Below are 57671 nucleotides of genomic sequence, written 5' to 3'. Positions count from 1 at the left end.
AGCGTGGATTCCTTTTGCAACGATGGCGGGAGGCTCCATATATTTGATGCTGGATTTTGATCCGACTGAGAAAGGAACCTACGGGCAGGTGATTATGTATGTGCATGATCCGGACTTTGTCTATTATGTATCTGAGACGTTTACAGACTTGCTGGAAGTTTCCAACCGTAATCTGAAGATTATGGATGAGATTGAGTATTGAGCGGTTAGAATCTGTTCTACGGAAGGGCATCATTGGATGTTTTAAAAGAAAATTGAACAAATATAGGAGCTGCCGGTAGCAGCTCCTGTATTGCTATTTTACCATTGGAAGAAACGATGGCCGTGGAAACCTCCCCCAGGACCCCCAGGTCCTCCATGTGGTCCACCCGGATAGCCGCCTCCAGGGAATGGACCGTGCGGACCACCCGGGTAACCGCCATGCCACCCTGGACCACCGATAGCTCCGATAGGAAAGGGCAGCGGAAACGGTACGATGGGTGGATAGGGATATGGATAAGGGTATGGATATGGGTAGGGATAGGGTGGCGGTGGATAGTAAGGGTAAGGATAACCCGCAGTTGGCGGGATAGGAACTGAACCAGGTCCGTATGCCATGATGCATGCCTCCAGTGTTTGATTGATGATATTAGCCTATGCTGCGATGCAATGGAGTGACACAGAGGGGATTAGAACATGGTATGGGGGAAAGGGGGATATGATTTACTGTAAAATGGAAGATGAGAACATATATGGTATGCGGGTGAAAAAAAGAGCAATAACGAACAAACTCTGATCAGGCTTTCTGCATCAGGGTTCTTTTGGTTAAACGAGCCTTCGGCATAAATGGGCTCACGCATAGAAGCCCAGAGCATAAGCTGGCGTATAGGTTATCACCTAAACCGAGAGCGAAGGGCAGGCGTTTTATTTTGGCAACTTCCTATATGGACTATACCTTACCAACCACCCAATTTACATTTGACCTTAATCAGAATCCTTTCTTCAAAAAGGATGATCAAAACTATATTAACTTTCTATCCTTTAAGCAATTAAATACGTTGGGGAATAATTCCCTGCTGGATATTTTTCTGAGTACCGGCAATGTAGTTGAACCTCATATCCACCAGAATGCATCCGAACTGGTATATTGCATCAGCGGTTCAGCCGTTGTTTCCCTCATTAACCCGTTTACCAATGAGTTGTTAAACTTTACGATTACGCCGGGCCAGGTAGCCAATGTTCCACAAGGCTGGTGGCACTATGAAATGGCAACGGTAGATCAGACCCATCTGCTGGCTATCTTTGATGCCCCAGTTCCTGAAGCCATATTCGGCTCGGATATTTTACGCCTAACCCCTGCGAGTGTGCTTGCCCATACGTATTGTCTGGATGAGAACAAGGTCAAGGACACACTTGCTCCGATTCAAAAAACGGTTATCGTTGGACCGCCTGTGGACTGCGCAACTCAAGTATCTCCGGCTACAAACAACATGCCGCATCCGAATAGCCTGTCTAACGCCCAGCCGTATGTGAACCGTCATCCATATTGGGGAACATGGATAGACCCGCGTATTATTCACGAACCAGGCTGTCCGTATTACAGAACCACCAGTGAATATGAGTAATCAAGGATAAGGCACACAGATAGTCTTATTAAAAGTGGGGTTAATCCCAGTACATCGTCACGAAGAGAGTGTAGCAACTGTACCAAAAGAAGCGTTCATACGAACGCTTCTTTTTTATCCGTTTGTTTTCAATTTAGGATGTGTAATTTCGTCCCAAGCCCAGCTCCGTCAATAACTGACGGTATGCAATCGAGGTACGGTCTGCGGGAATGTGCGCTTCGGCATGCAGATCCAGCGGTAAATCCTCTGGCTTTTGTGACTCCACCATTTCCCGATCTTCCTCAAATACTTGCAAGTTAAACTTGATTGTATCTTCAATCGGGGCACTTTTGTCAAAATTACGGGTAATCGGACAGAACAACCGCGTAAAGCGTGCAGAGATGGGAGAGGCACAGTTTAAAATGTTCAGCTTGTCATTTTCCGGGAAGTGAACCGTAAGAGATGCGGCGAATGGGGGAAATACCCGAAATTCACGCAGCCACTGAAAACCTTCGGGTGCCACATTATCCTGACCTTTACTATAGTTGCTGACAGAACTCCAGTATTCGGCAAGCAGTTCATTGCCTTCTCGTTTTACTTTATATTGGGGAACTTCGGTGTTGTTCCGGTCCCCAAACGTCTCGGTATGCACGTAGGCAAAGTGAGATACATCCAGAAATCCTTCCATTTGACGTCCGGCCGAACCAGCGATATCAAAGTTCGGGGGAAGAATGTTGATATAGTCCGGATCATCCCATCCCGGGAATGCAGGAATCTGCTCATCGGTACCCGCGAGTGAAGTCCAGATCAGGCCATAACGTTCAACCGCAGGATATACGATAAGTTTCAGTTTGGGAGAGATTTTGGAGCTGGGGTGTGCAGGCACGGCGGTACATTTACCCTCACAGTTGTAACGGAAACCATGATATGGACAGACAATTTCCCCATTTTCTACCCAACCTTTACTGAGCGGGGCACCACGGTGAAAACAAAGATCCTTGGCAACTACGACTTTGTCGTTGCTGCGATACAGGACCAGGCGGACATCGAGCAATTGTGCGGCCAGTGGTTTATCTGTCACGTCGTTTGCCTGAGCAATCGGATACCAATATTGAGATAATATATGCCAGTCTTCAGCGGAGAACGTGCAGCCGCGAGGCAGTTCGGATGTAAATTGAGGATTGGAATTGGAAGTTATCATGGAAGTCACTCCTTGCTAGGATAATGAAATATTCATTTTTGAATGGCAGGAAAGTTTACTTTGTAGCCGTATGTTACTACTCTTTTGTTTTGTGTATCAATATGTATCACCATTATTTGTTCAAAATTACAAACAAAACATCAAACAGCTAACATAAATACGGAAATTTCTGTTTATATATTACATCTTACGTGAACTATATTCATACCTGGAATAACTGCATTCAGGTTACTCATCTTAACTTTATTGAGCTATAACCTGTTCCCGAATATGCCCAAGGAATTTTTTTATAGAAAAGTGTCACAGATATGAGTCCTGATTTGTCTTAAGGTTGTAGACCAAAATACGGAGGCGAATGAAATGAGTTTAAGAGTGAATTATAGAGCGGCTAATCCAGGTGCTTTCAAAGCAATGATGGCATTGGAGCAGCACGTTTCGGGTCAGTTTGAAGACAAACCGTTATATGAGCTGCTGAAAATCCGTGTATCACAAATCAATGGCTGTGCGTTTTGTCTCGATATGCATGCCAAAGATCTGATGAAGCTTGGCGATTATGCCGACCACATTGTGCTGCTGAGCGTGTGGCGCGAGGTTCCTTTGTTTACGGAAAAAGAACGTGTTATGCTTGAGCTGGCTGAAGCCGTAACGCTTATTTCGGAAGAAGGCGTACCGCTTGAATTGTATGAAAAAGTTAAAGAACATTTCAGTGATGCCGAAGTGGTGGATTTGATCATGGCGATCAACACCATTAATAGCTGGAACCGGATTGCCATTACAACAGGGATGTACCCTGGCTGCTTTAATAAGTAAACATTCAACCATTTGCCAGAGGAGGCCATTCTCATAAAAATGAATTCCCTAACTAATGAGCCAGAAGTGTCTTCTCTGGAGGTTGGTGAGTTGTATATCCATTACAAGGCTTATGCCTTTTCCATTGCTTACCGAATGTTAGGAAGTGTCGTAGAGGCTGAAGATATAGTGCAAGATTGTTTTGCAGAACTTCAAAGCAAGTCTCTTGATGATATCCGTAATGCCAAGTCCTACATTGCTAAATTAGTCGTAAACCGAAGTCTGAATCTGCTGAACTCTGCCCGCAATCAAAGGGAAAGTTATGTTGGGGAATGGCTTCCCGAACCGATGAGTGACGGTGAAATGGGTAACAACCCGGAAGCAACCGTGCAGCAGAAGGAGATGATTTCCTACGCTTATCTGGTTATGCTGGAACAGCTTTCTCCGATTGAGCGTGCCGTTTTTGTACTTCGTGAGGCTTTTCAGTATGAATATCCAGAAATAGCAGAGTGGCTGGGCAAATCAGAGAGCAACTGTCGTCAAATCTTTAGCCGGGCCAGACGAAAGCTTCCCGATAGACTTCCTCCGATGGAACTGAGCAGTGCAGATTATGCTGCAAAAGAGCAATTGCTGGCTCGGTTTACAACCGCTTTTCTAAATTATGACGTCTCCGAGATGCTGGAGCTGCTTGCCGAACAACCAGTATTTACTGCAGATGGTGGTGGACGTGTGCATACGGTCATGAGAACGATGAGAGTTCATAAAGGCGTACTCGCCTTGTTGACCTCTCGCCGGGTGCTTACCCGATTGCGAGAACGAGAGTGGGTGCCCACAATTATCAATGGAGAACCACACTTTGCGTTATTGGAGAACGGGCAGTTGACCGAAGTGCTGTGTCTGGAGCTGGACTCGCTAGGAGAGCGGATTGAGGGATTATATCTTGTTGTGAACCCGGATAAACTTACATCGGTATCGAGATAGTACATTTTTGGAATGGAATAAGAAGGCGCTTGTTTCATGCTAAAGCGGCACATCCCGTAAAAAAGGAGTGCCGCTTTTTTTGACTTTACTAACAAAGTCCACTTTAAATTGTGCGTTGTTTAATCGTTGGAAAATATATTTTCAACATATTCAATGATTTCTTTAATTTCCGGGGTAAGTTCGTCGTTACTCTGATCGAGAAGATGCAATATCTTCTCCACTGTATCCAGAAGGATACTCTTCGAGTTAGGCTCCCTGTTTGCCACTACCTTCTCATATGCTTTTTTCACTTCTGGATCGACCGTACGGATTTCTTCTTCTGTGTACCAGTCATAAGTGGGGGAGTTGTCGCTTCCATAAAACAGGTAACTTACGTACAGCGAACTATCGACTGCTGACGTACGATTGGAGTTTGGGAAGTTATTCAGGAAAGCTTCTTTCTCCAAAGTGCGACGGATGAGTTCATCCCAGGTAATCATAAAGGCAGCATCTGAAGTTGTGGGCTGGTTGGATTCCGCAGCCATAATATCAATGTAAGCAACAATGTCAGGTTTCACGTAGGGCTGGAACTTTTTGTACACCTCATAATTAATGATGGGATAGTATAGACCTTCACTGGTTTCCAGTTTGAATCCCAGATCGGCAGCTTCCTGCAAAAGTTTGCGAACTGCAGGGTCTTTGATCACTTTGAGCAGATAGCTATATGTAAGCTTTTGTTCATAACCTATGTTGGAATGGGCTTCCTCAAGAACTTTTTGAAACCGTTCCGTATACATTTTTTGATCCAGGTCAGCCAGTCTGATTTTTTGCAAATTTTCCAGTTGGAGAGTCATCAAGGTGGCCTGCCAAGGGCTGACTTCATCAATATGATTCAATAGATATTTGCGTGCCTGAATCAGGCTGGACGTGGACTTGGCTGCATTTTTCCAATAAATTTGAAATTGATGATATACCGCTTTGGAGGCAGAAACAGGTGCAGCCAACGTGATTTGGGGTGTAGTCAGTGTTGCACAGATAGTCGTAAAGCTTATTGTCATGGCTAGAAAACCGATCTTAACAGATGACTTCTTTCGCATTCAAATACCTCCCATGTTACACGATGAGTAGTTGTGACCACATTTTGATTAAACCAGTTCCTGGTAAGCGAATCAACTACAAAATCCTTAAAGATGTGTTATCCAAGTGATGTGGCAAACACCAGATGATTCAGAAAACAAAGAAGAACAGCATCTTACAACCCTGGTCGGTCGAAGATACTGTTCTTTGTTGATCTAACTTATTTTAAATTAATGGAGAGGCGGTTTATTGTTAGTTGGCATCTGAGGTGTTCCGTTTGCTGGAACGTATGCCTGAAGCATCTGGGTGGTATCATTTGCGTTGAGTTGAGGCACTTGATAATAGGCGTGTTGATTTTGATACATAAAAATTTCATAGGCCATCTCGATAAATTGTTGTACCTGTGAAGCGATGACTCGACGCACGGCTCCATTGGTAATTTCAGGCGCAGACATGGCCAGCAGAGAGGCATGAGACTTGATTAATCCCAGCATATGACCGCTGATGCCTGCATCCTTGACATCTGAAAGGGATTGGTTGGGCTTTTTCGGAGCAGACGGTTTCAGACCATATACAGGTGGTACGATGTTTGGAATCATGTAGGTTGCAGTTTCCTGACTTGGTTTGTGTCCAGTTGAGAAACATTCTGCAGTCAGGTTGTACTGAGACAACATGAAGTTGTATTGACGATCAAGAATAGAAAGAAGTTCGGTATCTTGTACAAACGTTCTGAAGATCATGTATTGATCCAACACGTTGATGGCTCCTGACAGAATTTCATGCATATCGAACATTTCATGTCCGCCATGGTTCATCTGAGGGGTGAGACCTGGATTGGCATTAGTTGCGGATTGATTTCGGTTTTGAGGCTGCATTGAATTTGGATTCATTGTGAATTTGATTCTCCTTTGGGAAATGGTATGATCCTAGTATGCTCTTTATCAGTAAATTTATGTAATGTGTATTGGCTATAAGTAATGGGTGCGGAACTGAATGTATTTCATTGGATCAAGTGAGGTAAATATCATTGAGAAAACTGAATTATATCAAAATATTTATTTTCCTTAGTGTAGTCACAGTGGTGACCCTTGGTTTGTATTACGCGGCTGCGGATTGGCTGGACCAGCACTATTTTCGCTTCCTGATCTGGAACCTGTTTTTGGGCTGGATACCTTTTGTATTCTCCTATGTGGCTTATGGCTTTAGCCATGTAAAATGGAAAGGGGCAGCATGGTTTGCCGCTGCAAGCGGACTGCTCTGGCTATTGTTCTTCCCGAACTCTTCCTATATTGTAACGGATCTTGTGCATCTGACGGCTCGCAGTTCTCGTTATTATGACAGTGGGAATGGGCTGGCCTACAAGTACTGGTATGACTTAATCGTGGTCTTAATGTTCGTTTGGACGGGGTTACTGCTCGGATTTCTGTCGATGTATCAGCTTCAGGAAGTGATCCATGACAAGATGGGTCGATGGGTTTCATGGGTCTTTGTACTAGGGGGATGTGCACTGGGGAGTTACGGCGTCCTGCTGGGACGTGTATATCGCCTGAACAGCTGGGATGCGTTGACCAATCGAGAGGCGCTGGTTGAACTTATGCATGAGAGTGTTAGTCATCCGTCGCTTGCTTTCTGTATGTTCTTTGGCACATTTATGCTTACGATTTATGCAACGCTGTATTATCTGATTAATACAAGATCTTCCCGTGATGGGAAGACGAAGGCTGGAAGTTCAGAAACGGGTCTGAATGGTTTGTGATAAAGAACTGGGGGATGTATAAATAGCCAGTTGACTGGAATGCGAAATCGGAACGAAAGTCAGGTGAACACGGGAATGACAAGTATAACGGATCTGACACGCAACATAGAAGATGTGATGGAGAACGTAGATTTTTCGGGCGTAGTCTTGATAAAACATAACGGGCATACCCTATTAAACAAAGCACGTGCATATGCCAATCGAAGTGATGAACGTTTCAATCAGCCAGATACACGGTTTGGCATTGCATCTGGATGCAAGATCTTTACGGCCGTAAGTATAGGTCAATTAATCGAGCAAGGTAAATTAACATATGATTCCAGGTTGGCAGATGTCTTGAGTATTAAGTTTCCACAATGGGATCAAGGCGTTACAATTCATCAGCTGTTGACACATACTTCAGGCATCCCCGACTATTTTGATGAAGAATTGATGGAGGACTTCGCTGAATTGTGGAAGGAGCGGCCCGTTTATTCAATGCGGAAGCTGAATGATTTTTTGCCAATGTTTCAGCATCAGCCCATGAAATCAGCTCCAGGTGAACGGTTTCACTATAATAATGCGGCATTTATCGTATTGGGACTCATTGTTGAAGAGCACTCGGGACAGTCGTTTACGGACTATGTGGAACAATATATTTTTAGGAAATGCGGCATGTCGGATTCGGGATATTTTGTAACAGATCAGCTTCCGCGTAATACGGCAATCGGTTATATGGATCATGATGACGGCTCGTGGACCAGTAATATTTTTTCCATTCCTGTTAAGGGTGGGGCTGATGGTGGAGCTTATACCACTGCGTCCGATATGATTCGCTTTTGGAACGCGTTATTATGTCATGAATTATTGAGCGGAGAAGCAACGGAAAGGTTAATTTCGCCATATGTGCATGAGGATGCTGATACTTATTATGGCAGGGGAGTATGGATTGATCAGAGAGGGAATGACATATTTAAATATCATGTGATGGGTTTTGATCCCGGGGTATCTTTCATGTCTTCCGTATACCCTGATTACAACGTGCAAGTTGTTGTCCTCTCCAACAAAGAATCGGGTCCTTATCCGATAACGCTTGCCGTGGAAGAGGCTTTGGTAAGATGATCTTAATTTTAACGAAAAAGTGAAACAAATAACCCTATAATTACTAGTCAAGGACAGGTGAATTATGGGGTTATTTGCTATGTGACCAAAATCAAAGTTACGGTCTATAGGAGTTTTGCCAATTGAGGTGCAATCCGTTTGGGGAATACATCCAGCGGAGGCTTTTCCTTCTTTCGTTTGTCATTGGTGAGCACGGCAACCAGTTCCAGTGCCGGGACGATATATATAAATTGACCACCAAATCCACGCGCGTAGTAATAGTGGAGTATGGGAGTGGGATGTCCCGCATTCCCAGTACCAGCCTCTGAAGTTTCGTTGGGATAGTCATCGACCCACCAATGCCACGCGTAACGACCATGATTGGGTGGTGTAACCGTAATAGCAGGTTTTGTAGAGCGGCATACAAGATCACTCGAAATCAGCGATTGCCCATTCCACACGCCCTGCTGCAAAAACAGATTTCCGAATTTCAGCAAATCCCCTGGCAGCATCTTTAAGCCGAATCCCCCGGTATGTACACCCTGTGGGTCACTTTCCCATTCGTATTGTTGGATCCCTAACGGACCAAATAGATAACGTTCCGCGAACTCAGCGACAGACATACCTGAACTTTGCATGAGGATGGCAGACAATATCTGTGATACCCCTGAATTGTATTCCATATATGTACCTGGCACATGACTTAAGCGTTGCTCCAACGCAAAATTCACCCAGTGATCCGTACGCGTCATACGTGGAAATGAATTCTGGCCTCCGAATTCGTCCCAGTTGAATCCGGCCGTCATGGTTAATAACTGCTCCAATGTAATCTCCGGTTTGCGAGGGTCAGGGTCTGACAACAGCTGCGGGAAAAAGGTGGAGATCGGTGTGTCAGCCTCCGGCAGAACCCCTTGATCCATCGCAATACAGATGAGCGCGGACAGTACACTTTTGGTACAGGAATTGACTTTTGCAATATGGGTTGCTGCTTCTTGATTACGGTAGTGCTCGTATATAATCTCACCACGTACGCTGAGTAAACAACTGCGCAGATCCAGCGGCGGGATGATTTGCTGTAACATGGATGGTATGGATGAAGGATTCATAGTGTCCTTTCTTGTAAGGGATTTATCCCATAAATTGAGGGTTCTTTAGAAAAAGCTTTGAACCATTATCTTACCATATGATTAAATAAGTTCTCAATTCATATAGCTCGGACTCTGCCATTCGTAAGAACTGTCCTACATTATACTGGAATATAATTTTGGGGAGTGGGTTTGTACAAATGAAATGGATAGCAAGTATACTATTAATAAGGAGCATTACAGGACTTGTAATTCGAGAGGGAGGTCACACCTTTGTTCAAAATCGGAAATCAAGGAACGTTTGAAACGCTACCTGATGAAGCAATGGCGATATACAAGGGAGACGTTATCGCTGTAGAAGAATTCATTAAACAGGGAATGGACCTCGAAGAAAAGATTACAATTAGCAAATACATAGCGTTGACATCATTGGATATTGCTCTAATCACCAATCAGCAGGCAGTGGTCAAGCTTTTGTTGGAGCATGGTGTGAACCTGAATGTGAAGAACAATCCAGCGATCCTCAAGGCGGTCAGATACTGCGGGGAAGATACGGTTCGATATTTGCACGAGCATGGAGCTGCATTAAATGGACTTAATCATGTGAAGTCAAGTGCTTACGACGAAGCATATTACGGCAACAAAAAGAACATCGTAGTGCTGAAAGACCTCGGACTGGATATTCGAAAATATGGTGGTAAAACGTTACGTCACGCTGTTTCCAATCACGATCTGAAAATGGTCCAGTATTTGCTCGACGAGGGCGTGGACATTGATTATAACGCGCCGGATATGGTGTATCCATATAAGGCCACACCGCTTACGGTAGCGGCTCGCAACAACAATATGAAGATGGTTCATTATTTGGTAGAGCGTGGAGCGGATGTAACCATTCAAGAGAAGGATGGGGAGCGGGCGTATACGATTGCGGTCAGTCAGAAGAACGCAGAAATGGCAGAGTATTTAAAAGCTCATGAGCCTCAAGACTTTCACAATCTGAGCAACAAAATGCATGAACTCAAATCATACAAGCTGCCTGATGCATTGATTCATTTTTTAACTGAAAATACACGCAGAATGAACTTGCCGGAAAATCCGTCCGGTGTGGGGTATATCGAGTTCTTTCATCTGATTGATACGGTCGAAATGAAGATGGGCAGACAGAAACTGCTGCGCATATCCTCTGATGTGGATCAGTACTCCCATATCCTGATCGTCTGGAATCCAAGCAAAAAAATGATTGGCTACGCTGACATTGAACATCAGGAGCATGGAACAATCTCCACGTTCGAAGCGTTCGTGACCGATCCCGCATTATATATGGAGAATCTTCTGAATTTAGATTGTTAGTAAGCGATTATTAGTACGAGTGATTTAATGAATTTATAGTATTCTACTAAGCTTAATCACTTCAACAAATCTGACAGAATCGTGTCCCCGGTATTATCTCCACCTAATCAGGCATACAGTACAACAATGAGATGTACGCCTACAAGGAGGAAACAGCGGTATGACTAATCCGATTCTGCAAGCCCCGAATGTTCAGCTGGCGGCCGATTCGACAGCGGTGTTGAATTATCAGCGTGACTCGCGAAATTATGTTACCCAGTTGTTTGGGGAGCAGCTACCTACGATCAAGAATGGATTTTTCAATGTATACATGAGCAAAGGCATTATTGTTCAGCCTCATTGGCACACAAATGTGACCGAAATGATTGTTCTGATCAATGGTGAGATCACTACCTCAGTCTTTGATCCGTTCAAGCGCGAGCGGATAAGTTATCACTTGAAGCCTGGTCAGGTGTCGATTTTCCCTCAAGGATGGTTCCATTGGTTTGTAGCGGAGACAGACGATGTGCACCTGTTAACGATATTTGATCAACCGACACCGGATATTGTACTTGGGGCAGATTTTCTGGTTGCAACACCTCCCGAAGTTGCACATCGGGCCTACTGTATTGACGAGGAGGCATACGCCAAAGCAATAGCGTCCATCAAGAATGACGCCATTTTGGGACCGCCGATTGGCTGCGTGGATTCTGTTTCCGATCAGGCAATCAAAGCTTCCAAATCCTCCAAAAACTCAAAAGGATGACAGCATCACGTTCTGCTATTAATTGACCGATTTTAGGCCCATGACCGGAAAATTTTCCGGTCATGGGCCTATATTTTGTTTCAATTAACACGTTACAAATTCTCTGTTAAGATAGGCATAACAGTGGTTTGTTACAGTAGTAGCAATCAAAGAATGTGGGGGTACGATTCATGACCATGACTGAGCAGGAAATGCTGGAAACCGCGATGAGCTATGCACCTGTATTGATGTTTGATCGTAATGAACCCTTTTACCCGGATTTTGTAGGCGTTTCCATACTGGCTGAATCGGGACCTTCACCATCATTTCAGCGAGAAATTCAGGTCCCTGTTGAGGCAGTGCAGTATGTGATTGAATTCTCGATTTGGTGGGATTACGAAATTGGGCATTTGTACGAAATGGAACATGTATGGATATATGTGGGCCATGACGGAGAAGTTGCAGACTGTGAAGCCAGCTTTCATGGCAAAGTGCTTCGGGGATTGCTGAAGGATCGGGTCAATGTGGTGGAGCGACATGTATGTCTTTACTCGCAGCCAGGCAAACACGCTTTTTCACCATTGCCTGTTGTATTCGAACTGCTGCCTAATCTGTACAGTGCAGCAGGCGTCAATGCGGGTTGCGACGGTCTGCTCGTGAACGAGATGTTCAGAGGTTATTTCGAAACCAATGAACAAATTGATGCCAGCGTGAGGAGTTTCCTGCAGACCAAGGCGTTTATTCCCTCTATGGAGTTTGAGGAGTATTTGCTTGAGCCGAGTGTATTCATGCCTTGGGACCAACTGTTCGCTATAATCCCTGAGAGAATTGAGGCTAGATTAAGAGAACTTGGAATAGAACGGTAAGTCGATTGTAAATGCATAATTTCGAGGTGTATCTACTTCAAAAAGAGAATCAATTTCAGTTTCATAATAGTTTCTCATTAGTTATTAAGCAGGCAAGTATGCATAACAAAAAGTGCTTCATCATCCTTCTAGGGTGAAAAAGCACTTTTTTTGTTGAACCACGAATCTTATTCCGTTTTGAAAATGAGATCCATAAACCGGTTGGCCGCCAGAGAAATCGGCATATTTCGCTTGGTCATGATGCCCACATGTGAGGGTGGCAAAGAAACATCCAACTGAATTTCGAAGAGAGAGCCTTCTTCCAGCTCTTTGGAAATAAATTCACGGGTGACATACGATATGCCCAATCCCCGCCGTGCAAATTCAATTAACAAATCTACGCTTCCGACCTCAATCTCCGGTTTAAGTGTGTAGCCATAGCTGTTGAACAATTCAGTAATCGCCATGCGAACCCTGCTGTTCCGCGAAAAAAGAATCAGCTGATGCTCCATCAGCATCTCCAGTGTCATGACTTTTCCCTTGAGCTGCGCATAACGTTCCCCCGCAACGAAGCAGTCTTTGAGCTGGATACTTTCCCTGACCTCAAGCTGCGGATCAACAATGGGCATTCGCACAACACCCAAATCAATTTTGCCTTCTTTCAGAAAGGTTATGACTTCCGGCGTTGTCCCATGACTTAGATGCAGCTTGATGTTAGGGTAGAGCACATGGAATTCTTCCAGATAGGACAGCATGTAATGCTTGAACAGCGAATCACTGCCACCAATCCGTAGTTCTCCGTTGTCTAAATTCTTCAATGCAGCCATTTTCTCCTCGGCCAGCGAGATCAAAATTTGTGATTGTTCAATATAGGAATACAGACTTACACCTTCCTGTGTTAGCGCAACTCCCTTGGAGTTCCGGTAAAACAACGTGAGACCAAAGCTTTCTTCCAACTGTTTAATGGCATGACTGACACTGGGTTGAGTAATATATAGCGCTTTGGCGGCTTGGGTCAAACTGCCTGTTTTGGCAGCCCAATAGAATACCTTATATAATTCATAATTTGTCGTCATAGATATCGTCTATAGCTCCTGTGAAATATATTAATTACTTGTATGGCTATAAAACGTATTATAGTGTAACTACAGCAAAGAAACCAGAGTTACTTGGAAGGAGAATAGTGAGATGGAACCAACGAGCATTATTTTATTTGGTGCGACTGGCGATTTAGCCAAAAGAAAAATATATCCAGCCTTATATAATTTATATATTGAGCAGAAACTTCCGGCATCCTTCTCGCTGATTGGCTTGGGACGTAGAGAGTGGTCTGATGAATTCTTTCAGGCACAAGTGGAAAAATCATTAAATGAATTTTCCAGACGTCCGGCTGATCCTGAGGTTGTGAAATCATTCGTGCAGGCTTTCCGCTACAGTGTATTGAATATAAGCCATAAGGAAGATTATAAAGAGCTGTTACATTTGGTTGAACAAAGAGAAGCAGAGCTTGCCATTCCTTCCAATCGTTTGTTCTACCTTTCAGTTGGTCCAGAATTCTTCGAACCCATTGCAGAAAACATTCAGCTAAGTGGACTTGGATCAACTGAAGGCTGGAAACGCCTTGTGATCGAGAAGCCATTTGGACATGATCTGCAATCGGCTCGTGACCTCAATCGCAAATTAAGCGAGGCGTTCACAGAAGAAGAAATTTATCGAATTGACCACTATTTGGGCAAACCGATGGTGCAGCGTTTGGAAACCTTGCATCAAAGCAATCCGATCATGAAGGCGTTGTGGAACAACCGTTACATCTCCAATGTGCAGATCACCGCTAATGAGACTGTTGGCGTGGAAGAACGGGCATCCTATTATGATCATGTAGGCGCCGTGCGTGACATGTTCCAGAATCATATGCTGCAATTGCTTATGATGATGGCGATCCAGCTTCCATATAACAGCACCTCGGAAAAAGTCGGTTTGAAGAAAAAACACATCATGGAATCGATCCAGCCACTGCAAAAGCAAAACGTGGGTGCAAGTGTCATTCGCGGACAGTATGCTGAAGGAAACATCCAAGGCAATTCCGTTAACGGATATGCAGCTGAACCGGGTGTTGCCGAGAATACGATGAATGATACGTTTATTGCTGCCAAATTGCAGATTGATGACTTCTTCTGGCGCGGAGTGCCTTTCTATATCCGTACCGGTAAACGAATGAAGGAGAAATCGACGCGTATTGTCATCGAATTTAAGGAACCATCTGGCCAAGCCAACGTGGTTAACGGTTCCAAGCCGAACCTGCTTGTGATTGAGATGAGTCCTGACCAGAGCATGACGCTGCAGCTGAATGCGAGCGACCCGCAAAATAAAGGGGAGTTCAAACCGGTTCATATCGATCTGTCACCAGATCGTGAGGATCTGGCTGAGGCCTATGAGAACTTAATCCATGATGCATTGCATGGTGATCCAACGTTCTTTGCCCATTGGGATGAAGTAGAGCTATCCTGGGCTTGGGTACAACCTATTCTGGATGCATTCCAGGAGAATTTGCTCCCGCTTCATCTGTACCCGGCTGGAAGCTACGGACCAGCAGAGTCGGATGCGATGCTCGCTGCGGAAGGGCATCACTGGTGGTTTGACCAACCTGCCGATCAGCAGGCTGAAGATGATATTGAAGTTCCTTTGGCTGTTAATGCTAATCTGTAACATAAAAAACAAAAAAACATATCCCTTGGAGGTAATTGAACATGAAATTTTTCATCGATACAGCAAACCTGGTAGACATCAAAAAAGCATACAAAATCGGCGTCCTGTCTGGTGTTACAACTAACCCGTCATTGGTAGCCAAAGAAGGCGTGAAATTCGAAGACCGTATTGAAGAAATTTTGCGTGAGGTACCTGAAGTTGAATCCGTATCTGCGGAAGTAACACCAGATGCGATTACAGCTGAAGAGATGATTGCTCAAGCAGACGAACTGATCAAAATCAATAACAACGACAAAAACATCACAATCAAGCTGCCAATGACACTTGCAGGGCTGGAAGCTTGCCGTTACCTGACCAAAAAAGGCGTGAAAACGAATGTGACATTGATCTTCACCGTAAACCAGGCGCTGCTTGCTGCTCGTGCCGGTGCAACATATGTATCCCCATTCCTGGGACGTCTCGATGATATCTCCGAAGATGGCGTGCAATTGGTTGCCAAAGTCGCTGAACTGTTCCGTACACATAACCTGGATGCACAGATTATTGCAGCTTCGGTAAGACATCCGGACCACGTTACACGTGTAGCCATGGCAGGAGCACATATTGCTACTGTTCCATTCTCCGTCATTGAACAAATCTCCAAACATCCACTGACAGACCAAGGCATGGATAAATTTGCAGCAGACTGGAAAAAAACAGTTCAGTAATAAAGGATTGTTGATCTCGAATTTTACCTACTATATATAAAGAGTATTGGGAGGACATAATGAGTAAACAACAGATCGGTGTCATCGGACTTGCAGTAATGGGTAAGAACCTTGCCCTTAATATTGAAAGCAAAGGATTCTCGGTATCGGTATTTAACCGTTCCCCGGAGAAAACGCATGATCTCCTAAAAGAGGCTGAGGGAAAAAACCTGACAGGTGCCTTCTCCATTGAAGAGTTCGTGGGTTCCCTGGAATCTCCACGCAAAATCCTGATCATGGTTCAAGCGGGTAAAGCAACGGACGCTACCATTGAACAGCTGCTGCCTCACTTGGACGAGGGCGATATCATCATTGATGGAGGGAATGCATACTTCCCTGACACTCAACGCCGCAGCAAAGAGCTGGAAGCCAAAGGTTTTCGCTTTATCGGTGCGGGAGTATCCGGTGGGGAAGAAGGCGCATTGAAAGGCCCGGCAATCATGCCAGGTGGACAAGAGAGCGCTTATGAACTCGTTGAACCGATTCTGACCGCCATTTCCGCTAAAGTAGGCGACGATGCTTGCAGCACATATATTGGACCAGATGGTGCCGGACACTATGTGAAAATGGTACACAACGGTATCGAGTATGGAGATATGCAGTTGATCGGTGAAGCGTATCATTTGCTCAAATCGGTGCTGAATGTGTCCGTTGAAGAACTGCATGCGATCTTCTCCGAATGGAATCAAGGCGAGCTGGATAGCTACTTGATCGAAATCACGGCAGACATCTTCTCCAAATACGATCCAGAAACGGGTAAACCAATGGTTGATGTCATTCTGGATGCAGCCGGACAAAAAGGAACAGGCAAATGGACAAGCCAAAGCGCGCTGGATCTCGGCGTACCATTGTCCATGATTACGGAATCCGTATTCTCCCGCTTCCTGTCTGCAATGAAGGACGAACGTGTAGCAGCAAGCAAAATCTTGAATGGACCAGCAACAGAAGCCTTCTCTGGCGACAAAAAGGCGTTCATCGAGAACGTGCGCAAAGCGCTGTTTGCAAGTAAAATCGTATCTTACGCACAAGGTTTTGCCCAAATGCGCGCAGCTTCCGACGAGTACGGCTGGGATCTGAAATACGGCAACATCGCCATGATCTTCCGTGGTGGCTGCATCATCCGTTCGCAGTTCCTGCAAAACATCAAAGAAGCGTATGACAAGGATGCAGCACTGAAAAATCTGCTTCTTGATCCATACTTCCAAAACATTGTTGAATCCTACCAGGGTGCATGGCGTGAAGTCGTTGCAGCTGCGGTAACTCAAGGAATTCCGGTTCCTGGATTCTCCAGCGCATTATCTTACTATGACAGCTACCGCACTGAGCGTTTGCCTGCTAACCTGTTGCAAGCACAACGTGACTACTTTGGCGCTCACACATTCAAACGTGTGGACAAAGAAGGTTCATTCCACTTCCAATGGATGGATACTAACGAGTAATATGTAATTCTAGATCATTCAGCATTCCTGTGCTCGGTCATGATGTTAGTCAGTCATGAGCGGACGCAGGAATGTTTTTTTATTCAGATGAAGAGCTATGGGTCGACGTATCGTCTATATAATGATTGGAATTCAAGTATCCCAAATTGTAATAAAATGTACGCATCTGAGGAATGGAAACAGATGTCCTCACCCCTTTAACTGCGTTATACTTGTTCAGATGGACTGGAATTTGGTTAAGAGAAAATTCAGCAATCAACTTATTGACGTGGAGGTTAACGGAGGCATGTTTGTACTTGCAGGCATCTTGTTTTTGGTAGTGTACGGTTTATTAGTGTTTTACATAGGACGGAGCGGATGGAGTTGGATGAAGCCTGTTGTATCTGCGAGATTTCGTTGGTTATACATCGTTGCACTTGTATTTCTTGCAGTTTCATTCATACTGGCACGATTGTTTGGAAGCATCTCCTTCCTTAGTGTGATTGGTTCTTATTGGCTCGCGATCTTTTCTCTGCTTTTATTGATCCTGCCGGTAGTTCATCTAACGTTATGGTTACTTAGACTAACCCGTATTCCAAGACATTACGCTCATAAATGGGCAGGTGTGGTCACCCTCGTGCTGTTGCTGTTCACGATGGGCTATGGTATCTATAACGCCTATAGTCCAGTCGTAAGGCAATACAGCATTCAGATTGATAAAAAAGTGGAAGGTGTCGACAACCTTAACATTGTTATGGCTGCGGATATGCACTTTGGCCTGCTGTCTGGCCCTGCTCACGCTAAACGCATGGTGGAAGAAATTAACGCGTTGAAGCCGGATTTGGTACTGTATCCTGGTGATATTATCGATGACAATTTGGATATGTACCTCAAGAGTGGGATTGCGGATATTATCAGCGGCATTCAGGCCCCTTACGGCGTGTACGCCTCACTGGGCAATCATGACAAGTATAATGGTCCGATCGAGGATCTGATTTCCGCTCTGGAGAAGAGTAATATGCAAGTTCTGTATGATGATAAAATTACATTGGACGATAAGATTACACTGATTGGACGGAAAGACCGGACAGAGAAGGATCGGGCAGAAGTAGCGACGTTGATGCAGGATACCGACTTGAGCAAGCCTGTGCTCATGATGGATCACCAGCCTTATGATCTGGATATTGCGGAGCAAAACCATGTGGATCTGGTTGTGTCTGGTCACACCCATCGTGGTCAGATCGCCCCCGCTCAGTTTATTACTAAGGCCATCTACGAGAATGATTGGGGTTATCTCCAAAAAGGGTCCATGCACTCTATCGTGACCTCTGGATTCGGCTTCTGGGGACCTCCGATTCGCACAAGCAGCCGATCCGAGATTGTACAGATTCATGTGACGTTCCAGCAATAATCAGCGATAATTAGTAACTATGAGCCCTTCCGTCGAAGGGCTCATAGTTGTACTCCATTCAAAAAGACGACGGATAGAATCTTTTCATGTGATTGCTTTTATACAAGGCCCGTGTATCCTTTTGTATGCAGATGGCTGACTAATTCCGCATACCATTTAATGGCTGAACCTCAAGCGAATAGAATACCCCTTTTTTGTTGACTTCCCCAACAACGGTAGCAGCTCCTTTTTTCGTAAAGGTGTACTGATTTTCTTTAATTGTGACCGTATAGCCTTTCAGTTGGATTCCAAAAAGAGATTTTACCTTCGGTGAGGCAGCGGACAAGGCTTGTGATTTGCTCAACTTAGGTTTGGCGAAGGATTTGTTGAAATCCTTGTACCCGCTCCAGTCCTTGCCAAAGTCATTTTGGACTGCCCATACCTTGCCTGTCTTGGCTCCAATAAATACATGATTAATATCTCCGTCATCGCGATAATTCCAGAAGGAGTCTTTTCCATTTTGCTGACGCAGCACATAATCAAACGCCTTCTTTTGTGAAATGCCCAAGGTTTTCAATGCGTTTCTGGCTTTGTTGGTCAGGGAAGCATCAGCGTTTTGCAGGGCGTACGTGAAGCTGGCTGTAATTTCATTGTTGTTGTCTATATCGATGTAAACACTTTGATGTTCTCCCCAGATTACCCAATAGTTATTAAGGCCGCTTTCTTTGCCTGGATGATTGACCCGCCATACGGCATCAGGCTTGAAGGTTTCCTTGGGGTCAAATGATTTCAGAAAGCTGTCTATTTTGAGACGAAGCGCATTATCCATAAATTTATGTATATCTGAAGCTTGGTAGATCAGAATGGTCGATTCTACACGATCTTCTTTTTTATTATAGACCTGCGAAGACATAGCGGTTGCGGCTCCCTTAACGATGCCTTCCACCGACAACTCGTCAGAGCCCAGCCCTGGATTGGAACTGGTGAATTGCACCGTCTGTTTACCTACCAATGCTGTGATGGCTTCGGTTAATCGTTTCAGCGCTGTTTCATCGAGATTCAGGGAAGCCTGGGTATTTGCTATTACTGCTGAGGAATTGCTCTGCGTTGCTGCGGATATGGGGGTTGCGGATAATAGCAGGGTTATGGCTGCAAGAGTTGCTGTAACGGATTTGATTTTGTTCATTGGAAAGAATCCTCCTGTTTGTTTAATTGATAAAAGGTAAACAATAAAACTTATATTTCTTTTAACGTGGAATTTAAGGGAAATGTTGCATGTATGTGGGATGTTGTGAATTTACAGTGGCAGCATTTTGGGTTGACACCGTTTTCAGGTTATGATAAATTAGACCCGAGGCTTGTTACCGGTAATGCGGGCAAAACCACTATGGAAATGATTTTATTATTTCTATTTTGGTTTTGCCCTTTTTTAATCCTCAAAAAAAACAGGTGGGTCCAACATGATTATTAAACAGATATTTAATAACAATATTGTCAGTACCGTGGATGACAAAAATCAGGAACTGCTGATCCTCGGCCGGGGTATCGGGTTTAAGTTCAAGGCAGGCGATGAGATTGATGAAGAGCGGATCGAGAAAGTATTCCGGCTTCAGGATGCATCGATCTATGAGAAGTTCAAGTCCATCGTCACGGAAGTGCCGATTGAAATCCTGCAGGCGACAGATGATATTGTGACGCTGGCGCGTACACAATTGAACAAAACCATCAGTGACGGGATTTATGTCTCCCTGTCTGATCACATTCATTTTGCTGTCCAGCGTCTGGAAAAGGGAATGATCACTCGCAATCCACTCTCCTGGGAAGTGCAGCATTTTTACAAGGCCGAGTTCGACGTGGCCCGGGAGGCGCTCACCTTGCTGAAGGAAAGGCTGGATGTGGAGTTTCCGAAGGATGAAATATGCAACATCGCGCTGCATTTCATCAATGCGGAAGTTAATGATTCCATGAACGATGTCACTCATCTGATGCAGCTGCTCCAGGAGATCATGAACATTATCAAATATCACTTCAATGTTGAATTGGATGAAGATAGCGTCAATTATTTCCGTTTCATTACTCATTTGAAGTATTTCTGCCAACGCGTAATTACTCACTCGTCACATGACGATGCGGAGGAGTATTTATACGAGGTCGTTCGGAAAAACTATCCCGAAACCTTCAAATGTATCGGCAAGATCGAGACTTTTATCCATAAGAACTATCAGTATGATATGACACATTCTGAACAGTTGTATCTGACCCTTCATCTGGAGCGGTTGATGAAACCGAAGCGTGAGCAATGAATGATAAGAACATGAACCAGAACCTAACTAAATATCAAATGGGCTTGTTACTGTTCAATCAGGCAATACCCGAATGAATATCGCGTAGAAGACGTGGTTATTTGTTCGGGTATTTTTTATTGGAAAAATGAGGAGGAAATGATCATGAAACATCAGGAAACGGCACAGGAAATCATCAAAGCCGTTGGGGGAACAAACAATATCAACTCGGTGTATCACTGCGTTACTCGACTGCGCTTTGATCTGAAAGACAACGATAAAGTGGACAATAACTCACTCAAGAAGCTGGACAAAGTCATGGGAACGAATATCTCAGGCGATCAATTTCAGGTGATTATCGGGAATGACGTATCCAAAGTATTCGATGCGATGGTGAAGGAACATCCGGCAATACAGCAAAGTTCAGAAAATAAACAGGCTAAACCGGAAAAAAATAAAAATGTAATTCTTAATATTTTTGAGACGATTGCGGGTGTCTTCGCACCTATGCTGCCAGCAATTACAGCTGCGGGTATGCTCAAAGGCTTGCTTGCATTATTCGTATCCCTGGAATGGATGTCAGCAGGTACGGACACGTACCGTATTCTTTCGGCCATTGGGGATGGCGTATTCTACTTCCTTCCGCTGCTAATCGCGGTTAGTGCCGCTCGCAAATTCGGAAGTAACCCGTTTGTGGCCATTGCGCTAGGAACGGCACTAATGTATCCCGATATGGGCGCATTGCTATCCAGCGGTGAATCAGTCGCCTTTATCGGCATTCCGGTAACGGCTGTCAGTTATGCTTCATCTGTAATTCCGATTTTACTCGCTGTATGGTTGATGTCCTATGTTGAGAAGTGGGTTGACCGCGTTATCCCTGCTGCACTCAAGCTATTGCTTGTGCCGCTGATTACTTTGCTTGTTATGGTTCCCGTAACGCTGATTGCGATTGGACCACTGGGTACATTTGTAGGTAGCGGCTTGTCCGGTGGTATTAACTGGCTGTTGAATGAAGGCGGATTGATTGCGGGTATCGTTCTGGGCGGCGCGATGGCGCTCATTATTATGACAGGTATGCACTATGCGCTCGTACCGATCATCCTGAGCAATATTGCTACATTAGGCTTTGATAAATTCTTGCCACTGACGTATATCTCCAATATGGGACAGGCCGGAGCAACGTTGGGCGTATTCTTCCGTGCAAAAGACAAAAAGCTGAAAACTGTTGCATTGTCCACCAGTTTTACAGCTCTGATGGGTGTAACCGAGCCAGCAATGTACGGTGTGAACATGAAATATAAAAAACCGTTTGCTGCAGCAATGATCGGTAGTGCTGTAGGTGGCGGATTTGCCCTGGCCTTCGGGGCAAAGGCTTATGTGCTTGCAGGTAACGGCGGACTTCCTGGACTGCCCGCCCTGATCGGACAGACGTTCTGGTATTCCCTTGGTGGTATGATCCTAGCCTTTGTAGTAGGGGCGATTATGTCGACTGTATTCGGAATCAAGGAAGAAGAAGGAGACGCTGAAGCGCTCGCTCAATTCTCACCAGGCGCTTCTGCTGTATCAGCGACAGCACCTTCCAGCAATGCTGCAACTGTGAACGTGGACGAAATGGATGCTCCAACACCAACAAGTGATGCGGTAGCCGTTGCACCGATGACAGGTAAAGCGATCGCACTTAAAGAAGTCAAGGATCCAACGTTTGGCGATGAATTGATGGGTAAAGGTGTGGCATTTGTTCCAACGGTGGGCGAACTGGTGTCACCAGTTACAGGTACCATCATGAATGTGTTCAAAACAAAACATGCGATCGTCGTTCGCAGTGATAACGGAATGGAGCTTCTGATCCATGTGGGAATCAACACCGTGAAACTGCGCGGTCAGTATTTTGAAGCCCACGTAGCTACGGGAGCACGTGTACAGGCAGGGGACAAGTTACTCACATTTGAACTTGATCAAATTGCCAAGGAATATGACATTACAACGGCTATGGTCGTTACGAATACAGCAGATTACAAGCAGGTTCTGCCTGTGAAATTGGGAGCAATTACGACCGGTGAAGAAGTATTGAAAGCTGAAATTTAAAGTCTAAAGACGAACTTAAGACGAAATAGACGACTTCAATAAGAAGAGGAGAGATACGCATGATCAATCGACAAGGGTTTCCAGAAGGTTTTCTGTGGGGTGGCGCCATTGCCGCCAACCAGGCTGAAGGTGGATTCGATGCAGGGGGCAAAGGCTGGTCCACGGCGGATATGGTTCCTTATTTTGAGAAAAAGGATTACACCAACCTTAGAGAACTGATGCACGTGACCAGTGCAACGGTTGAGAAAGCGATGAATCACCACAGTGCGAAGGGCTACCCGAAGCGTTACGGTATTGATTTCTATCACCGCTTCAAAGAGGATATTGCGTTGTTCGCCGAGCTGGGCTTTAAGACATTCCGTCTTTCGATCAACTGGCCGCGTATTTTCCCGAACGGGTACGATGCTGAGCCGAATGAAGAAGGATTACGTTTCTATGATGAAGTGTTCGACGAATTGCGGAAGCACCATATCGAACCTCTCGTGACGCTCTCCCACTATGAAATGCCGATGTCATTGGTATTGAAGTACAATGGCTGGGCAGGACGGGAAGTTATCGGACATTTTGTAAGATACGCCGAGACTGTAATGAATCGCTACAAAGACAAGGTGAAATACTGGCTGACGTTTAATGAGATCAACACGACCATTATTGAGCCATTCACGGGTGGAGGCATTATTGAGGATCGTGTCGATAACGTGATGCAAGCTTCCTATCAAGCACTTCATCATCAGTTTGTTGCCAGCAGTCTGGTAACGCAGAAAGCGCGTCAGATTAATCCGGACTTCCAGATTGGCTGTATGCTTGCACGCATGATTCACTACCCGGCTACGTCGAAGCCGGAGGATGTGCTGCAAGCTCAGATCGATAATCAGCTGAACCTGCTGCATACCGATGTACAGGTGCGAGGCAGTTATCCAACCTTTATGGCTCGTTATTGGGCTGAGCACGGCATTTCCATTACGATGGAACCTGGAGACGAAGCCATTCTGAAAGAGCATACCGTTGATTTCATCTCGTTCAGTTATTACACCTCCCTGGTTTCCGCAGTGAATCCGGAAGAGTATGGGGTAACTGGAGGCAACCTGTACAGCACAATTAAGAACCCAAACCTGGAGCGTACAGAATGGGGCTGGCAGCTTGATCCGGTTGGACTTCGTGTAGCATTGAAAGAGCTGTATGATCGCTATCAATTGCCATTATTTGTAGTCGAGAACGGACTCGGTGCCAAGGATACGGTGGAGGCCGATGGTTCCATTCATGATGATTATCGGATTGATTATCTGAGAAAACATATTACACAAATGAAAGAAGCAGTCATGGATGGGGTAGACCTTATGGGTTATACCAACTGGGGTGCGATTGATATTATCAGTGCGTCCACTTCGGAAATGTCCAAGCGTTATGGCGTAATCTACGTCGACCAGGACGACAACGGACAAGGCACATTGAATCGCTATAAGAAAAAGAGCTTTGGTTGGTATCAGAACGTCATCGCTACGAACGGTGAAGATTTGGGTTGATTTCGGGGGCAGTCCTTGCGCAGCAGTTGTTGCGGCGCAGGGGCCGCTTTTTATTTTGGGCTCAAAAAGGATAGCGCTGTTACAACGATGATGATATACTGTGATCCTATTGGAGGGGATAAAGATGAAGAAACCAATTATTGCAGTAGATATGGATGATACCATATGCCATCTGGTCAAGCGAGCCATCTATCATAACAACATTAACTTCCCAACCCATCCGTTGAGATATGAGGATATGATTCATTGGGACACATCCCATATGCGCCATCCGGAATGTACACATGATGTTTTCTACGGTCGGCCCGGGCTGTTTGAGGAGCTGGAGATATATGATGAATATGTTGTGGAAGAGGTGGAGAAGCTCCATCAGGCCTATGATCTGCTGATTCTGACGGCGGCTGAGCCCAAAACGGTTGTTGAGAAGTGGAATTGGCTCCAAAAGCATATGCCTTACATAACTCCAGAGCAGTTTATAACTTGTAAACGGAAGAACTTGATTAACTTCGATCTGTTAATTGATGATGGAGCACATAATCTGATACCCGCAATGAATGACGGAAAAAAAGTCATCTGTATCCCTCATCCATGGAATGTAAACGAGCGGGAGCAGCATCAGTTTCCGTTGATGACCTCATGGAAAGGTGCAAAGGCTTATGTGGATCGTCTGCTTGAAACAGAACATGAAGAAAGCAAATTAGATCCTGTAAAGAAATAAACCCAGAGAAAGGAATGGAAGGCAGGGAGAATTAATTCAATGCTTCCGCTCTGAAGTTCCTTCGATAGCCCTGCGGGGTTTCTCCCGTAATTCGTTTGAAGACCGCGTAAAATGAATCTACATCCCGGTAACCTACAAGTTCAGCAATGAAACTGACTTTATGTTGTGAATTCTTCAGCAATTCACAGCTTTTTTGTATGCGCAAATGTTGCAGATAGGCACCGAACGTCCGTCCGGTGTGGGTTACAAACATACGTCCAATATGTCTCTCGCTCCAACCAGAAAGGTTCACCAGTTCGCTTAGTCGGATTCGTTCGTGAACATGCTGGTCGAGGTAATGAAGGATGTGCTCCATCTCAACCCCATTTTCCTTCTCATTGCAGGTGGCTTGATGAATCTGTCTGTACGTTGTTACGATGAGTTGGCTAACAAGCGTGTACAGGATCGTGGAAGAGCCAATTCCCGGAACAGCAGATTCGCGATAGAGCTTTACCATTAATTCTTCTATCCGCTGGCTGTAATCTGTGATGGATACATAAGGAACATGATTCTTTTCCAGGTCGGTCAGATGGTTTCGAATCTCCGTCTCCTGAATAATTATGGACAGGGTGTGGATCAGTTCGGAATTGAACAGACAGTTATAGATAATGAGTGGATGCTCTGACACATTCGCTGTAGCCGGACGAAATACATGAGGAACACCAACCGGAATGACAAATAACATGCCTTTTTGTACTGGAATAATATCTTCACCAATGTGATGAAAGCCCTTTCCCTCTGCCACATAACTATACTCAACAAATTCGTGTGCGTGAAAGGGAACCACAAAATCCTCCGAACATCGGTTCACAAACAGCTTCAGATTATTCTGGAAAAAGGACTCGCTCTTGAACAATTGTACGGTTGGATTCATGGAATAGCCCCCTTGGTTGGAATGACCAGATTACCGGGTTAAACTGTCCTCATTGCCGGGTATTTCCGATCACAGAATCGATATAATTATATCGTAACCTGGAATTGGAAACTACGATGGAAAGGGATGTTTTCTGATGTTGACCGTAAATCATCTGCGTTGTGAGTATAGAATAAATCCGATTGGAATAGACATCACGTCGCCGAGGATAAGCTGGCATGTGCAATCCGATCACAGAAATTGTGTACAGTCAGATTATCAAATTCAGTTGTCACGGACGGAAGATTTTGCTCAGATGGAATGGGATTCCGGCAAAAAAAGCTCTGATCAGTCCATTCATGTTGAACTGGATCACGGGGGGCTCGAGGCACGAACTCGCTACTATTATCGCATTCGTGCCTGGGATCGTGCAGGAGATGAATCAGACTGGTCGGAGACAGCGTATTTCGAGACGGGATTTATGGGTGGTCAAGATGCCTGGCAGGCGGAGTGGATCACAGTCGATCCTTCCTCTCAGCAGGATGAGTCTTGCCCAAGACTGCGTACGTTGTTTGAACTGAAAAAGCCTGTCGTGTCGGCAAGAATATATGTGACTGCACTTGGATTGTACGAACTTCATCTGAATAATCAGCGAGTGGGCGAAGCATACTTCACCCCGGGCTGGACCAGTTATGGTAAGCGCTTGCAATATCAAGTTTATGATGTTACCGATCAACTTGAGAATGGACAGAACATACTCGGTGCTTATCTGGGAGATGGCTGGTACAAAGGTCATTTGGGATGGGATAAGGGACAGAAAATCTATGGAACGGACTATGCGTTGTTGCTGGAACTTCATGTTCATTATGAAGATGGTTCGCAAGAACGTATTGTGTCGGATAAAGACTGGGAGAGTTCGCACACTGCTATCTGTATGTCGGATATCTATATGGGTGAAACGTACGATGCACGACTGGAGTCTGAGTGGACTGATTCATGCTCAGCAGTATGGTCACCCGTACGTGTGCTTGATTATACAAAAGAGATTATCGTTGCTCAGGAGAATGTTGCGGTAACGCAAGTACAATTGCTGAAGCCGATTGGTTTGCTTACAACTCCACTGGAAGAGCGTGTGCTGGACATGGGACAGAATATGGTCGGCTGGGTAAGATTCAGCGTTCAGGGTGAGTCGGGTCATACGGTTGAATTACGACATGCCGAGATTTTGGATCATGTAGGTAATTTTTATACGGAAAATCTCCGCAGTGCCACCCAGTGTATTCGTTATACGTTAAAAGGCAGCGGTGTAGAGACGTATGAGCCGCATTTTACATTTCAGGGATTCCGTTATGTGAAGCTCATCGGGTTCCCGGATCACGTCAACCTGGAGGATTTCACAGGAGTTGTACTACATTCCGATATGGAGCGTACAGGTAACTTCAAGACCTCAAGTCCGCTTGTAAATCAGCTTCATCACAATATATTGTGGGGACAAAAAGGGAATTTCGTTGACGTACCGACAGACTGCCCGCAGCGTGATGAGAGGCTGGGCTGGACGGGAGACGCTCAGATGTTTATACGAACCTCTTCATACCTGATGAACACGGCGCCTTTTTTTACCAAATGGTTAAGGGATCTACAGGCGGATCAGGGCGAGGATGGAGGTATTCCTTTCTTTGTTCCTAATCTGAGGAATTCAACGTCAGAGGGATGGGGAGATACCAGTCATTCTTCAGCCGCCTGGGGGGATGCTGCTGTCATCTGTCCATGGACGATTTACGAGATGTATGGGGATGTCAGGCTGTTGGCTGAGCAATATGACAGCATGCAGCGCTGGATTAATTACATCCATGCTCAGGGTGAGAATCCTTACCTATGGAATACAGGCTTCCATTTCGGGGATTGGCTCGGGCTGGATTCCAAGCCAGACAGCTATATTGGAGCTACAGACAAGGATTTTGTAGCGACAGCATTTTATGCCTACTCTGTTTCTCTAACACGGAAAGCGGCTGAGGTGTTGGGGAAGACGGAAGATGCAGTGTATTATGAAAATCTGCATGACAACATTGTTGCTGCCTTTCAAGATGAATTTGTGACACCTGCCGGTAAACTTGCTGTCCCCACACAGACTGCGCATGTGCTTGCTTTGCATTTTGATCTATTGGATGATGCAGCTCGGAAACGTACCATTGATCAGTTGGGAAAACTGGTTGCGGACGCAGGAAACCACTTGACCACCGGATTTGTTGGAACACCTTATCTGAATCCGGTACTGAGTGATACGGAACATCATGATCTGGCCTATACGCTACTCTTTCAGGAAGACTATCCATCCTGGTTGTATCAAGTAACAAAAGGTGCGACTACGGTTTGGGAGCATTGGGACGGAATCCGGGAGGACGGCAGTTTGTGGAGCGCAGACATGAATTCATTCAACCATTATGCTTACGGCGCCATAGGAGAATGGTTATATCGTTATGTCGCGGGAATCAATACAGATGAGCAACAGCCCGGTTTCCGTATCGTGCATATCGAGCCCAAACCAGGACCTGGACTGGAGTGGGTAGAAGCAAGTTTCGAGAGCATGTACGGAACGGTCACATCAAACTGGTATCGTCGTGAACATAACGAGATGGAGGTTCGTGTGACCATTCCGGCCAATACGACAGGCACGGTCCTTCTTCCTGGAGCAGATGTGGAGACAGTCCTGGAGAACGGAAAAGCTTTGGCCCAAGTACCGGATATTCATGACATTCAAACGCAGGGAACGGATGTACGAATTACTCTGGGATCAGGAAGCTATCAATTCACATATAAGATGCTTGGAGCGGATCAGGGAGTGCAAGCACAACAGGTGGAATCAGTTTAACGGTATAACTAGTATGGATTAGAGGAATCTGCAGCAGGATCGTGAACTAATATAATAGCGAAAGCTGAACCCGAGAGAGGATCTGCACACGCAGGTCCTCTTTTTTTACTTGGATAAAGATGCAGTTCTTCACTCCGATATGAGGTTCATAAGTTATTAATGCAATGAAGGGAGAAGGAAAAATTTGACGACTGGAAAAATATTAGGTATTGCATACAATGTCATTCCTGTAACAAATGTAGAGCAGTCAGCAGCATGGTTTGTGAACCATTTTGGATTCAATATCAGACAACCTAGAGAAGGCTATATTAGCCTTTTTAGAGACAATAGACCGATTCTTGACCTGATTGAAAGTGATCATGATTCCAGAGCCGTATTTCAAGTGAAGCAAAAAAAGAGATGGGTAATCACTTTTTTTACGGACGATATCGTTAAACTCCATACAGATCTTAATGCTGCTCATGTCTGTGTTGGCCAAGTCAGTGATGAGGGCATATACGGAAAGTTTTTTACATTTGAGGATCTGGACGGTAATCTGTTCGACGTCTGGGAGCATCATGACTGTGAATTAGTGTTTTAGTGAATTGTTATATTCATGAACTCGTGTGATTGAATATGGTAATATCTATATAAGTGAGGGGGATGTACTTTAATGGTCAAAGAAAAAGTGAGACTCGTCAAACCTTCAGTGGAATATAAAGAAACGTATCTGGCATTTTACGAAGATTGGGTTGCAAGCAGCGAATCAATGGTACCGTGGGTCGTTTCGAAAGAGCCTTATGCTTTTGAAGAGATGTTAGCTTTTTTGGAACGCAATGAACAAGGCATTGATATTCCGGAAGGCTGGGTTAGAGACAGTACATATTGGCTCGTGACAGAGAGTGATCGAGTTGTTGGAGCCGTAAATATACGACATGAGTTGAATGAAAAGCTGTTCCACAGTGGAGGGCATATTGGTTATGGAATTTGTCCAGGCGAGCGACAGAATGGATACGGTGCGGAGATCCTTAAACTTTCTCTGAAAATTACAGAAGGTCTCGGGATCACCAAAGTATTGGTCGTATGTGACGCACATAATGAGGCATCCCGAAGAGTTATTCTTCGTAATGGCGGCATCCAGGATCAAGATTATATTGAGCCAGATGGAAATATCGTTGAGCGGTTCTGGATAGGTAAATAGCTAATGTCGAATAATGATGTATTTTGTTGTAATTTAACAAAAATAATATAGATCATGATTGTAATACCCTCGTCTGCTGATTAAAATAAAGGTTAGAATCTGGATTGCGGCCGGAAACTATCATCCTATCAGCCATAAGTGAGGTTTTATTATGAATCAACCGGTTAATCGGCCCCGGCGAATTGAGTATCTGGATTTCTATCGTGCTTTTGCAATTATGGCAGTGGTCGCCATTCATGCGACTTCTACGGCAGTTGCACATTATCCCAAGCACACGTTCGATCATGATTTTTATTATTTTTGGAACAGCTTTCTGCAATTCGCCGTACCTGCATTTCTGTTCCTCTCCTCACTGGTGTTGTTTTACAATTACAGCTCCAAGATGAAGGAAAAAGGCTGGATGCCCGCTTTCTATAAAAAGCGATTATTTTATGTGTTTGTGCCTTATCTGGCCTGGTCCCTTATTTATTTTATCGTCAAACAATGGTTGGCAGGCAAGGAGCCTCTGGCACATGTGAAGCAGTTCTTGGAGCAATTGTTAACCGGTACTGCACACACACATCTGTATTTTTTTCTAATTATTTTGCAGTTTTATGTGGTTTTTCCACTGCTTCTTTCGTTAACACGTTATCGTTTATTTAATCGATATTTACCGTTGTTCTTTATTGCGGCACAGGCTGTTTTTTACGCGCTGCATTTGCAGTTTCATTTCTCACGGCTAGGGAGTTTGCTGCCCAGTTATCTGATTGTTATTGGGTTCGGGGCCTGGATTGGATTGAACTTCGATGCAGCAATGAAGAAACTGTACTCCTGCCGTTACGTGCTGATCGCTGCATTATTGAGCGGAGGAGCAGTCTTTATTTATGGCAATACTTATGTGAAAACGGCTTTGGCCGCAACCCCGGCGCTAACTTATACGTTGTTATTTTTATTCCGTAATTTGTTTACCCTTTCTGCCTGTTTGCTCTTGCTGATCGTATGTGAACGGATGGGTGCATGGAAACAGAATGGATCTAATCGGGCAGCTCGCATTCTTAACTCTTTGGGTACGGTGGCGTTTGGTGTATTTCTAATACACCCATTAGTGCTCCTATTCTGGAGAAGAGAGCTTTCCGTGGAACTCGCACCACACTTCAGCCTTGGCATTATGCTGTCTTATGTTGTGGCGATTTTGCTCTCATGGATTATTGCCACGGGACTCCGACGAATGAAGTGGGGATGGGTTCTGATCGGACGTTAACGCAGGCTAACCTCTAAAACGATGAGAACGAATATGAAGATCAAGTATGAGCAACCAAAAGAGATTTCAAGTCCTGAACATTCAGCGGATTCCTTGAAATCTCTTTTTTATTTTCCTAAGAGGCGTTATTATGGACTAATGTCCATAAAATTCAAGTAATGGAATACATACCGTTGAAGTCAGGAGTGGTAGGATGAAGTTCATCATCATTTTTGGTCCACAGGCTGTAGGAAAAATGACAGTGGGTCAGGAATTGGAGAAGATCACTGATCTGAAATTGTTTCACAATCATATGACGATAGAATTGGTGTCCCCTTATTTCAGTTATGGTACGCCTCAAGGAAAGAGACTTGTTCAACTATTCCGTCAGGAGATTTTTGAAGAAGTGGCGAAGAGCGAACTTCCCGGTTTGATTTTTACATTTGTGTGGGCATTCGATTCGAAAGAGGATTGGGATTACATTCGCCAAATCAGTGCGCTGTTCGAGTCCAGAGGTGCAGAAGTATGCTATGTTGAACTAGAGTCTGATCTGGCGGAACGATTAGAGCGTAACAAAAGTCCACATCGACTGCTGTATAAAGCAACAAAGCGCAATGTCGAATGGTCTGAGCAGGATCTGCTTTCGAGCATGGAGAAATATCGATTGAACTCGAAGCCTGGAGAAATTACGCATGAGCATTATATTCGAATCAATAACACCGACAAGAGTCCGAAAGATGTGGCGCAGCTGATCCAAGAACGATTCAAACTGTAATTGAAAGGGGAGGCGAAAGAAGAATGTATATCATTTTGGCTTTAATAGTAGGATTTGTTCTGTGTCTTCTGATCCCATATGGTACGATTCTGGCAGGCGCGATTATATTTGCACTTGTTGCAGAGAATTATCGACAGACCATGAGTATGCGCGAGGATATTCGCTCCATTAAGCATCATCTGGGACTGATGCACAAGGGTGAAGCGGAAGAATACCAGATCGACAAAGAGTTAACGGATATCGAACACTTGGATTCGGACCAGTTGAAGATCATTAATCGAAGAATAGAAGCAGAGCTGGAGAAGGAAAGAAATAAAAATAAATCATGACCAAACGACTACACAAAAAGGGGAAAAGAATGTCTACTCATGTAGATAATAAGACAAAAGATTTGAACGGAAATATCATCAGCGAGACAAGTACCCCTATCCGTTTGAGATATACATACCCTCAAGAGATGAAGCGTATATTAGGCGCAAATGTTTACATTTCTATAAGGATTGGCATGGTACGCCGCTTACTGAAGAATGTTATGAGATGATATATGTTTGTAAAAAAGTGAGGAAAGCGTGACGAATTATTTTTTTGTATGCAATTTTTCATCATTCGGACACATGAAGTCCTCCTCTATGGAGGGCTTTTTTATTTATTTTTGATCCGAATTTTACAGGATTTTAAGAAGCATGTAAGCAAGAAATTAGTGAATAAGTGCAAGCGATTTTAATCTGCAATGACACAGATGCGCTCATGAACATAATTATAAATTTAAGTTTATTAAAGGTCGAAGTGGAAGGCGAGTAGTAGGCTTTCTGATACAGATCTGATACAGGCAGGTATTGAAATTCTGGATCTTAAGCTCTGGGTACAAGTATAATTCACTCGATAAGGCGTCATGCTAAAGGGAGTGGTTTTTATGGGAAGGTAGATAGATATAGAATAATTACTCGTAAACAGAAAAAAATGCAAACGAGCTGAACACGTTCATTTACCCATTCAAAATGTGATTTGTAAGACGTCAAGCATCTCCGATTTTTCTGTTGCACAATGTAGAAAAATGTAATACCATGAACGCACATTAGTTAACATTGAAGTGAAATGGGCAAGGCCAGTGACCTCGGTATTGAAGGTACGGTTTGCCTTTTTCTGTATATTGGAGTGGATAAAGTGAAGATCGAGAAGGTGTTAAACAATAATGCTGTAGTTGCGATGAAAGACGAACGTGAGGTCATTGTCATTGGCAGGGGCATTGCTTTCCAGAAGCGAGCTGGCGATGAGGTGTCCGAGCAGCATATTGATAAGATATTTACTTTACAGAATGAAGATATTCAGGAAAATTTCAAGGCATTAATCGCGAGCATACCACTGGAATACATGAAAGTGTCTGAGGAGATTATTGCCTATGCCAAGCTGAAACTGGGTAAGAAGCTCAATGAGAGCATCTATCTGCATCTGACGGATCATATTCATTTTGCCATTGAACGTTATCGTAACAATCTGCCCATCCGTAATGGATTGCTCTGGGAGACCAAGCAGCTTTACAAGGATGAATATGAGGTAGGGCTGGAAGCGCTGAATATGATTTGTGATCAGTTTGGTATGCTTTTGCCGGAAGATGAGGCGGGTTTTATGGCACTTCATTTTGTGAATGCAGCACTAAACGAAGAGATGCCTAACATCCGAAGCATGACGCAGGTCATGCAGGAGATTCTGACGATCATCAAATATCATTTCAAAATGGACTTTGACGAGAACTCATTGAATTATTATCGATTTGTGACCCACCTGAAGTTTTTCGCCCAACGGTTGGTGAAAGGCAAACATTACAAGAGCAACAACGACGATGAGTTATTTGAGATGATTCAGAAGAAGTATCCTGAAGCGCACAAGTGCTCGGAGAAGATTAGAAAATTCATTGAAAATAACTACACGTATCAACTGACTAACGAAGAAATGATGTATTTAACCATTCATATTGAGCGCGTGGTGCATGCCACATCGGAGTAAAGATATTACAAAATAAAGATTCTCAAAAAAACGCTTGCAAAAGGTCAGAAGTTATTATAATATGAATCCATAAAGTAAGCGCATACATCAATCGGATTGTAACTGTTCAATCAGGCAATTCCGTTATTCCGACCACTCTGGGTCAGTAAAGATGGGTTGCAACTTACTTTAAGATGAAGTTGTTAGTGTAACAACTGAATATCGCTGTGTACAGCCTTACAGGGTTGCAACCGTTAAGGGCAAAACCTGAATTGCTGAATATCACGACTTATCTCCGGATTTTCCGGTGCGTTGTGTATGTTCAGTAGTTCAGGTTTTCTTTGTTTCACAAGCATCGGGAGTCTACTTAGAGAGAGGAAGAATTGCTATGAACTACGATCAACTGGCTAAAGACATCTTGTCTGGTGTAGGTGGAGCTAAAAACGTAAACAGTGTATTCCATTGTGTAACCAGATTGCGCTTCAAACTCAAAGATGAAAGCGTTGCTAAAACAGAAGAACTTAAAAATCTGCCGGGTGTCATTACCGTTATGCAGAGTGGTGGACAGTATCAGGTCGTTATCGGCAATGAAGTGCCGGATGTATATAAAGCCGTTGTAAAAGCAGGTAATCTGTCAGCTGAAGGACAGGTCGACGCTGATGAAAAGGATTCGGGTCCGAAAGGCAGTTTATTTAACCGCTTTGTAGATATGATTTCTGGTGTATTTACTCCAGTGCTTGGATTACTCGCAGCGACGGGGATGATTAAAGGTTTCACTGCTATGTTCGTGTCCTTGGGTTGGGTGGACAATACTGCTGGTACGTATGCCTTATTAAATGCCATTGGGGATTGTTTATTCTACTTCTTCCCGATCTTCCTTGGATACACAGCTATTAAAAAATTCGGTGGAAGTCCATTCCTAGGTATGGCCATTGGTGCATCATTAGTCTATCCAACACTTGCAGGAATTCGTACTGGAGAACCGTTATACACTTTATTTGCAGGCACTTTGTTCGAATCACCGATTCGGATCGAGTTTCTAGGTATACCGGTTATTTTAATGGATTATGCTTCATCCGTTATTCCGATTATCGTAGCAACGTTCTTTGCGGTCAAAATCGAACGTTTCTTCAAAAAGGTTATGCCTAAAGTAGTCAGCAATTTCCTAGTTCCATTTTGTACTTTGCTAGTTATTGTACCACTTACGTTCCTGGTAATTGGGCCGGTTGCGACATGGGCGGGTCAACTGTTAGGTGCATTCACATCTTCGATTTACGGACTGAGCCCTTTACTTACAGGACTTGTAATCGGCGGTTTGTGGCAAGTATTCGTCTTGTTCGGACTCCACTGGGGACTCGTTCCATTGGTATTCGTTAACCTTGCAACGCTTGGTTATGATTCGATTCTGGCATTGTCTTTTGCAGCTTCTTTTGCTCAAATCGGTGCAGTGCTTGCGGTTACTCTGAAAACGAAAAGTCAAAAAATAAAAACACTCGGTGCACCTGCGTTTATATCTGGTATTTTCGGTGTCACTGAGCCAGCGATTTACGGTGTAACATTGCCATTGAAAAAACCATTTATTATGAGCTGTATTGCTGGTGGTATTGGTGGTGGTATCCTTGGTTTTGCCGGAACTAAAGGTTATATAATTGGTGGTCTTGGAATCTTCGGTTATCCGAGCTATGTAAGTCCTACAGAGGGTATGAATTCCGTATTCTTCTGGACGGTTGCAGCAACCATTATTGCATTCATCCTTGGTTTCATCTTGACGTATGTTGTTGGTTTCAAAGATCCGGTGGACAAAGCGGCTACACCAGCTCCAGCCCCGGTACTCGATCCAAACCCGAACAACAGATATGAAATTTTCAGCCCGATGGCTGGTGAAGTGGTTGAACTGAAAGAGATCAATGATGTTACCTTTGCAGGAGAGCATATGGGTAAAGGGATTGCGATACGTCCAACCAGCGGCAGAGTTGTATCTCCAATCACGGGAGTTGTACAAACGGTATATCGCACCAAACACGCTATTGGACTTGTAACGGATGATGGTGTTGAGATGCTGATTCATATCGGGCAGGATACCGTGCAATTGAAAGGTCAACATTTCACAGCTCATGTCAAAGATGGCGACCGCGTTAATGTGGGCGATCTGATCATGGAATTTGATCTGCAAGCGATCAAGGATGCCGGATATGAGACGGTTACACCCATTATTATTACGAACACATCCAATTATCTTGATGTAGTAGGCACGAAGAACGCATCTGTGCAGGAGAAAGACAAATTGCTTACAGTGCTCGGTTAATTGATCGTTCATAATGAATAGGAGGCATACGTGAATGTTTGAAAAATTAACAGCTTTCCCGGAGAATTTTCTCTGGGGAGGAGCAACGGCAGCGAATCAGCTTGAAGGAGCCTATCTTGAAGGTGGCAAAGGGTTAACTACGGTCGACCTGATCCCCACGGGGGCTAATCGCTTCCCTATTGCTCTGGGAAAGGTCGATTCATATGAGCCCAAAGATGGGGAGTTTTATCCTTCGCATGAAGCGATTGATTTCTATCATCGATACAAAGAAGATATCGCACTATTCGCAGAAATGGGATTCAAGTGCTTCAGAATGTCCATTGCCTGGGCACGGATTTTCCCTAATGGTGATGACGCTGAGCCGAATGAGGCAGGATTACAGTTTTACGATGATGTCTTCAACGAATTGTTGAAATACAATATTGAACCTGTGGTCACCATCTGTCACTTTGATGTCCCTGTGCATCTGGTCGAAACATATGGCGGTTGGAAGAACCGTAAGATGATTGGTTTCTTTGAGACTTATGCAAAGACTTTGTTTAATCGTTACAAGGACAAGGTCAAATACTGGATGACGTTTAATGAAATCAATATGCTGCTGCATCTTCCGTACATTGGAGCTGGTATTGTTCTTCAGGAAGGTGAGAACAAGGAGCAGGTTCTCTATCAGGCAGCGCACCATGAATTGGTTGCTAGTGCTTTGGCTGTGAAAGCCTGTCACAAGATCATTCCAGGTGCACAGATTGGCTGCATGCTAGCAGCGGGCATGGTTTATCCGTACACTTCCAATCCAGACGATGTATGGAAAGCCATGGAGCAGGATCGGGAGTCGTTCTTTTTTATCGATGTTCAGTCCAAAGGAGCGTATCCTGGGTATACGAAGCGTTTCTTCAGAGAACACGAGATCGTGATTGATATGCAGCCGGAAGATGCAGATATTCTCATGCAGAATACAGTTGACTATATTGGATTCAGTTATTACGCCAGTCGCTGTACAAGTACCGATCCAGAGATTTTGAAGGATTCGACCGAAGGCAATGTGTTTGGTTCAGTGAAAAATCCGTATCTTCAAGCTTCCGAATGGGGCTGGACGATTGATCCGAAAGGTCTTCGAATTACATGCAACCAGCTGTATGACCGTTATGGCAAACCATTGTTTATTGTGGAAAATGGACTTGGCGCAACGGATGTGTTGCTGGAGAATGATACCGTTGAAGACGATTATCGTATCGACTATCTGAATCGTCATTTTGCCGAGATGGCTGAAGCCATTCAGGACGGCGTTGAGCTTTTGGGTTACACGAGCTGGGGACCGATTGATCTGGTCAGCGCAGGTACCGGGGAGATGAAGAAACGGTACGGTTACATTTATGTAGACCGGAACAATGACGGAAGCGGCACACTTCGTAGAGTGAAAAAGAAAAGTTTCCATTGGTACAGAGAGGTTATTGCCAATCATGGGGCGCAATATTTTTAACTCGAGGTGTAATCCCTTACGAATATACAAAGAGCAGTCTCGTTGACACGGGATTGCTCTTTGCTTATGAAGGATGTTTTGACTCATGATTTGTTTCATATATAATGAAGAGATCAAGAGAATCTTGTCACTTAAGAAGGGAGGAGCATCCAATCATGAAGAAAAAATCACTTGCGTTTATATCTTCAGGATATGGATACTCCACTGCTATCTTTTTCTAGAATCTATTCCAAGGGAGAAGTGTGCCCAAATGAGGAAGAAAACTAGGGAATATCGCAGAAAAATCTTAAGAATGACGAGGTAATCAACATGAAAACTGATAAAATTACTAGAAAAAATCCAGCTAATATGCCAGCTCCTGTAGGACAGTACACGCATATTACAAGAATTCCGAGGAATGCGGAGTTGTTCGTGACATCGGGTCAAATTGGAGCAGATGGTAGCGGACACTTTCCGGACAGTCTGAATGAGCAAGTCACGAATACATTCAATAATATTAAAACAGTGCTCAAATCCGAGCATTTAGATGCTGAACATATTATCAAAGTTAACGTATGGGCGACGGAGAAAATCGATTGGGATTTCTTATACTCTGAGTGGGGACAATTATTCAGTCATGATTATCCTGCGATGACAATTGGATATATTACGGAGTTAGGTTTACCCGAAATTAAAATTGAAATCGAAATATGGGCAGCAAAAGTGTAGAACCAAACAAACTTATTTAAACCATGGAGCTTCGATAGAAGCCCCATGGTTTTTTTGATTTCTTTATTCGTGAGAAATAAAGTGGCGATGATCCATGTCATTAAGAGTAAATGTAAATATGTTATGGCACTTGCAGACTCTGATAGGCATTCAGCCGCCCATACGTCCAGTAGACACCAGAGCCGGACACGGGATCGGATGCGAAGCAGAGGGCATCGCGAATCTGCGCATTGGTTTTCCCGCGGGCAGCCAGTAATGCTGCCACTCCAGCTACATGAGGAGCTGCCATGGACGTACCTCTCATGTAGGCGTAGGAACTGCCCAGGTACGTGGACAGGATGGAATCACCCGGTGCAGCCATATCTACCCACGATCCATAGTTCGAGAAGTTCGATTTGAGGTCGGAAGGATCGGTTGAGGCCACCGCAATAACGTTGGGATAAGACGCGGGTACAATCGGATAGGAAGTATTATCATTGCCTGCTGCCGCGATGATGACTGCGCCCCGATCCCATGCATATTGTACAGCAGCTTGAAGAAAAGCTTCTCCGGTAGGCCCACCAAGGCTCAGATTGACGACTTGAATACCGTTGTTGGCGGCGAAAACAAGTCCGTTCCCAACGTTCCCCGTTGTACCTTGTCCATTGTTGTCCAGTACACGCAGCGGAACAATGGAAGCAAGCGGGGCAGCACCTGCAATCCCAAGGCCGTTGTTGGTAATGGAAGCGGCGATCCCGGCAACATGTGTACCATGCCCGTTACCGTCTTCGGGCACATTATCGTAATCAACGTAATCATAACCGGGTAGGATCTTGCCAGCCAGCTCGGGGTGATTCAGTTGTACGCCTGTATCAATAATGGCAATTTTCACAGAGCTGCTGCTCTGTGAAATATCCCAGGCCGCAGGAGCATTGATTTTTTGCAGATTGTATTGATAAGGGAAAAAAGGGTCATTTGGCGTGAACGATGACTGAAGATAATAGTTGGGTTCAGCGTGTTCGATTAGCACATGATTCTTGTATTTCTCTAACATCCGGTGCATTTTCTTTGTTGATTCGATGCGATACCAGCCCAGATCTTCATACGTTTCGGCTACTCTGCATTTTGCTTTTTTATGCAGGGTGTGCATCTCGTCGGCTGTCGTACCTTCCTTGAATTTGATTAACAGCTGCTTGGGTGCATGGGGATGAAATTTTTTGGCTGCACGTGTATCTTCCACATAATAATAGACAAACCCCAATGTTAGCAGGGCTACAGCAGAGATTACTAGCGATAACCACATATGTTCGTCCCCCTTAAAATTTGATTAATGACACGCGTTATAGTATGCGATCCCTATCAAATCGCGAGGGCTTTCTTCTATTTTGGTTAGGAGTTTAGATAGATTGATAGAAAGGGATTAATTCGATAGAATTGTAGGCAGAGAGCGAACGTATGCTTAATTTGGGTTCGTATACGGAGCTGAAAGCGGGCTCAAATCTAAGGATAAGGAATGTGGATCTTGTGACACATCTTCAGGCCGTACCGAGAGTGATGGCTATTCAAGAGCACCAAATGAATGATGCAATTGATTTTGCCATGCGTGTCCGAAAAGAGGTATTTCCCATGCTGGATCATGGAGAATTACCTGCTGACTTGGAGCAATTTAGAGAACATTATCTGGATTCAGCCGATGCCATCTTTCTTATTGCAGTCATGGAAGACAATCGAATTGTGGGTTCTATTGGTATCCTGCCGTATGATGGACGCATCGAAGCTTTGGCTGGAAAATATCCGGAGCAGTCTGCAGCTGAAATTGTGAAATGTTATGTGGATTCAAAATATCGTAGATACGGCATCGGTTCACTACTCGTACGAGAGCTGGAGAACGTGGTGGCCGAAATGAGCTATACAACGCTGTATTTACACACACATCGCTTTTTGCCTGGGGCCGTCGATTTCTGGAAACGTCAAGGATTCACGGTTATTGCTGAGGAGGACGATGACTGGCAAACCGTACATATGGACAAGTCAGCAGGCCAGATATAAAGATTTTCTATCAAGTGATGTAAGCACTAGGAAGCAAGGGGGATCAATCTATGGTAAATATAACGGAAGAGATTCGCGTGGTTGAAACAGATAGGGGCAAACGAAGATGAGCACAACGAATCGAAAAATTGTTTTTATAGATATTGATGGCACACTGGTAGATGATGACGGTAACATTCCGGTGTCAGCGCAACAAGCGTGCAAAAAGGCACGTGAAAATGGACATCTGCTCTATTTATGTACAGGACGATCAAAAGCGGAAATCTACGATTCTATTTGGGACGTCGGGTTTGACGGTCTGATCGGTGCCGGAGGAGGATATGTTGAGTTTGGTCAGGAAGTGCTGTATCACAAAAGGGTAACGGCTGAAGACGTTCGGCATATGGTCGATTTCTTCAATGAACATCAGATTGACTTCTACCTGGAATCCAATTCGGCCTTGTACGCGAGCGCCAATCTTCAATCTCATCTGGAACGTCGCATTTACGGTGATGTGCATAATGATCCCAATGCCAGAGCAAAAAAAGAACAAAAGCCCCATCCGTTTATTGCCGGTTTGACGTATGGTGAAGCCGATTTATACAAGGATGACGTGAACAAAGTTTGTTTTCTGGAAAGCTCGACGATTCCATTTGAGCAAATCAAGCAGGAGTTCGAAGGCAAATTTGAAGTCATTCAGTGCACGGTGCCTATCTTCGGTGAAGGAAGCGGTGAACTGATGATCCCCGGCATTCATAAAGCTGTTGCTATTGCGGATTTGCTGGAGCATCTGGATATGTCCCGTAAAGATACACTCGCCATCGGAGATGGCATGAATGATGCCGAGATGCTGGAGTTTTGCAACGTAGGGATTGCGATGGGAAATGCCAAGCCAGGTCTCAAAGCCATTGCAGATGATATAACTGGAACTATCGAAGAAGATGGTTTATACCACAGTTTTGTGAAATATGGATTGATTGAGTCCTGATCAGTCTCAAACGAGTGGAAGAGGTGAAAACAAATGTCGGAAGGGATAAAAGTTGAGCTGGAAATAAGTGCATTCGGTCAGGAAACAGTTCCATCGTACGACGATTCTTTTCGTAAACATGAGATCGCAAGAACTCGTATCTTACCTAAAGAAACAACGTTAGCGCAACTTGAAGAGCTGATAAAGGAAATGATGGCAGAAATCAAAGAGGACTTTCAGCAACCTGAACAGTTATTAGCTAAAGTAACCCTAAGAGCCAAGGAAACAGATGGGGTATTAAAATACTTGGGTTAGTGACTATGTTCAAATAACGTTCTAGAATCCGGACAAGACCCAGTAAATAAAACAACCAAATAGCCCGATGCTAAGTCCAGCAATGGCTGTAAAAAGAATAACAAATTTTTTCCCGTTCATAATCAACCTCCTTTAACAGTGAATTGTAACATATACGGAGGAGAGAATTACATATTTTCTCCCATCTGGCCGATATAAAATAAGTACGCCTATTGACCAGAAAACGAAAGGAGTGCAGAACATGGATATTGCAGCATTATCAATGGCTATGAGTCAAGTCTCAGTGGCGCAGTCTGCAAGCTTGCAAGTCATGTCCATGTCGAAAGACATGGCAGAGCAGCAAGGTCAGCAGCTAACAGAAATGTTAAAGTCGGTTCCGGCTCCTCATCCTAATCTGGGTGGAAGTCTGGATATTTCGGTCTAGACGATTTTTGAGTTTGCGTTCTCGCGTTAAATTTGCAGCAAGCAAAACCCAAACGGCTCCAATTCTAAGGAATTGAAGCCATTTGGGTTGTTTATTTTAGTCTTAGTTTGTTTCCGACAAGCTTGGAGATCTGCCTTTCAACGGAAGTGTCTCTTTCAGCGTCCATAACTCATCGTAACTGGAAATCTGAAGATCGGCTTTGGATAAGTCCTGGTCACCTGATCCCGGATTGCGGTATCCGATGCAGCGCATGCCTGCACTTTTGGCGGCCTGAACGCCATTGCGCGAATCCTCAATGACAAGACAGTTCGAAGGGGATGCTCCAATCATTTCAGCTGTAGCCAGGAAAATATCCGGAGCCGGTTTGCCGTTTGTAACTTCCTCACCTGTCATTCGGATCTCAAAGTATTTCCCAAGACCAGTCTTGTCCATGATCAGATCGATCAGTGCACGTGGAGAAGAAGAAGCAACGGCGATCGGAATGTGCTGCTCATGCAGCCAGCTTAACCAGCGTTCTACGGAAGGCATGGCCGTCAGCTTTGGGTGAGCCAGCATCGTCTGCATCACATTATGTTGATGGTAGGCGAGGGCTTCTTCCACGGTAACCGTCAACCGGTGCTTGTCCAACACTTGCCGCCACATCGATTCCAGCGTAGCTCCAACATAGGTGTGATGTTCTTCCTCCGTCATCTTTGCGCCAAAATGGGCAAAAGAGCTGCGCTCAATCTCGAAATAAATCGGTTCGCTGTCAATCAGTACGCCATCCATGTCAAAAATGACCGCCTGAATGCTGTCAACCTTCGACTCTCCCAGCCCGTCAAACACCTTGTTTGCTACCATGTTGTATTCCTCCTCCAGGATTCTGTAAGCATTTATCTCTAATTTATCTCAATCAAGGTTAACTTGCTACTTTAGATACTGGATCCGCTGGATTGCAGCACCACTTTGATGGCATGTGAAGAAGCCTGAAGTGTACGTCCCTGAATATCACAGCCGAGCGTCCGGAACGCTTCTTCATAATCCTCTAACGGAAAAGAATGGGTGATGATTTTTTTCGCAGGAATAATCTGTTGCTCAATCATGTAATGTGCTGTTGCGAAAGTACCCAGGGAGTCGATGGAGCCAATGATTTTCAGACTGCGGTCCACAACTTCCTTGGGATTGAAAGAAGTGTTTCCATCTCTCAGACCAACCAGCATGAGATAACCGCCGCTGGCGAGCTGCGAAAGCACTTGTGTGCCCATGACGCCTGTCGTATCCACAATCATATCAACCTGATTGGTTGTAGGTGCCAGCGATTCTATCGCATTTTCAAAGGATGAATGAACCTCCCAACGGTCCGGTGCAATCGAACCTGCAATGGCCAGGCGTTCTTCGGAGATGTCGACGAGACATCCCGTGACACCTTTGGAAGCGAGGGCATAGCTGTATAGAATACCAATCGGGCCCGCCCCAAGGATAATCGTTCTAAAATTCGGCAGCAGGTGAATCTGATTAATGCCTGTAAGCATACAGCTCAGAGGTTCAGTCAGTGTCGCTTCCTCATAGCTCACATGGTCCTTCAATTTATACAAAAAACGATCCTCGGTTACATAATAATCCGTAAATGTACCGTCAGCACTCACACCTGTCTCTGTAACCGACTTATGTGTGCAGTGATTTTGTCTGCCTGTTCTGCACATGTCGCATTGCCCGCAATAATAGGTAGGATCGATGACAACCCGATCGCCCGGCTGCAGTGTTGATACAGCAGAGCCGATGGCAATGACTTCCCCGGCAGACTCATGACCAAGAATGACGGAAGGAACCGCATGATATTTTCCGCTGACAATACCAAGGTCGGTACCACACACACCCGTTGCCCGGATTCGAACCAACACCTGATTATCTCTCGTGATTTCCGGAACAGGCCGTTCCTCAAGCGCTACATCCCATGCCGATTTGTATACCAATGCTAACATGTGTAAACCTCCTTATAATAATATGAAATGTAATTCAGATTACACGATAACGAAGAGAACAGAACAAACATGGAGAAGCGGAGCGTTCGCCTTTATCACCGGATTTTCCCCTGAAAAAGGGAATCAAAAAAATCTGGGGATAACAGCGATCGAAAGGTTGTTCTGTTAGCGTAGCGTCTGAGTGTAATTAGAATTACGTATTAATGAACGTTGGCAAGTACCGAATCGAGACGCTCTACAATTTCAACCAACTCATCTTCTGTTGTGGTAAGCGATGGTCTGACCTTAACTACGTTCCCGAAGCCATAACGTGATCCTCTTAAAATCAGATGCTCATCCGTGAAAGCACGGTCAATAATGGCGTTGGTTTTATCCGTATCCGGTTCATTATTGTCACCGACCATTTCTAATCCCCACATCAATCCGACTCCACGAGCTTCACCGATGCTTGGATATTTCATGGCCAAATCCTGCAGCAATCCACCTAAAATTTCACCTTTGCGTTTCACGTCATCGAGGAATCCGGGTTCGGATACAACCTCCAGGGTAGATTTGGCAGCCGTCACGGAGATCAGATTGCTTCCAGAGGTGAAGGAATGTTCATGCTTTTCCAGTACATCCAATCGGGACTGCATCAATACCGCAGCAACAGGTACACCGATTCCTCCGAGACCTTTGGCAAGGGTAATCATATCAGGCTGGATATCGAATAGTTCGCTAGCGAACATGTATCCGGTACGACCGATTCCCGTCTGTACTTCGTCGGCAATAAGAATAATGTTGTACTCATCACACAGCTTGCGCAGTCGCTTGAAATAACCTGCAGGAGGAATGATATTGCCGCCATTGCCGAGGATTGGTTCAATAATCATGCAGGCGACTGAGCCGGAGCTTGCATATTCTATGGCATCAGAGATAGCTTCAACGCATTGATATCCGCAGTCTCCGCTTGAAGATTTGAATGGGCAGCGATAGCAGTATGGTGCAGGTACATGAACGGAGTTGGCAACAGCCGAATTCGGAAACCGTTTCCGCCGGAAGGCATTTCCCGAAATTCCTGTTGCAAATTGGGTCTGCCCATGGTGGGACAGATACAGGCTGATAATGTCTGTGGATTGCGTGTATTTTTGTGCAATTTTAGTGGCACATTCATTGGCAGTTGAGCCCGTAATATCCCGCATCCATCCGGCATTAATGTCGTTTGGAGCATATTCAATCAGATGATCGAGCACTTCATCCACATACGGTTCTGTGAAGGAGGAAGACATATGCGTCAGATTGCCGACTTGTTCCTGAATTTTGCTCACGACATGCGGGTGATTGTATCCCAGTGACAGATTGAATGTACCGGATACACCATCCAGATATTCAACGCCTGCATCGTCAATCAACTTAATCCCTTGTCCGATTCTGAAACGGTTTTTGGTTAAGGTTTGCATATGATTCCCTCCATAAATGTAATGTTCTGGCCTGATGAAGATCAATAATTCCGGATTACGCAGGCATCACCCCTCTCAAGAAGCAGCGTTTAAATCTCTTTACTTTGATGTGCGAGAGTTCCGCTTACAGTGCTGTTCCTTACATTCCAGAGACGAGATAGAACGAGAGTGAGGAGCAGAATCAGACAAAATCCGGCCAAAATCCAGATCGTGTTCACTACAGGCCACGCACTCATGCTCCATCCGGTTACATACTGCAGGATGGCGCCACCAATACCGCCCGAGGCAATCAGGATACTGGTAGTACGTTCAGTCATGCCCGGAATCAGAATGTTGGCATAGACCAATGCGATACAGAACAGACCTGACATAAATAATCCGGTTCCAAAGATTAGCAAATATGTTGCCCATTGGCCTGTTACGAACACCATGGCAACCGCGAACAGAAGTGTACCTACCGTACTCCAGATCAGGAAAGGCATGTAGTTGACGGACTCCGCAATTTTTCCGGAAAAAAGACGACCAATAATCATGGCAATCCATAGGATGGAGACGCTGAGTGAAGCGACAGATTCCTGTAACTGCAATCGTTCGACCAGAATGGAAGGCAAGAAGTTCATTAGGCCTAACTCGAGACCCATGTAAACGAAGAAAAAGATGACGAAGATTGTGAGCAGTCCCAGATGTTTTCTGGAATACTGGGATCTGCCCGATGCATGGCCAAGGGTGTTCTGACCAGCTTGTTTCAGATAAGAAGCAGCGGAGGTGGGCATGGTTACCCATAACAGCATGAGAATAAGGGATAACACGGAAACGGTATAAAACGTAAGATGCCAAAGATCCAGCCAAATGTATAAGGCAGCGACAGCCGGAATGAGAAGTGCTCCAAGAGCGAAGAACACATCAAGCTTGGACATTGCGACAGCTTTCTGATTTTCCGTAAATTCTATCGTAAACGCACCAACAGAGGGCTCAATGATGCCTGATCCAAACCCGACAATAATGGTTAGAAGCAGAACAACTGTCCAGGAGGGCAAGAAACCCAGAACGGCATAGGCAGCCACAATACAGATCAGTGCAATGGTTAACATAGGTTTTCTGCCGATGCGGGCAGTCATGAAGGGAGCAACGAGCACTCCGACAAGAAAACCGATGAACTGCAAAAATAACAAAAATCCGCCATCACTATATCCTCGCTCATAATGTGTCAACAAAACAGGTAGAAGTGCACCGAGTACTACGCTGGTTATGCCGATTAACAGATAGAAACCACAGCTTAAAGCGAAAATTCTTCTCATAAGTTGTCCTCCTAAGATGGATATAAATTTTATATTATGTAAATAATGTTTCTTTCGTATATAACTTATACCAAAATTATGCAATTGTACATGCTTTTTATTGTAAAATAATGTAAAGTTCTGACGAATGAATGATCTTTCTCACATAAAGTTCATCCTAAAACGATTTCGTGTCGAAGCTAAAAAAATAGAAACTAAAATGTTGGTTTTTAGCATGTTCAATCTGGTGTTTGTACTAAGGTATCAAACCAGAGAACCCGGATGGGTCGAAGAACGCTGCACATTTTGGAGAAATATGCAGCGTGATGCAAAATGTTCAATTGCTGGCCTGGGAAAAGGGATCGGGATGACATGGTAAAATGGAATTCATTTGCTTCATTTCATTATAAGTGAGATGATGTGGGATGAAATTCAATACATGGTCCTCACCCATTGAACGAATTGTAAGAACTGACGACATGAAATTGCCAATGAACAAGCGGCAATATTACAGATGAGAAGTGGTGGAGCATGCGAATTAACAAATACATAAGTGAAACGGGATACTGCTCCCGCAGGGAAACGAACCGATTAATTGCAGCCGGGCGAATCACGATTAATGGTAGATTGTGTGAAGAAGGAGCGGACGTGGAGCCCGAGGATATCGTGCTCATTGATGGCAAGGAAATTCCTGTTAACGATTGCGAGCCCGTATACCTTGCTCTGAATAAACCCATCGGCATTGTCTGCACTGCAGCGGAGCAGGTAGAGGGAAACATTATTCAGTATGTGAACTATCCCTCGCGTATCTTTGCGATTGGCAGGCTAGACAAGGCGTCCGAGGGTTTGATATTTCTGACGAATGACGGAGATATTGTGAACAAGATGATGCGTTCTGAGCATAACCATGATAAGGAATACGTAGTGACCGTAGACAAACCAGTGACAGACGAATTCGTACGGGCGATGTCGCAAGGGGTTGAGATTATGAATGTGGTGACGAAGCCGTGTGAGGTATATAAGCATAGTGAGAACGTATTTCGTATTATTTTGACTCAGGGGCTTAATCTGCAAATCCGCAGAATGTGCAAAGCCCTGGGGTACAGAGTGCTCAAGCTGGAGCGCATTCGAATTATGAATGTTACGCTGAGCGGACTGGAACGTGGGCAATGGAGACATCTGGAGAAGCAGGAGTTGGAGAAACTTCTATCCATGTTGAATAGAGAAAGGCATTGAGCAATGTCCTGGAGAATTGAAGAGAGGCACTAATCCCTTAGGGATCAATGCTTCTTTTTTGAGTTCTGGACGATGAGCCAAATACTATTGAAGTTCTGGGAACGTATTACGGTAGTCTTTTCTTTGTACTTTTTTCTCTGAAATGAATGATCCGATCAACGTTAACAGAGCCCCGAGCAGCGTAATCCAGGTAATCCGCTCATGCAGAATCAGTGCAGAAGCGACAACAGTAATGACAGGTACCAGGTAAATGTACACACTTGCTTTGACGGCTCCCAGCAGACTAACTGCGCGGTTCCAGGTTACAAAACATAAGGCCGAGGCACCCAGTCCAAGAAAGAGCAGGTTCATGAGATTGGCCGTGTTGGCGAAGCGCGTAAGATCAAATTGAATTTCAAACAGGAACAGGGCTGGCAGCATGAATACTAGGCCATAAAAAAACACTTTACGAGTAGCCCCGATAGTGTGATAGGAGAGTTCACCTATTTTGCGCATGAGTACAGAGTAGACCGCCCACACAGCAGGTGCCACGAAAGCGAGCAGATCCCCCAGCGGATTCAGTTGCAGAATGAAACTGCCGTTGAATCCAATAAGGATAATGCCAGTCAAGGCAATGGCGAAGCCCACGATAAACCGCTTGTGCAATCTCTCTCCATCCAGGAAGAAATGTGCAAGGACTGCGGTAAAGAAAGGGGCAATTGAAACAATAACACCTACATTGGAAGCCAGGGTGTATACCAGTGCAATATTCTCAATGAGAAAATATAACGTAACCCCGCATAACCCGGCCCCGATAAACAGCATTTCTTCTCTGAATGAGGTAATTCGCATCAAACGCGGATAAATCAGGAATAGCACCACATAGCCGATCACGAAACGGAAAAAGAGAATCTCCACCGGGGTGAAATCAATCAACAGCATCTTGGTGGATATAAATGTTGTTCCCCAGATCAGGATCGTAAGTAAGGCCAGCAGGTGTCCAGTGGAAATTTTGTTTTGACCTGTCATGACTGCTTATCCGCAGTACGTATTGAATCCACTTCATGGTTGAAGATGCGTCTATATTGCTTGGGTGTCAGGCCGATCAGTTTTTTGAAAAAGTTTGTAAAATGACTTTGGTCACTGAAACCGGTCTGCGCGGCGACCTCAATCGGGAGCTGGCCTTGTTCCAATAGCCGTTTGGCCTGATTGATGCGAAGCGTTTCCAGGTAACGGTAGGGAGATATTCCTTTTTGACGAGTGAATAAACGCAACAGATGGTATTTGCTCAGCCCTGTTAATTCGACTAAGTGGTTCAGCGTAATGCTCGCCATATAATGACTCTCTATGTACTCGCATATGCGTCTGATCTCGATGGTGACGTCCTGGGCGGAAACGGGCGGTTTGGCATCCGCATATTCTCTCAACAGCTGTTCCAGCAGAAAGAGCAGCAGTTCTTCTTTGTGAAAGTCGGCTTGCTCTTCCAAAATCATCTGATGCAGCTCATGTAATGAAGCGACATGTTCGCTTTGATAGAGAACAGGGGAAGTAAACCGTGGCAAGTAACCTTGTCCGGTAATTTCCTGTACATAATGGCGCATGATTTCAGGCTGAATGTTGATGCAGCGATAATCCAGGGTGCTGCCGTCCACCTGTTCGCAGGCATGGGGATCATGGGGGTTAAAAATAATCATGTCTCCCGTGTTCAGAATATATTCTTCGTTATTACATACGAGATGGCGCTTGCCTTTCTCAATAAATCCAATGACGTAATAGTCATGAAAATGATTGGGGAATTTCTGCATAATACCTTCGAATTGATAGGCTTCAAGTTGTAGATCGGTATCGAATACAACGGTTCTCACTTCGCGAGTCACCTGATGCACCTTCTTTCTGGTAAGTTAATTGTCATTATAATATGAAAAGAAGGGAGTTTCTTGGACGATATTGCTCGCTCTGATTTGTTCAAATATATAAAAAACCAAAATACCGACTGCCCCTTACTAAGGGGAGACGAGTATTTTGGTTTAATTTAGCATTTATGGCGGAAATGCCGAACTTCTTCTAGACGGTATACAGCTTCAGCGGAAGGCTTGTTAAAGACTGTCCAGCCGCAGAAGCAGTCAGGTTATCCTCCAGATTGAATCCGGCCACGGGTTCAATTTTGCTAAACGTTTTTAGGAAGGTGGTCAGTACAATTTTACCCTCCAGACGGGCTAGAGGAGCACCCAAACAGAAATGAGTACCAAAACCAAACGCAAGCTGTTTATTATTGTTTGTTCGATGAATATTCAAGGTGAACGGATCTTCGAACATGTTTTCATCCATATTGGCTGCACTCATCCACGCGACAATGGCGTCTCCCTTTTTTAGCTTCACCCCAAGCAGATCGTTATCCTCTTTGACCATGCGGTCCATTTTGCTGATATGAAAGCGATATCTCAGCATTTCTTCTACCGCGGCGGGGACAAGCTCGAGGTTATCCCTGAGTTCGGCATACAATTCCGGTTGGTCATACAGAAGAGCATAGAACGAGTTGGCCAACAAGTTGCTTGTTGTTTCTATACCTGCGCCCAAAATAAACATGGTGGTTCGCACAATCTCTTCATCGGTGAAGTGTTCTCCATCCACCTCAACCTGGATTAGATCTGAGATGATATCTTCTCCCAGATTGGATCTTTTGGAAACAACGAAGGGGTACAAGTACTTGAAATATTCTTCTCCGGCAATCTTTTTCATCTGGTTAATTTGATCAAAAGTAGCATCGGTAGTCGGCATAAATAAGGTATCAACCCAGTCCTTGAACAAATGGCGGTCTTTGGAAGGAATGCCGAGCAGGTCAGACATGATAATAACAGGAAACATGCTCGTATACGCTTCAACGATGTCCACTTCCGATTGGTGTTTGAATTCTCTGATCAGCTCTTCTGCGACTGCCTCAATTCTTGGTTCCCAGAGCTTGAGACTTCTGGGTGTAAATGCACTCGCCAGCAATGATCTTCGCTTGCGATGTTCCGGAGGATCTACGTTGTGGATATCCAGCTTGTCCGGAATGTGATGCTCGCTGTCCGCACCTTCTTCATTTGAATATCCCACGTTTACAATTGATCTTTTTCTCACGCTGGAGAAGTGCTCATGATCATTAAGCACAGTTTTGACAAGTTCGTACCTGAATACATGCCAGGAATCGGTCTCTTCATTGTAGATGACAGGTTCCTGATTCAGCATGCTGTGATACCAACGGTAGGGACTGAATTCTTCTTCTTTCGATTGAAAATTCGTGATTTCAGACAGAGAAATAATAGAGCTCTTCGTCATTCATTTCGCCTCCTTTGTTGGTCTCATTGACAAATATAACAAACAAGAGTACTTTAATTCAAGTAGTTTAAATCAAAACAACAAGGTGGAGTAAGAGTGAAGAATATACTGAAGCATAGCGGAGTTAAAGCAGGCATATTTATGATTGTTTTTTACCAAATTGTAATGTTGACCGTTTTCATGTCTGGGTACAGTGCAATCCCCAAAAATGTAACCAATCTTACCGTTGCCATTGTCAACGAGGACCAGCAGTCCGGTACTGAATTTGTACAAAAATTGCAAAAACAACTGCCATTTTCGGTAGTAACCAATGAATCATTGGAACAGGCGAAGATAGGGCTTGAAGACCGCGATATTCATATGATCATACGTATACCGGGTGATTTTACGGAGAAACTGTCTGAACAAGGCGGTAAAGCTCAACTGCAGTACCTGATTAATGAGTCGAACCCAACAACGATTACTAGTTCCATGAAAAATGTAGCTGCTGAAATCACTGCGCAGATGAGCGCTCAGATTCAGGCACAGAGCTTCGAAGGAGTACTGAGCAGTATGCAAGTTCCAGAGGAGCAATCGAAGCAGATTGTGGAATCCACCATGGCCAAAGTATCATCCGACATCGTTATGAGCAACCCGCAGCCAGCAGGCATGCAAAATCAGATGGCACCGATGTTTATCACCATGGCGCTCTATGTTGGAGCCATGATCTACGCGATGCAAAGCATTGGCGGAATGAAGCAGCTGCAAGGAGAGATGGGAAAATGGAGAGCATTCTTTGCAATGCGAGGTACAAACCTGCTTGTTTCCATCCTTGCTCCACTTGTAGGGATCGGCATTTATTTTATGGTGCAGGGGTATGGAGTTGAAGTGTTTTTGAAAATGTGGATGATACACAGTTTGCAGCTGTTTGTGTCGATTGAGTTCACAAGTATCTTTATCATGCTTCTTGGTCAAGGTGGAATGCTGATCAACATGATATTTGTACTAAGCCAATCCATTGCGAACGGGACGTCCATGTCACCGGAGATGATGCCAGGTTATTTCAAATTCGTGAGTCAGATCACACCAATGTTCTATTCAACACATCTGGATTATAATATTCTCTTCGGCGGAGGGAAGACGGTTCAATATGCGGTCGGATTGGCGCTTGTGGGCGTGGGGGCCTTTGTTATCAATACAGCCATTCATCATTTCAAAAAAGCGAAAGAGACCGATATGACACAGGAGCCTGTACAACAGCCCGTTATGATATAAAATAGAAGTTGTAAGGGTAGGCGATGACGAAGAAGCTGTACCCTTGGATGAGCAGAATGGGGGCAGTCACAATGTCGATTCAAATATTTATACTCGGTGCACTAAGTGAGGGGAATTGTTATCCCTATGATATTAAGAAACGAATTGGTAAACATTTGGATCAAACGGATGCCAAGATTACCGAAGGCACCATTTATTATAATTTTGAAGTGTTGCTGAAGAAGGGGCTTATCGAGAAGGTAGAAACCATCCAGAGTGACAATCGACCGGACAAAACGACTTATGGAATCACCGAAAAGGGCCGTCAGTCCCTGGAAGAGAGCATATACAAGGTGTTCCAGAAGTTTACAAACGTGCAGTCCCTATACGCTGCGTTGGTCCATTTGGATAAGGTCGATAATCAGAAGATTGCTTACTTAATTGAGGATATTATTGAGAAGATGAACAAGAGGCTGCAATATATTGATTTTCATAGACCCAAGGAGCTTGATGTTCAGGAGGATCTGAAAGATGCATTATTGTTGATGCGAGATCATGCTTACCACTCGATCCAAAGTGATATGATCTGGCTTCAGAAGCTGCTGAATCATGTTCGCAGCAGAGTATTAAAAAGCTAAATATCTTGTTAAAGAAATGAGGATGAGAAGATAATGTATGAACATTTGGTCGTATTCAAATTGAATGATACAATCACTCCGGTCAAACAGCAGGAATTGGTGGCTCAATTGCTCGCGTTACAGGAACAGATTCCTGGAATTGTGGATCTCACCGCAGGGATTAATGTAACAGAGGAAACGAATCATATTCAAGGTTTCACGCTTGGTTTGAGGGTTACGTTTGAAGATCAGGAAGCGCTGCGCGCTTATGGCCCCCATCCTGCTCATCAGGCTTTTGTAGCTTCCCTGAATGAATGGGTGGAAAATGTGATCGTGGTCGATTATCCGATCTGAGTCTGCGCATCTTATAACAAATTATGCAAAAGAAGTCGCCATGCTGGTGACTTCCAATTGATCAGGTTAGTCAGAGTTTTCTGGCTGGCCTTTTTATGTTTTTGATTTGGGAGAGAGTCTGGAGATGTGAAAGTGACTTGGAATTTTATATGTCAGATAATATAACAAATAGAGAAGGTCTGCTCATTCTTTTTGTACAAAGCGCCCAATATAATGAGTTTTCTTTATAACTTGAAACAATTGTATGTTATGAATCATGGAACTTTTCCTGAATGTTTATATAATGTGAATCAACATAACATGATTTGCAGCGGTAAAGTGATTCTAATTTACAGGGGGCATGTAGGGATGAGTGAAACTAAGAAAATGAAGGTTTTTTCACTGGGAATTCAGCACGTATTGGCGATGTATGCCGGAGCCATTTTGGTCCCTCTGCTTGTGGGAAGAGCGTTAAATCTGACTGCAGAGCAATTGGCATACCTGGTATCGATTGACCTGTTAACCTGTGGTATCGCGACATGGCTTCAAGCACGCAAAGGTAAATATTTGGGGATTGGCTTGCCAGCGGTTCTGGGAAGCTCATTTGTCGCTGTGACACCCATGATTGCGATTGGGTCACAATATGGAATCCCGGCTATTTACGGCTCCATCATCGCAGCAGGAATTTTCATCGTTATATGTGCGGTCTTCTTTAGTAAAATTGTTAAACTGTTTCCTCCCGTCGTGATCGGAACAGTCGTGACCATCATTGGTCTGGCACTGATTCCAACGGGGATCAAAAACATGGCAGGCGGAGCCAACAGCGAAAATTTCGGCAGTCTGGACAATTTGGCTCTCTCATTTGGGGTATTGCTCTTTATTCTGGTGTTGAATCGATATGCCCACGGTTTTGTCAAATCCCTCGCAGTTCTCCTCGGTATTATTGTGGGTACTCTCGCTGCGGCCCTTATGGGGAAGGTGAATTTCAGCGCTGTACAGGAAGCCTCCTGGTTCCATTTGCCCCAGCCCTTTTACTTTGGATGGCCTACTTTTGAGATCGGTCCGATTATAACCATGATTATTGTCGGCACGGTTGTTATTATCGAGTCTACAGGTGTGTTCATGGCCTTGAGCAAAATCTGTGATCAGCCGATTAACGAAAAGGATCTGGCACGAGGTTACCGCGCAGAAGGCCTTGCCTTTGTGCTTGGAGGTATCTTCAATGCTTTTCCATACAACACATTCGCCCAGAATGTCGGTTTGGTACAGCTCTCCAAAGTGAAAACGACCAATGTGGTTGTTGCAGCCGGAGGTATTCTGATTTTTCTCGGACTCATCCCCAAAGTTGCGGCATTCGCAACGATTATCCCCAGTGCTGTACTTGGAGGGGCGACGGTTGTTCTGTTTGGGATGGTGGTCTCTTCCGGAATTAAAATGCTTCAACAGGTGGATTTCAGCAAGCAAACGAATCTGTTAATTGTTGCTTGTTCGGTATCGCTCGGCCTTGGCGTTACGGCTGTACCTGATCTGTTTGCCCAGCTGCCTCAAAGTATTCGCATAATTGTTAGTGATGGTATTATCACAGGCAGTCTGTGTGCCATCCTTCTCAATATCTTCTTTAACCTCGGATTTAAAAAAGAGAGTCTGCCCGTACAGCCCGTACAGGCTCAGGAAGCACATACGTAATGATTGTTTTGTTTAACAGGCCTGTAGTCTGAATAAATGGAACAGACCCAAGATGGTATGGATTGAGGTGAAATGATTCCCCTCGCCAATAACCTCTTGGGTCTTTAAGTTGGGTTGAACTGCAGCATCTGCAGCGTACCATTTGGGTATTTTTAAATAGTATTATTGGATCGAATGGAGCGGGTGATGCTCCTAATGGCATGCACTTGTGCTGGATCGGTAATTTTTCTATATAGGGTGTATTGATTGGAGTTCTCAACCGGTTGTTGAACGATAACCTGATCTCCCTTTTTTTGTATGTTGTCCACTGAACAACCGGTAAGGCTCATAAACAAAAGCGTTATACAGCTAATTACATAGATATATTTTCTCAGTCTGATCCCCCCCTTAAACTCTAAACGGTGCCCCGTGTATGAAAGTTACAGCAGGATGAATGCAAAAGGGGTATAAATATGCTAAAGTTTCATCATGAACATTGTTACATGTTCCTTCCGTTGAATTTCCATGCGACTACATAAATGAGCATTGGTTCACAAGGCTAAAATAAAACGAAGGGATATTCTGATATCGCTTAGTTACAGAAAAGGAGTTGTGATCACATGCAACAAGATACACGAATACAAGGATGGCATTTCGACAACAGTTATGCACGATTGCCACAGACCTTTTTTACGAGTCAGGGAGCGGAGCCAGTTCAATCCCCTAAGATGATTATCTTTAATACGCTGCTTGCAGCCAGCCTTGGTCTGAATGCGGAGGCTCTTAACAGTGATGAAGGTGCAGAAGTTTTTGCAGGCAACCACATTCCGGAAGGTGCCGAGCCTCTCGCTCAGGCATATGCAGGTCATCAGTTCGGTAACTTTAACATGCTCGGTGATGGACGGGCTTTGCTGCTGGGAGAACAGATCACGCCACAAGGCGAGCGGATGGATATCCAACTGAAAGGTTCGGGGAGAACGCCCTACTCCCGTGCAGGTGATGGACGTGCTGCTGTCGGGCCCATGCTGCGTGAATACATTATCAGTGAAGCGATGCATGCACTCGGCATTCCTACAACGCGAAGTCTGGCAGTGGTTTCTACGGGAGAAAGCATTATACGAGAAACTGAACGGCCGGGTGCAATCCTGACACGAGTGGCCTCAAGCCATTTGCGTGTAGCAACCTTCCAATACGCAGCCAGTGGTGCATCAAAGGCTGATCTCCGAGCATTGGCTGATTATACAATAGAACGGCATTTTTCCGAGATTGCCTCAGCAGATAACCGTTATCTTCTTTTGCTTCAGAAAGTGATTCAAAGGCAGGCGGCTCTTATTGCGAAGTGGCAGCAGGTTGGTTTTATTCATGGCGTGATGAATACGGATAATATGGCTATTAGTGGTGAGACGATTGATTATGGGCCCTGTGCGTTTATGGATGCCTACAATCCAGCGACGGTATTTAGCTCTATTGATACACAAGGTCGGTATGCCTATGGAAATCAACCGTATATTGGCGGATGGAATCTGGCTCGGTTTGCCGAGACGCTTCTGCCTTTGCTGCATGAGGATGAAGAACAGGCCGTACAAATTGCTCAGGACGCCATCTCACAATTCTCTGAATTATATCACCACCACTGGCTCTCCGGAATGCGGAGTAAGCTGGGTTTGTTTAATGAAGAGGTTGAGGATGAAACGCTAATCAGAGATCTTCTGGAGCTGATGGAGAAGCATGGCGCGGATTATACGAATACCTTCCTAGCACTGACCTTTGACACACCGCTCAAGGGATCACCGATGGTGGATACTCCAGAGTTTGAGCAGTGGAATGAGCGTCGCCAGGCAAGATTGAGCAGACAACAGGAAGGGAAAGAAGAATCACAGCAATTGATGAAATCTAACAACCCGGCGGTGATTCCTCGTAATCATCGGGTGGAAGAAGCACTGGACCGAGCGGAAAATCACGGGGATCTTAGTGTAATGGATAAACTTCTTGATGTTCTTTCCAAACCGTTTGCACATTCTCCCGAACAGGCTGAGTACGCGGAGCTGCCCGCACAATGCAATACCTCTTATCAGACGTTCTGTGGAACCTGATATTTAAAAGGTTGTGAAGAGGCTGCCTGGGCAGCTTCTTCATTATCATTTCAAAAGGAGATTTTATGGCCAACATACGAA

The 57671-nt window shown here is 44.6% G+C and carries 54 protein-coding genes (2 of these 54 cut by a window edge); 38 read left to right on the top strand and 16 right to left on the bottom strand.

Annotated features, from left to right (window positions below; translation table 11 throughout):
* A protein-coding gene (locus tag MHB49_RS21610) for an SMI1/KNR4 family protein (protein WP_405152957.1) crosses the window boundary here: on the top strand, positions 1 to 202 show its final stretch. Its footprint begins 512 nt before the window's first position; the window shows 202 of its 714 coding nt (coding positions 513-714); its start codon lies off the left edge, out of view; the stop codon is at positions 200 to 202.
* A 98-nt stretch (positions 203 to 300) separates the two neighbouring features.
* Here MHB49_RS21610 and MHB49_RS21605 read toward each other — a convergent pair whose 3' ends face one another.
* Positions 301 to 597, bottom strand: coding sequence for a hypothetical protein (locus MHB49_RS21605; protein WP_405152956.1), 297 nt, complete (start codon positions 595 to 597; stop codon positions 301 to 303).
* A gap of 311 nt (positions 598 to 908) precedes the next feature.
* Here MHB49_RS21605 and MHB49_RS21600 point away from each other — a divergent pair, with 311 nt between their 5' ends.
* Positions 909 to 1604 (top strand): cupin domain-containing protein, encoded by a 696-nt coding sequence (locus tag MHB49_RS21600; RefSeq protein ID WP_405152955.1) that lies wholly within the window; start codon positions 909 to 911, stop codon positions 1602 to 1604.
* Between the two features lie 133 nt (positions 1605 to 1737).
* On the opposite strand, the gene MHB49_RS21595 is transcribed toward MHB49_RS21600, so the two are convergent.
* Positions 1738 to 2784 carry a Rieske 2Fe-2S domain-containing protein gene (locus MHB49_RS21595; protein WP_405152954.1) on the bottom strand — a complete coding sequence of 349 codons (1047 nt, stop codon included), beginning with the start codon at positions 2782 to 2784 and terminating at the stop codon, positions 1738 to 1740.
* A 360-nt stretch (positions 2785 to 3144) separates the two neighbouring features.
* On the opposite strand from MHB49_RS21595, the gene MHB49_RS21590 reads away from it, so the two are divergent.
* Together MHB49_RS21590 and MHB49_RS21585 are read left to right on the top strand one after the other, a co-directional pair.
* Positions 3145 to 3594, top strand: a complete 450-nt coding sequence (locus MHB49_RS21590; protein WP_405152953.1) for a carboxymuconolactone decarboxylase family protein — start codon at positions 3145 to 3147, stop codon at positions 3592 to 3594.
* A gap of 39 nt (positions 3595 to 3633) precedes the next feature.
* Positions 3634 to 4554 (top strand): sigma-70 family RNA polymerase sigma factor, encoded by a 921-nt coding sequence (locus tag MHB49_RS21585; RefSeq protein ID WP_405152952.1) that lies wholly within the window; start codon positions 3634 to 3636, stop codon positions 4552 to 4554.
* 119 nt (positions 4555 to 4673) lie between these two features.
* Here MHB49_RS21585 and MHB49_RS21580 read toward each other — a convergent pair whose 3' ends face one another.
* Positions 4674 to 5630: a hypothetical protein gene (locus MHB49_RS21580; RefSeq protein ID WP_405152951.1), complete on the bottom strand. Its 957-nt coding sequence runs from the start codon at positions 5628 to 5630 to the stop codon at positions 4674 to 4676.
* A 210-nt stretch (positions 5631 to 5840) separates the two neighbouring features.
* Positions 5841 to 6485, bottom strand: coding sequence for a spore coat protein (locus MHB49_RS21575; protein WP_405157212.1), 645 nt, complete (start codon positions 6483 to 6485; stop codon positions 5841 to 5843).
* Positions 6486 to 6637: 152 nt separating this feature from the next.
* Here MHB49_RS21575 and MHB49_RS21570 point away from each other — a divergent pair, with 152 nt between their 5' ends.
* Positions 6638 to 7366, top strand: coding sequence for a DUF1361 domain-containing protein (locus MHB49_RS21570; RefSeq protein ID WP_405152950.1), 729 nt, complete (start codon positions 6638 to 6640; stop codon positions 7364 to 7366).
* 75 nt (positions 7367 to 7441) lie between these two features.
* Complete coding sequence (locus MHB49_RS21565) at positions 7442 to 8467, top strand: serine hydrolase domain-containing protein (RefSeq protein ID WP_405152949.1); 1026 nt, start codon at positions 7442 to 7444, stop codon at positions 8465 to 8467.
* Positions 8468 to 8571: 104 nt separating this feature from the next.
* Here the strand turns inward: MHB49_RS21565 and MHB49_RS21560 are convergent, their stop codons facing one another.
* On the bottom strand, positions 8572 to 9528 hold the full coding sequence (locus MHB49_RS21560; protein ID WP_405152948.1) for a serine hydrolase domain-containing protein: 957 nt from the start codon (positions 9526 to 9528) through the stop codon (positions 8572 to 8574).
* Positions 9529 to 9804: 276 nt separating this feature from the next.
* Here MHB49_RS21560 and MHB49_RS21555 point away from each other — a divergent pair, with 276 nt between their 5' ends.
* The 3 genes from MHB49_RS21555 (at position 9805) to MHB49_RS21545 (ending at position 12471) form a co-directional block, all read left to right on the top strand.
* A complete protein-coding gene (locus tag MHB49_RS21555) occupies positions 9805 to 10881 on the top strand; it encodes an ankyrin repeat domain-containing protein (protein WP_405152947.1) in 1077 nt (358 codons plus the stop codon).
* Positions 10882 to 11041: 160 nt separating this feature from the next.
* Positions 11042 to 11626 carry a cupin domain-containing protein gene (locus tag MHB49_RS21550; protein ID WP_405152946.1) on the top strand — a complete coding sequence of 195 codons (585 nt, stop codon included), beginning with the start codon at positions 11042 to 11044 and terminating at the stop codon, positions 11624 to 11626.
* Between the two features lie 170 nt (positions 11627 to 11796).
* Positions 11797 to 12471 (top strand): hypothetical protein, encoded by a 675-nt coding sequence (locus MHB49_RS21545; RefSeq protein ID WP_405152945.1) that lies wholly within the window; start codon positions 11797 to 11799, stop codon positions 12469 to 12471.
* A 167-nt stretch (positions 12472 to 12638) separates the two neighbouring features.
* Here the strand turns inward: MHB49_RS21545 and MHB49_RS21540 are convergent, their stop codons facing one another.
* Positions 12639 to 13526 (bottom strand): LysR family transcriptional regulator, encoded by an 888-nt coding sequence (locus MHB49_RS21540; protein ID WP_247898102.1) that lies wholly within the window; start codon positions 13524 to 13526, stop codon positions 12639 to 12641.
* Between the two features lie 112 nt (positions 13527 to 13638).
* Here MHB49_RS21540 and zwf point away from each other — a divergent pair, with 112 nt between their 5' ends.
* From zwf to MHB49_RS21520, 4 genes are all read left to right on the top strand, one after another.
* Positions 13639 to 15156, top strand: a complete 1518-nt coding sequence (gene zwf, locus MHB49_RS21535) for a glucose-6-phosphate dehydrogenase (RefSeq protein WP_405152944.1) — start codon at positions 13639 to 13641, stop codon at positions 15154 to 15156.
* 41 nt (positions 15157 to 15197) lie between these two features.
* Complete coding sequence (fsa, locus tag MHB49_RS21530; RefSeq protein ID WP_024630525.1) at positions 15198 to 15863, top strand: fructose-6-phosphate aldolase; 666 nt, start codon at positions 15198 to 15200, stop codon at positions 15861 to 15863.
* Positions 15864 to 15922: 59 nt separating this feature from the next.
* A complete protein-coding gene (gene gndA, locus MHB49_RS21525; RefSeq protein ID WP_405152943.1) occupies positions 15923 to 17341 on the top strand; it encodes an NADP-dependent phosphogluconate dehydrogenase in 1419 nt (472 codons plus the stop codon).
* 286 nt (positions 17342 to 17627) lie between these two features.
* Positions 17628 to 18731 (top strand): metallophosphoesterase, encoded by a 1104-nt coding sequence (locus tag MHB49_RS21520; protein ID WP_405157211.1) that lies wholly within the window; start codon positions 17628 to 17630, stop codon positions 18729 to 18731.
* A 139-nt stretch (positions 18732 to 18870) separates the two neighbouring features.
* Here the strand turns inward: MHB49_RS21520 and MHB49_RS21515 are convergent, their stop codons facing one another.
* The gene (locus tag MHB49_RS21515; RefSeq protein WP_405152942.1) at positions 18871 to 19896 is read right to left on the bottom strand and encodes a hypothetical protein; all 1026 of its coding nucleotides are present in this window, start codon (positions 19894 to 19896) and stop codon (positions 18871 to 18873) included.
* Between the two features lie 274 nt (positions 19897 to 20170).
* Between MHB49_RS21515 and licT (MHB49_RS21510) the strand changes: the two genes are divergently transcribed.
* The 4 genes from licT (MHB49_RS21510) to MHB49_RS21495 all read left to right on the top strand — a co-directional run bounded on the left by licT (MHB49_RS21510) (position 20171) and on the right by MHB49_RS21495 (position 25318).
* Positions 20171 to 21013: a BglG family transcription antiterminator LicT gene (licT, locus tag MHB49_RS21510; protein WP_053780809.1), complete on the top strand. Its 843-nt coding sequence runs from the start codon at positions 20171 to 20173 to the stop codon at positions 21011 to 21013.
* Positions 21014 to 21157: 144 nt separating this feature from the next.
* Positions 21158 to 23077, top strand: a complete 1920-nt coding sequence (locus MHB49_RS21505; RefSeq protein ID WP_405152941.1) for a beta-glucoside-specific PTS transporter subunit IIABC — start codon at positions 21158 to 21160, stop codon at positions 23075 to 23077.
* Between the two features lie 59 nt (positions 23078 to 23136).
* Entirely contained in the window at positions 23137 to 24600 is a 1464-nt protein-coding gene (locus MHB49_RS21500; RefSeq protein WP_405152940.1) for a glycoside hydrolase family 1 protein, read from the top strand.
* A gap of 124 nt (positions 24601 to 24724) precedes the next feature.
* A complete protein-coding gene (locus tag MHB49_RS21495; protein ID WP_247898095.1) occupies positions 24725 to 25318 on the top strand; it encodes a 5' nucleotidase, NT5C type in 594 nt (197 codons plus the stop codon).
* A gap of 31 nt (positions 25319 to 25349) precedes the next feature.
* Here MHB49_RS21495 and MHB49_RS21490 read toward each other — a convergent pair whose 3' ends face one another.
* Entirely contained in the window at positions 25350 to 26231 is an 882-nt protein-coding gene (locus tag MHB49_RS21490) for a helix-turn-helix domain-containing protein (RefSeq protein ID WP_405152939.1), read from the bottom strand.
* Positions 26232 to 26367: 136 nt separating this feature from the next.
* Here MHB49_RS21490 and MHB49_RS21485 point away from each other — a divergent pair, with 136 nt between their 5' ends.
* The 10 genes from MHB49_RS21485 to MHB49_RS21440 all read left to right on the top strand — a co-directional run bounded on the left by MHB49_RS21485 (position 26368) and on the right by MHB49_RS21440 (position 38726).
* The gene (locus tag MHB49_RS21485; protein WP_405152938.1) at positions 26368 to 29079 is read left to right on the top strand and encodes a family 78 glycoside hydrolase catalytic domain; all 2712 of its coding nucleotides are present in this window, start codon (positions 26368 to 26370) and stop codon (positions 29077 to 29079) included.
* 184 nt (positions 29080 to 29263) lie between these two features.
* On the top strand, positions 29264 to 29659 hold the full coding sequence (locus MHB49_RS21480; RefSeq protein WP_405152937.1) for a VOC family protein: 396 nt from the start codon (positions 29264 to 29266) through the stop codon (positions 29657 to 29659).
* 72 nt (positions 29660 to 29731) lie between these two features.
* Complete coding sequence (locus tag MHB49_RS21475) at positions 29732 to 30259, top strand: GNAT family N-acetyltransferase (RefSeq protein WP_247898091.1); 528 nt, start codon at positions 29732 to 29734, stop codon at positions 30257 to 30259.
* A 151-nt stretch (positions 30260 to 30410) separates the two neighbouring features.
* Positions 30411 to 31499, top strand: a complete 1089-nt coding sequence (locus MHB49_RS21470) for an acyltransferase (protein ID WP_405152936.1) — start codon at positions 30411 to 30413, stop codon at positions 31497 to 31499.
* Positions 31500 to 31692: 193 nt separating this feature from the next.
* Entirely contained in the window at positions 31693 to 32253 is a 561-nt protein-coding gene (locus MHB49_RS21465; RefSeq protein ID WP_405152935.1) for a shikimate kinase, read from the top strand.
* Positions 32254 to 32276: 23 nt separating this feature from the next.
* Positions 32277 to 32582: a hypothetical protein gene (locus MHB49_RS21460; RefSeq protein WP_247898088.1), complete on the top strand. Its 306-nt coding sequence runs from the start codon at positions 32277 to 32279 to the stop codon at positions 32580 to 32582.
* An 835-nt stretch (positions 32583 to 33417) separates the two neighbouring features.
* Entirely contained in the window at positions 33418 to 34257 is an 840-nt protein-coding gene (gene licT / locus MHB49_RS21455) for a BglG family transcription antiterminator LicT (RefSeq protein WP_405157210.1), read from the top strand.
* Between the two features lie 367 nt (positions 34258 to 34624).
* Positions 34625 to 36541 (top strand): beta-glucoside-specific PTS transporter subunit IIABC, encoded by a 1917-nt coding sequence (locus MHB49_RS21450; RefSeq protein ID WP_405152934.1) that lies wholly within the window; start codon positions 34625 to 34627, stop codon positions 36539 to 36541.
* A gap of 34 nt (positions 36542 to 36575) precedes the next feature.
* Complete coding sequence (locus MHB49_RS21445; protein ID WP_405152933.1) at positions 36576 to 38018, top strand: 6-phospho-beta-glucosidase; 1443 nt, start codon at positions 36576 to 36578, stop codon at positions 38016 to 38018.
* A gap of 309 nt (positions 38019 to 38327) precedes the next feature.
* Positions 38328 to 38726 carry a RidA family protein gene (locus MHB49_RS21440; RefSeq protein WP_405152932.1) on the top strand — a complete coding sequence of 133 codons (399 nt, stop codon included), beginning with the start codon at positions 38328 to 38330 and terminating at the stop codon, positions 38724 to 38726.
* 121 nt (positions 38727 to 38847) lie between these two features.
* On the opposite strand, the gene MHB49_RS21435 is transcribed toward MHB49_RS21440, so the two are convergent.
* A complete protein-coding gene (locus tag MHB49_RS21435) occupies positions 38848 to 40008 on the bottom strand; it encodes a S8 family peptidase (protein ID WP_405152931.1) in 1161 nt (386 codons plus the stop codon).
* A 212-nt stretch (positions 40009 to 40220) separates the two neighbouring features.
* Between MHB49_RS21435 and MHB49_RS21430 the strand changes: the two genes are divergently transcribed.
* The 4 genes from MHB49_RS21430 (at position 40221) to MHB49_RS21415 (ending at position 42439) form a co-directional block, all read left to right on the top strand.
* Positions 40221 to 40754, top strand: a complete 534-nt coding sequence (locus MHB49_RS21430; protein WP_405152930.1) for a GNAT family N-acetyltransferase — start codon at positions 40221 to 40223, stop codon at positions 40752 to 40754.
* Between the two features lie 106 nt (positions 40755 to 40860).
* On the top strand, positions 40861 to 41721 hold the full coding sequence (locus tag MHB49_RS21425; RefSeq protein WP_405152929.1) for a Cof-type HAD-IIB family hydrolase: 861 nt from the start codon (positions 40861 to 40863) through the stop codon (positions 41719 to 41721).
* 33 nt (positions 41722 to 41754) lie between these two features.
* On the top strand, positions 41755 to 42015 hold the full coding sequence (locus MHB49_RS21420) for a hypothetical protein (RefSeq protein WP_405152928.1): 261 nt from the start codon (positions 41755 to 41757) through the stop codon (positions 42013 to 42015).
* A gap of 241 nt (positions 42016 to 42256) precedes the next feature.
* Positions 42257 to 42439 carry a YjfB family protein gene (locus MHB49_RS21415; RefSeq protein WP_024630505.1) on the top strand — a complete coding sequence of 61 codons (183 nt, stop codon included), beginning with the start codon at positions 42257 to 42259 and terminating at the stop codon, positions 42437 to 42439.
* A 102-nt stretch (positions 42440 to 42541) separates the two neighbouring features.
* Here MHB49_RS21415 and MHB49_RS21410 read toward each other — a convergent pair whose 3' ends face one another.
* The 4 genes from MHB49_RS21410 to MHB49_RS21395 form a co-directional block, all read right to left on the bottom strand.
* Entirely contained in the window at positions 42542 to 43279 is a 738-nt protein-coding gene (locus MHB49_RS21410) for an HAD family hydrolase (protein WP_405152927.1), read from the bottom strand.
* Between the two features lie 71 nt (positions 43280 to 43350).
* Positions 43351 to 44400 carry a zinc-binding dehydrogenase gene (locus MHB49_RS21405; RefSeq protein WP_405152926.1) on the bottom strand — a complete coding sequence of 350 codons (1050 nt, stop codon included), beginning with the start codon at positions 44398 to 44400 and terminating at the stop codon, positions 43351 to 43353.
* Positions 44401 to 44600: 200 nt separating this feature from the next.
* The gene (locus MHB49_RS21400; RefSeq protein ID WP_405152925.1) at positions 44601 to 45839 is read right to left on the bottom strand and encodes an aspartate aminotransferase family protein; all 1239 of its coding nucleotides are present in this window, start codon (positions 45837 to 45839) and stop codon (positions 44601 to 44603) included.
* A gap of 89 nt (positions 45840 to 45928) precedes the next feature.
* Positions 45929 to 47137, bottom strand: coding sequence for an MFS transporter (locus MHB49_RS21395; RefSeq protein ID WP_405152924.1), 1209 nt, complete (start codon positions 47135 to 47137; stop codon positions 45929 to 45931).
* A gap of 510 nt (positions 47138 to 47647) precedes the next feature.
* On the opposite strand from MHB49_RS21395, the gene MHB49_RS21390 reads away from it, so the two are divergent.
* Complete coding sequence (locus MHB49_RS21390) at positions 47648 to 48352, top strand: pseudouridine synthase (protein WP_405152923.1); 705 nt, start codon at positions 47648 to 47650, stop codon at positions 48350 to 48352.
* Between the two features lie 84 nt (positions 48353 to 48436).
* Here the strand turns inward: MHB49_RS21390 and MHB49_RS21385 are convergent, their stop codons facing one another.
* From MHB49_RS21385 to MHB49_RS21375, 3 genes are all read right to left on the bottom strand, one after another.
* Positions 48437 to 49360, bottom strand: a complete 924-nt coding sequence (locus tag MHB49_RS21385; RefSeq protein WP_405152922.1) for a DMT family transporter — start codon at positions 49358 to 49360, stop codon at positions 48437 to 48439.
* A complete protein-coding gene (locus MHB49_RS21380) occupies positions 49357 to 50208 on the bottom strand; it encodes a helix-turn-helix domain-containing protein (RefSeq protein WP_405152921.1) in 852 nt (283 codons plus the stop codon). The genes MHB49_RS21385 and MHB49_RS21380 overlap by 4 nt, the downstream gene beginning before the upstream one ends.
* 187 nt (positions 50209 to 50395) lie before the next feature.
* The gene (locus MHB49_RS21375; RefSeq protein ID WP_405152920.1) at positions 50396 to 51649 is read right to left on the bottom strand and encodes a cytochrome P450; all 1254 of its coding nucleotides are present in this window, start codon (positions 51647 to 51649) and stop codon (positions 50396 to 50398) included.
* Positions 51650 to 51745: 96 nt separating this feature from the next.
* Here MHB49_RS21375 and MHB49_RS21370 point away from each other — a divergent pair, with 96 nt between their 5' ends.
* From MHB49_RS21370 to MHB49_RS21345, 6 genes are all read left to right on the top strand, one after another.
* A complete protein-coding gene (locus tag MHB49_RS21370; RefSeq protein WP_405152919.1) occupies positions 51746 to 52903 on the top strand; it encodes a YhgE/Pip domain-containing protein in 1158 nt (385 codons plus the stop codon).
* A 71-nt stretch (positions 52904 to 52974) separates the two neighbouring features.
* The gene (locus tag MHB49_RS21365) at positions 52975 to 53520 is read left to right on the top strand and encodes a PadR family transcriptional regulator (RefSeq protein ID WP_405152918.1); all 546 of its coding nucleotides are present in this window, start codon (positions 52975 to 52977) and stop codon (positions 53518 to 53520) included.
* A 33-nt stretch (positions 53521 to 53553) separates the two neighbouring features.
* Positions 53554 to 53853 (top strand): Dabb family protein, encoded by a 300-nt coding sequence (locus tag MHB49_RS21360; protein WP_405152917.1) that lies wholly within the window; start codon positions 53554 to 53556, stop codon positions 53851 to 53853.
* 348 nt (positions 53854 to 54201) lie between these two features.
* Positions 54202 to 55518, top strand: a complete 1317-nt coding sequence (locus tag MHB49_RS21355) for a nucleobase:cation symporter-2 family protein (protein ID WP_405152916.1) — start codon at positions 54202 to 54204, stop codon at positions 55516 to 55518.
* Between the two features lie 599 nt (positions 55519 to 56117).
* Positions 56118 to 57590 (top strand): protein adenylyltransferase SelO, encoded by a 1473-nt coding sequence (locus MHB49_RS21350; RefSeq protein ID WP_405152915.1) that lies wholly within the window; start codon positions 56118 to 56120, stop codon positions 57588 to 57590.
* Between the two features lie 65 nt (positions 57591 to 57655).
* Positions 57656 to 57671, top strand: partial view of an Imm63 family immunity protein gene (locus tag MHB49_RS21345; protein WP_405152914.1) — the 5' end (the start) only. The gene runs 443 nt beyond the window's last position; 16 of the gene's 459 nt are visible here — the first part of the coding sequence; it begins with the start codon at positions 57656 to 57658; its stop codon lies beyond the right edge, outside the window.

The sequence above is a fragment of the Paenibacillus sp. FSL K6-0108 genome (assembly GCF_045040695.1).
GTDB classification, from domain to species: Bacteria; Bacillota; Bacilli; order Paenibacillales; family Paenibacillaceae; genus Paenibacillus; species Paenibacillus pabuli_B.
Note: the sequence above shows the minus strand (reverse complement) of the source record. Positions and strands in the feature narration are given on the sequence as shown.

Coding starts and splice junctions, on each gene's coding strand:
- MHB49_RS21595 (WP_405152954.1), bottom strand. CDS start 2,784: ATGATAACTTCCAATTCCAATCCTCAATTTACATCCGAACTGCCTCGC.
- MHB49_RS21560 (WP_405152948.1), bottom strand. CDS start 9,528: ATGTTACAGCAAATCATCCCGCCGCTGGATCTGCGCAGTTGTTTACTC.
- MHB49_RS21605 (WP_405152956.1), bottom strand. CDS start 597: ATGGCATACGGACCTGGTTCAGTTCCTATCCCGCCAACTGCGGGTTAT.
- MHB49_RS21375 (WP_405152920.1), bottom strand. CDS start 51,649: ATGACGAAGAGCTCTATTATTTCTCTGTCTGAAATCACGAATTTTCAA.
- fsa (WP_024630525.1), top strand. CDS start 15,198: ATGAAATTTTTCATCGATACAGCAAACCTGGTAGACATCAAAAAAGCA.
- MHB49_RS21415 (WP_024630505.1), top strand. CDS start 42,257: ATGGATATTGCAGCATTATCAATGGCTATGAGTCAAGTCTCAGTGGCG.
- MHB49_RS21505 (WP_405152941.1), top strand. CDS start 21,158: ATGAAACATCAGGAAACGGCACAGGAAATCATCAAAGCCGTTGGGGGA.
- MHB49_RS21395 (WP_405152924.1), bottom strand. CDS start 47,137: ATGAGAAGAATTTTCGCTTTAAGCTGTGGTTTCTATCTGTTAATCGGC.
- MHB49_RS21445 (WP_405152933.1), top strand. CDS start 36,576: ATGTTTGAAAAATTAACAGCTTTCCCGGAGAATTTTCTCTGGGGAGGA.
- MHB49_RS21475 (WP_247898091.1), top strand. CDS start 29,732: ATGGTCAAAGAAAAAGTGAGACTCGTCAAACCTTCAGTGGAATATAAA.
- MHB49_RS21565 (WP_405152949.1), top strand. CDS start 7,442: ATGACAAGTATAACGGATCTGACACGCAACATAGAAGATGTGATGGAG.
- MHB49_RS21400 (WP_405152925.1), bottom strand. CDS start 45,839: ATGCAAACCTTAACCAAAAACCGTTTCAGAATCGGACAAGGGATTAAG.
- MHB49_RS21450 (WP_405152934.1), top strand. CDS start 34,625: ATGAACTACGATCAACTGGCTAAAGACATCTTGTCTGGTGTAGGTGGA.
- MHB49_RS21495 (WP_247898095.1), top strand. CDS start 24,725: ATGAAGAAACCAATTATTGCAGTAGATATGGATGATACCATATGCCAT.
- MHB49_RS21550 (WP_405152946.1), top strand. CDS start 11,042: ATGACTAATCCGATTCTGCAAGCCCCGAATGTTCAGCTGGCGGCCGAT.
- MHB49_RS21435 (WP_405152931.1), bottom strand. CDS start 40,008: ATGTGGTTATCGCTAGTAATCTCTGCTGTAGCCCTGCTAACATTGGGG.
- MHB49_RS21360 (WP_405152917.1), top strand. CDS start 53,554: ATGTATGAACATTTGGTCGTATTCAAATTGAATGATACAATCACTCCG.
- MHB49_RS21440 (WP_405152932.1), top strand. CDS start 38,328: ATGAAAACTGATAAAATTACTAGAAAAAATCCAGCTAATATGCCAGCT.
- MHB49_RS21365 (WP_405152918.1), top strand. CDS start 52,975: ATGTCGATTCAAATATTTATACTCGGTGCACTAAGTGAGGGGAATTGT.
- MHB49_RS21520 (WP_405157211.1), top strand. CDS start 17,628: ATGTTTGTACTTGCAGGCATCTTGTTTTTGGTAGTGTACGGTTTATTA.
- MHB49_RS21405 (WP_405152926.1), bottom strand. CDS start 44,400: ATGTTAGCATTGGTATACAAATCGGCATGGGATGTAGCGCTTGAGGAA.
- licT (WP_053780809.1), top strand. CDS start 20,171: ATGATTATTAAACAGATATTTAATAACAATATTGTCAGTACCGTGGAT.
- MHB49_RS21500 (WP_405152940.1), top strand. CDS start 23,137: ATGATCAATCGACAAGGGTTTCCAGAAGGTTTTCTGTGGGGTGGCGCC.
- MHB49_RS21410 (WP_405152927.1), bottom strand. CDS start 43,279: ATGGTAGCAAACAAGGTGTTTGACGGGCTGGGAGAGTCGAAGGTTGAC.
- MHB49_RS21465 (WP_405152935.1), top strand. CDS start 31,693: ATGAAGTTCATCATCATTTTTGGTCCACAGGCTGTAGGAAAAATGACA.
- MHB49_RS21515 (WP_405152942.1), bottom strand. CDS start 19,896: ATGAACAAAATCAAATCCGTTACAGCAACTCTTGCAGCCATAACCCTG.
- MHB49_RS21545 (WP_405152945.1), top strand. CDS start 11,797: ATGACCATGACTGAGCAGGAAATGCTGGAAACCGCGATGAGCTATGCA.
- MHB49_RS21420 (WP_405152928.1), top strand. CDS start 41,755: ATGTCGGAAGGGATAAAAGTTGAGCTGGAAATAAGTGCATTCGGTCAG.
- MHB49_RS21590 (WP_405152953.1), top strand. CDS start 3,145: ATGAGTTTAAGAGTGAATTATAGAGCGGCTAATCCAGGTGCTTTCAAA.
- MHB49_RS21355 (WP_405152916.1), top strand. CDS start 54,202: ATGAGTGAAACTAAGAAAATGAAGGTTTTTTCACTGGGAATTCAGCAC.
- MHB49_RS21460 (WP_247898088.1), top strand. CDS start 32,277: ATGTATATCATTTTGGCTTTAATAGTAGGATTTGTTCTGTGTCTTCTG.
- MHB49_RS21585 (WP_405152952.1), top strand. CDS start 3,634: ATGAATTCCCTAACTAATGAGCCAGAAGTGTCTTCTCTGGAGGTTGGT.
- MHB49_RS21470 (WP_405152936.1), top strand. CDS start 30,411: ATGAATCAACCGGTTAATCGGCCCCGGCGAATTGAGTATCTGGATTTC.
- MHB49_RS21490 (WP_405152939.1), bottom strand. CDS start 26,231: ATGAATCCAACCGTACAATTGTTCAAGAGCGAGTCCTTTTTCCAGAAT.
- MHB49_RS21580 (WP_405152951.1), bottom strand. CDS start 5,630: ATGCGAAAGAAGTCATCTGTTAAGATCGGTTTTCTAGCCATGACAATA.
- gndA (WP_405152943.1), top strand. CDS start 15,923: ATGAGTAAACAACAGATCGGTGTCATCGGACTTGCAGTAATGGGTAAG.
- MHB49_RS21485 (WP_405152938.1), top strand. CDS start 26,368: ATGTTGACCGTAAATCATCTGCGTTGTGAGTATAGAATAAATCCGATT.
- MHB49_RS21390 (WP_405152923.1), top strand. CDS start 47,648: ATGCGAATTAACAAATACATAAGTGAAACGGGATACTGCTCCCGCAGG.
- MHB49_RS21350 (WP_405152915.1), top strand. CDS start 56,118: ATGCAACAAGATACACGAATACAAGGATGGCATTTCGACAACAGTTAT.
- zwf (WP_405152944.1), top strand. CDS start 13,639: ATGGAACCAACGAGCATTATTTTATTTGGTGCGACTGGCGATTTAGCC.
- MHB49_RS21575 (WP_405157212.1), bottom strand. CDS start 6,485: ATGCAGCCTCAAAACCGAAATCAATCCGCAACTAATGCCAATCCAGGT.
- MHB49_RS21540 (WP_247898102.1), bottom strand. CDS start 13,526: ATGACGACAAATTATGAATTATATAAGGTATTCTATTGGGCTGCCAAA.
- MHB49_RS21385 (WP_405152922.1), bottom strand. CDS start 49,360: ATGACAGGTCAAAACAAAATTTCCACTGGACACCTGCTGGCCTTACTT.
- MHB49_RS21425 (WP_405152929.1), top strand. CDS start 40,861: ATGAGCACAACGAATCGAAAAATTGTTTTTATAGATATTGATGGCACA.